This is a genomic window from Streptomyces cyaneofuscatus (genome assembly GCF_042718795.1).
Taxonomy (GTDB): domain Bacteria; phylum Actinomycetota; class Actinomycetes; order Streptomycetales; family Streptomycetaceae; genus Streptomyces; species Streptomyces cyaneofuscatus_A.
In genome coordinates this window covers 114968-170321 of sequence record NZ_JBHXOX010000016.1, presented here as the reverse complement: position 1 = coordinate 170321, position 55354 = coordinate 114968, and the positions used below count along the sequence as shown (strand labels likewise).

Annotated in this window: 55 protein-coding genes and 1 pseudogene (2 of these 56 cut by a window edge); 19 read left to right on the top strand and 37 right to left on the bottom strand. The window is 72.1% G+C overall.

The genetic code is table 11. From position 1 onward, the window contains the following. Together ACFWRT_RS20185 and ACFWRT_RS20180 are read right to left on the bottom strand one after the other, a co-directional pair. Nucleotides 1-795: the beginning of a DUF1996 domain-containing protein gene (locus tag ACFWRT_RS20185; protein WP_380949589.1), read on the bottom strand. It extends 864 nt beyond the left edge of the window; 795 of the gene's 1659 nt are visible here — the first part of the coding sequence; the start codon lies at nt 793-795; its stop codon lies off the left edge, out of view. 121 nt (nt 796-916) lie between these two features. Further along, complete coding sequence (locus ACFWRT_RS20180; RefSeq protein WP_380949590.1) at nt 917-1459, bottom strand: carboxymuconolactone decarboxylase family protein; 543 nt, start codon at nt 1457-1459, stop codon at nt 917-919. Between the two features lie 150 nt (nt 1460-1609). On the opposite strand from ACFWRT_RS20180, the gene ACFWRT_RS20175 reads away from it, so the two are divergent. Further along, nucleotides 1610-2098 carry a MarR family winged helix-turn-helix transcriptional regulator gene (locus tag ACFWRT_RS20175; RefSeq protein ID WP_380949591.1) on the top strand — a complete coding sequence of 163 codons (489 nt, stop codon included), beginning with the start codon at nt 1610-1612 and terminating at the stop codon, nt 2096-2098. Between the two features lie 96 nt (nt 2099-2194). Here ACFWRT_RS20175 and ACFWRT_RS20170 read toward each other — a convergent pair whose 3' ends face one another. Beyond that, nucleotides 2195-2842 (bottom strand): response regulator transcription factor, encoded by a 648-nt coding sequence (locus ACFWRT_RS20170; RefSeq protein WP_326706216.1) that lies wholly within the window; start codon nt 2840-2842, stop codon nt 2195-2197. After that, nucleotides 2827-4098 (bottom strand): sensor histidine kinase, encoded by a 1272-nt coding sequence (locus ACFWRT_RS20165; protein WP_380949592.1) that lies wholly within the window; start codon nt 4096-4098, stop codon nt 2827-2829. The genes ACFWRT_RS20170 and ACFWRT_RS20165 overlap by 16 nt, the downstream gene beginning before the upstream one ends. A 382-nt stretch (nt 4099-4480) precedes the next feature. Between ACFWRT_RS20165 and ACFWRT_RS20160 the strand changes: the two genes are divergently transcribed. Continuing rightward, the gene (locus tag ACFWRT_RS20160; protein ID WP_380949602.1) at nt 4481-4621 is read left to right on the top strand and encodes a hypothetical protein; all 141 of its coding nucleotides are present in this window, start codon (nt 4481-4483) and stop codon (nt 4619-4621) included. Nucleotides 4622-4690: 69 nt separating this feature from the next. On the opposite strand, the gene ACFWRT_RS20155 is transcribed toward ACFWRT_RS20160, so the two are convergent. The 4 genes from ACFWRT_RS20155 to ACFWRT_RS20140 form a co-directional block, all read right to left on the bottom strand. Continuing rightward, a complete protein-coding gene (locus ACFWRT_RS20155; RefSeq protein ID WP_380952530.1) occupies nt 4691-5398 on the bottom strand; it encodes a winged helix-turn-helix domain-containing protein in 708 nt (235 codons plus the stop codon). Between the two features lie 488 nt (nt 5399-5886). Next, nucleotides 5887-6921 carry a glutamine synthetase gene (glnII, locus tag ACFWRT_RS20150; protein WP_202590700.1) on the bottom strand — a complete coding sequence of 345 codons (1035 nt, stop codon included), beginning with the start codon at nt 6919-6921 and terminating at the stop codon, nt 5887-5889. A gap of 199 nt (nt 6922-7120) precedes the next feature. Beyond that, nucleotides 7121-8266, bottom strand: a complete 1146-nt coding sequence (locus tag ACFWRT_RS20145; RefSeq protein ID WP_380952532.1) for an ARPP-2 domain-containing protein — start codon at nt 8264-8266, stop codon at nt 7121-7123. After that, entirely contained in the window at nt 8263-9738 is a 1476-nt protein-coding gene (locus ACFWRT_RS20140) for a hypothetical protein (protein WP_380952533.1), read from the bottom strand. Before ACFWRT_RS20140 ends, ACFWRT_RS20145 begins: the two co-directional genes overlap by 4 nt. A gap of 200 nt (nt 9739-9938) precedes the next feature. Here ACFWRT_RS20140 and ACFWRT_RS20135 point away from each other — a divergent pair, with 200 nt between their 5' ends. Further along, nucleotides 9939-10880, top strand: a complete 942-nt coding sequence (locus tag ACFWRT_RS20135) for a Gfo/Idh/MocA family protein (RefSeq protein WP_380952534.1) — start codon at nt 9939-9941, stop codon at nt 10878-10880. 8 nt (nt 10881-10888) lie between these two features. On the opposite strand, the gene pdxR is transcribed toward ACFWRT_RS20135, so the two are convergent. Then, on the bottom strand, nt 10889-12319 hold the full coding sequence (gene pdxR / locus ACFWRT_RS20130; protein WP_380952535.1) for a MocR-like pyridoxine biosynthesis transcription factor PdxR: 1431 nt from the start codon (nt 12317-12319) through the stop codon (nt 10889-10891). Between the two features lie 47 nt (nt 12320-12366). On the opposite strand from pdxR, the gene ACFWRT_RS20125 reads away from it, so the two are divergent. Beyond that, nucleotides 12367-12864 (top strand): carboxymuconolactone decarboxylase family protein, encoded by a 498-nt coding sequence (locus tag ACFWRT_RS20125; RefSeq protein WP_380952536.1) that lies wholly within the window; start codon nt 12367-12369, stop codon nt 12862-12864. A 9-nt stretch (nt 12865-12873) separates the two neighbouring features. Here ACFWRT_RS20125 and ACFWRT_RS20120 read toward each other — a convergent pair whose 3' ends face one another. After that, a complete protein-coding gene (locus ACFWRT_RS20120) occupies nt 12874-13233 on the bottom strand; it encodes an arsenate reductase family protein (RefSeq protein WP_380952537.1) in 360 nt (119 codons plus the stop codon). 119 nt (nt 13234-13352) lie between these two features. Between ACFWRT_RS20120 and ACFWRT_RS20115 the strand changes: the two genes are divergently transcribed. Continuing rightward, complete coding sequence (locus tag ACFWRT_RS20115) at nt 13353-13658, top strand: hypothetical protein (protein WP_018511887.1); 306 nt, start codon at nt 13353-13355, stop codon at nt 13656-13658. Between the two features lie 127 nt (nt 13659-13785). Here ACFWRT_RS20115 and ACFWRT_RS20110 read toward each other — a convergent pair whose 3' ends face one another. After that, the gene (locus ACFWRT_RS20110; RefSeq protein ID WP_380952538.1) at nt 13786-13962 is read right to left on the bottom strand and encodes a hypothetical protein; all 177 of its coding nucleotides are present in this window, start codon (nt 13960-13962) and stop codon (nt 13786-13788) included. Nucleotides 13963-14069: 107 nt separating this feature from the next. On the opposite strand from ACFWRT_RS20110, the pseudogene ACFWRT_RS20105 reads away from it, so the two are divergent. After that, a pseudogene (locus ACFWRT_RS20105) lies at nt 14070-14635 on the top strand (GNAT family N-acetyltransferase). Between the two features lie 83 nt (nt 14636-14718). Here ACFWRT_RS20105 and ACFWRT_RS20100 read toward each other — a convergent pair. Continuing rightward, entirely contained in the window at nt 14719-15699 is a 981-nt protein-coding gene (locus ACFWRT_RS20100) for a helix-turn-helix domain-containing protein (protein ID WP_380952539.1), read from the bottom strand. Nucleotides 15700-16051: 352 nt separating this feature from the next. Here ACFWRT_RS20100 and ACFWRT_RS20095 point away from each other — a divergent pair, with 352 nt between their 5' ends. Together ACFWRT_RS20095 and ACFWRT_RS20090 are read left to right on the top strand one after the other, a co-directional pair. Further along, nucleotides 16052-16393: a peptidase inhibitor family I36 protein gene (locus tag ACFWRT_RS20095; protein WP_380952540.1), complete on the top strand. Its 342-nt coding sequence runs from the start codon at nt 16052-16054 to the stop codon at nt 16391-16393. Between the two features lie 87 nt (nt 16394-16480). Continuing rightward, on the top strand, nt 16481-17446 hold the full coding sequence (locus ACFWRT_RS20090; RefSeq protein WP_380952541.1) for a hypothetical protein: 966 nt from the start codon (nt 16481-16483) through the stop codon (nt 17444-17446). A gap of 93 nt (nt 17447-17539) precedes the next feature. Here the strand turns inward: ACFWRT_RS20090 and glnA are convergent, their stop codons facing one another. After that, entirely contained in the window at nt 17540-18949 is a 1410-nt protein-coding gene (glnA, locus tag ACFWRT_RS20085) for a type I glutamate--ammonia ligase (protein WP_161268033.1), read from the bottom strand. Between the two features lie 294 nt (nt 18950-19243). Between glnA and ACFWRT_RS20080 the strand changes: the two genes are divergently transcribed. Continuing rightward, the gene (locus tag ACFWRT_RS20080; RefSeq protein WP_018511894.1) at nt 19244-19651 is read left to right on the top strand and encodes an RDD family protein; all 408 of its coding nucleotides are present in this window, start codon (nt 19244-19246) and stop codon (nt 19649-19651) included. Nucleotides 19652-19743: 92 nt separating this feature from the next. Here the strand turns inward: ACFWRT_RS20080 and ACFWRT_RS20075 are convergent, their stop codons facing one another. From ACFWRT_RS20075 to lipB, 4 genes are all read right to left on the bottom strand, one after another. Then, complete coding sequence (locus tag ACFWRT_RS20075; RefSeq protein ID WP_380952542.1) at nt 19744-20451, bottom strand: DUF4191 domain-containing protein; 708 nt, start codon at nt 20449-20451, stop codon at nt 19744-19746. A gap of 30 nt (nt 20452-20481) precedes the next feature. Next, nucleotides 20482-20682 (bottom strand): SCO2195 family GlnR-regulated protein, encoded by a 201-nt coding sequence (locus ACFWRT_RS20070; protein ID WP_030564323.1) that lies wholly within the window; start codon nt 20680-20682, stop codon nt 20482-20484. A 279-nt stretch (nt 20683-20961) separates the two neighbouring features. Further along, nucleotides 20962-21939, bottom strand: coding sequence for a lipoyl synthase (lipA, locus tag ACFWRT_RS20065; protein WP_366379746.1), 978 nt, complete (start codon nt 21937-21939; stop codon nt 20962-20964). Nucleotides 21940-22157: 218 nt separating this feature from the next. Beyond that, the gene (lipB, locus tag ACFWRT_RS20060) at nt 22158-22979 is read right to left on the bottom strand and encodes a lipoyl(octanoyl) transferase LipB (protein ID WP_380952544.1); all 822 of its coding nucleotides are present in this window, start codon (nt 22977-22979) and stop codon (nt 22158-22160) included. A gap of 315 nt (nt 22980-23294) precedes the next feature. Between lipB and ACFWRT_RS20055 the strand changes: the two genes are divergently transcribed. Further along, a complete protein-coding gene (locus ACFWRT_RS20055) occupies nt 23295-25109 on the top strand; it encodes a regulator (RefSeq protein WP_380952545.1) in 1815 nt (604 codons plus the stop codon). Nucleotides 25110-25146: 37 nt separating this feature from the next. Here the strand turns inward: ACFWRT_RS20055 and ACFWRT_RS20050 are convergent, their stop codons facing one another. Then, nucleotides 25147-26538, bottom strand: coding sequence for an NAD(P)/FAD-dependent oxidoreductase (locus ACFWRT_RS20050; RefSeq protein ID WP_380952546.1), 1392 nt, complete (start codon nt 26536-26538; stop codon nt 25147-25149). A gap of 240 nt (nt 26539-26778) precedes the next feature. After that, complete coding sequence (locus tag ACFWRT_RS20045) at nt 26779-27678, bottom strand: TIGR01777 family oxidoreductase (protein WP_380952547.1); 900 nt, start codon at nt 27676-27678, stop codon at nt 26779-26781. Between the two features lie 96 nt (nt 27679-27774). Between ACFWRT_RS20045 and ACFWRT_RS20040 the strand changes: the two genes are divergently transcribed. Beyond that, on the top strand, nt 27775-28320 hold the full coding sequence (locus tag ACFWRT_RS20040) for a GNAT family N-acetyltransferase (protein WP_380952548.1): 546 nt from the start codon (nt 27775-27777) through the stop codon (nt 28318-28320). 17 nt (nt 28321-28337) lie between these two features. Here ACFWRT_RS20040 and ACFWRT_RS20035 read toward each other — a convergent pair whose 3' ends face one another. The 8 genes from ACFWRT_RS20035 to ACFWRT_RS20000 all read right to left on the bottom strand — a co-directional run bounded on the left by ACFWRT_RS20035 (nt 28338) and on the right by ACFWRT_RS20000 (nt 40104). Beyond that, complete coding sequence (locus ACFWRT_RS20035) at nt 28338-28859, bottom strand: DUF4240 domain-containing protein (protein ID WP_380952550.1); 522 nt, start codon at nt 28857-28859, stop codon at nt 28338-28340. A 62-nt stretch (nt 28860-28921) separates the two neighbouring features. Then, nucleotides 28922-29905 (bottom strand): helix-turn-helix transcriptional regulator, encoded by a 984-nt coding sequence (locus ACFWRT_RS20030; protein WP_380952552.1) that lies wholly within the window; start codon nt 29903-29905, stop codon nt 28922-28924. 264 nt (nt 29906-30169) lie between these two features. After that, nucleotides 30170-32842, bottom strand: coding sequence for a pyruvate dehydrogenase (acetyl-transferring), homodimeric type (gene aceE / locus ACFWRT_RS20025; RefSeq protein WP_380952553.1), 2673 nt, complete (start codon nt 32840-32842; stop codon nt 30170-30172). Nucleotides 32843-33126: 284 nt separating this feature from the next. Next, nucleotides 33127-33750, bottom strand: coding sequence for a GntR family transcriptional regulator (locus ACFWRT_RS20020; RefSeq protein ID WP_018511906.1), 624 nt, complete (start codon nt 33748-33750; stop codon nt 33127-33129). A 148-nt stretch (nt 33751-33898) separates the two neighbouring features. Beyond that, a complete protein-coding gene (gene sucB / locus ACFWRT_RS20015; RefSeq protein WP_381121330.1) occupies nt 33899-35746 on the bottom strand; it encodes a 2-oxoglutarate dehydrogenase, E2 component, dihydrolipoamide succinyltransferase in 1848 nt (615 codons plus the stop codon). Between the two features lie 62 nt (nt 35747-35808). Then, nucleotides 35809-37197 (bottom strand): dihydrolipoyl dehydrogenase, encoded by a 1389-nt coding sequence (gene lpdA, locus ACFWRT_RS20010; protein WP_109977402.1) that lies wholly within the window; start codon nt 37195-37197, stop codon nt 35809-35811. A gap of 331 nt (nt 37198-37528) precedes the next feature. After that, nucleotides 37529-39088, bottom strand: coding sequence for a leucyl aminopeptidase (locus tag ACFWRT_RS20005; RefSeq protein WP_380952555.1), 1560 nt, complete (start codon nt 39086-39088; stop codon nt 37529-37531). 230 nt (nt 39089-39318) lie between these two features. Beyond that, nucleotides 39319-40104: an adenosylcobinamide-GDP ribazoletransferase gene (locus tag ACFWRT_RS20000; RefSeq protein ID WP_380952556.1), complete on the bottom strand. Its 786-nt coding sequence runs from the start codon at nt 40102-40104 to the stop codon at nt 39319-39321. Nucleotides 40105-40213: 109 nt separating this feature from the next. Here ACFWRT_RS20000 and ACFWRT_RS19995 point away from each other — a divergent pair, with 109 nt between their 5' ends. Then, nucleotides 40214-40978 carry a hypothetical protein gene (locus tag ACFWRT_RS19995; protein WP_380952557.1) on the top strand — a complete coding sequence of 255 codons (765 nt, stop codon included), beginning with the start codon at nt 40214-40216 and terminating at the stop codon, nt 40976-40978. Here the strand turns inward: ACFWRT_RS19995 and ACFWRT_RS19990 are convergent. The 4 genes from ACFWRT_RS19990 to ACFWRT_RS19975 form a co-directional block, all read right to left on the bottom strand. Further along, nucleotides 40918-41664 (bottom strand): hypothetical protein, encoded by a 747-nt coding sequence (locus ACFWRT_RS19990; protein WP_380952558.1) that lies wholly within the window; start codon nt 41662-41664, stop codon nt 40918-40920. The two genes, ACFWRT_RS19995 and ACFWRT_RS19990, sit on opposite strands and share 61 nt — an antisense overlap. 11 nt (nt 41665-41675) lie before the next feature. Beyond that, the gene (locus ACFWRT_RS19985; protein ID WP_380952559.1) at nt 41676-43457 is read right to left on the bottom strand and encodes a phosphatidylglycerol lysyltransferase domain-containing protein; all 1782 of its coding nucleotides are present in this window, start codon (nt 43455-43457) and stop codon (nt 41676-41678) included. Between the two features lie 87 nt (nt 43458-43544). After that, nucleotides 43545-44666 (bottom strand): nicotinate-nucleotide--dimethylbenzimidazole phosphoribosyltransferase, encoded by a 1122-nt coding sequence (gene cobT / locus ACFWRT_RS19980; protein WP_380952560.1) that lies wholly within the window; start codon nt 44664-44666, stop codon nt 43545-43547. 228 nt (nt 44667-44894) lie between these two features. Beyond that, nucleotides 44895-46097, bottom strand: coding sequence for a bifunctional adenosylcobinamide kinase/adenosylcobinamide-phosphate guanylyltransferase (locus ACFWRT_RS19975; protein WP_380952561.1), 1203 nt, complete (start codon nt 46095-46097; stop codon nt 44895-44897). Between the two features lie 118 nt (nt 46098-46215). On the opposite strand from ACFWRT_RS19975, the gene ACFWRT_RS19970 reads away from it, so the two are divergent. Further along, nucleotides 46216-46425 (top strand): hypothetical protein, encoded by a 210-nt coding sequence (locus ACFWRT_RS19970; RefSeq protein WP_380952562.1) that lies wholly within the window; start codon nt 46216-46218, stop codon nt 46423-46425. A 76-nt stretch (nt 46426-46501) separates the two neighbouring features. Here the strand turns inward: ACFWRT_RS19970 and ACFWRT_RS19965 are convergent, their stop codons facing one another. From ACFWRT_RS19965 to ACFWRT_RS19955, 3 genes are all read right to left on the bottom strand, one after another. After that, nucleotides 46502-47596 carry a S1C family serine protease gene (locus ACFWRT_RS19965; protein WP_380952563.1) on the bottom strand — a complete coding sequence of 365 codons (1095 nt, stop codon included), beginning with the start codon at nt 47594-47596 and terminating at the stop codon, nt 46502-46504. A gap of 177 nt (nt 47597-47773) precedes the next feature. After that, complete coding sequence (locus ACFWRT_RS19960) at nt 47774-48466, bottom strand: class I SAM-dependent methyltransferase (RefSeq protein ID WP_380952620.1); 693 nt, start codon at nt 48464-48466, stop codon at nt 47774-47776. 77 nt (nt 48467-48543) lie between these two features. Next, the gene (locus ACFWRT_RS19955; RefSeq protein ID WP_380952564.1) at nt 48544-49143 is read right to left on the bottom strand and encodes a DUF3043 domain-containing protein; all 600 of its coding nucleotides are present in this window, start codon (nt 49141-49143) and stop codon (nt 48544-48546) included. A gap of 310 nt (nt 49144-49453) precedes the next feature. Between ACFWRT_RS19955 and ACFWRT_RS19950 the strand changes: the two genes are divergently transcribed. The 5 genes from ACFWRT_RS19950 to ACFWRT_RS19930 all read left to right on the top strand — a co-directional run bounded on the left by ACFWRT_RS19950 (nt 49454) and on the right by ACFWRT_RS19930 (nt 52869). After that, nucleotides 49454-50236 carry a PspA/IM30 family protein gene (locus ACFWRT_RS19950; RefSeq protein ID WP_018511919.1) on the top strand — a complete coding sequence of 261 codons (783 nt, stop codon included), beginning with the start codon at nt 49454-49456 and terminating at the stop codon, nt 50234-50236. Nucleotides 50237-50249: 13 nt separating this feature from the next. Beyond that, entirely contained in the window at nt 50250-50528 is a 279-nt protein-coding gene (gene pspAA, locus ACFWRT_RS19945) for a PspA-associated protein PspAA (protein ID WP_018511920.1), read from the top strand. A gap of 168 nt (nt 50529-50696) precedes the next feature. Beyond that, nucleotides 50697-51974 (top strand): sensor histidine kinase, encoded by a 1278-nt coding sequence (locus ACFWRT_RS19940; RefSeq protein ID WP_380952565.1) that lies wholly within the window; start codon nt 50697-50699, stop codon nt 51972-51974. Next, nucleotides 51971-52684, top strand: a complete 714-nt coding sequence (locus ACFWRT_RS19935) for a response regulator (RefSeq protein WP_380952566.1) — start codon at nt 51971-51973, stop codon at nt 52682-52684. Before ACFWRT_RS19940 ends, ACFWRT_RS19935 begins: the two co-directional genes overlap by 4 nt. Then, the gene (locus tag ACFWRT_RS19930) at nt 52681-52869 is read left to right on the top strand and encodes a hypothetical protein (RefSeq protein WP_380952567.1); all 189 of its coding nucleotides are present in this window, start codon (nt 52681-52683) and stop codon (nt 52867-52869) included. Before ACFWRT_RS19935 ends, ACFWRT_RS19930 begins: the two co-directional genes overlap by 4 nt. 59 nt (nt 52870-52928) lie before the next feature. On the opposite strand, the gene ACFWRT_RS19925 is transcribed toward ACFWRT_RS19930, so the two are convergent. Continuing rightward, nucleotides 52929-53123 carry a DUF397 domain-containing protein gene (locus tag ACFWRT_RS19925; RefSeq protein ID WP_380952568.1) on the bottom strand — a complete coding sequence of 65 codons (195 nt, stop codon included), beginning with the start codon at nt 53121-53123 and terminating at the stop codon, nt 52929-52931. Next, the gene (locus ACFWRT_RS19920; RefSeq protein ID WP_380952569.1) at nt 53120-53947 is read right to left on the bottom strand and encodes a helix-turn-helix domain-containing protein; all 828 of its coding nucleotides are present in this window, start codon (nt 53945-53947) and stop codon (nt 53120-53122) included. The genes ACFWRT_RS19925 and ACFWRT_RS19920 overlap by 4 nt, the downstream gene beginning before the upstream one ends. Before the next feature lie 149 nt (nt 53948-54096). On the opposite strand from ACFWRT_RS19920, the gene ACFWRT_RS19915 reads away from it, so the two are divergent. Next, entirely contained in the window at nt 54097-54396 is a 300-nt protein-coding gene (locus ACFWRT_RS19915) for a hypothetical protein (protein WP_380952570.1), read from the top strand. A 16-nt stretch (nt 54397-54412) separates the two neighbouring features. Here the strand turns inward: ACFWRT_RS19915 and ACFWRT_RS19910 are convergent, their stop codons facing one another. Next, on the bottom strand, nt 54413-55354 hold the final stretch of the coding sequence (locus ACFWRT_RS19910; protein WP_380952571.1) for a tetratricopeptide repeat protein. Its footprint extends 1452 nt past the window's final position; the window shows 942 of its 2394 coding nt (coding positions 1453-2394); its start codon lies beyond the right edge, outside the window; the stop codon is at nt 54413-54415.

Here is a 55354-nt window from a genome sequence, read left to right as displayed (position 1 = left end):
ATCGGACGGCTCGGGCCCGTTGCCACCCTGACCGCCCTGACCTCCCTGACCCTGACCTGGGTCCTGGCCGTCGCCCGGGTCCTGACCGTTGCCCTGGTTGTCACCTTGGCCTTGGTTGTCACCCTGGCCCTGGTTGTCACCTTGGCCCTGGTCATCGCCCTGGCCTTGGTTCTGGCCCTGGTCCTGTCCCTGGCCGTCGTCCTGACCGCCGTTGCCGTTGCCGTTACCACCACCGCCATTGCTGCCGTTGCCGCCATTGCCGCCGTCACCCGTATCGCCGCCGGGGTTGCCGGAGGCGCTGTCGTCGGCGCGCAGGCTGCACCCGGCGAGACCTTCGATCCCCGCGGGCCGCTCCCCGACGCGCCCGATCGCGATGCCGATACGGTCGAGACTCGCCGTCCGCTTGTTCCGCAACGGGCCGAGCACGGCGTTCTCGGCAAGTCCGGGATCCTGGGATATCTGCTCCTTCCGGTCGGCGAACTGCCGGTAGGCATCGGTGATCTGGGTATCCATCGCGGCGAGCTCGCGGTCGACCTCGGGGCGTGCCTGCTCGGGCACGTCGGGCAGTTCGTTACCGGCATCGGGACAGTCGATGGTGGACATCTGGCGGCCCGTGTTCTGGGCCCGGGTGGTGGGCGGCGATCCGGACGGCCCTTCCCCCGCGGAGGCGTAGACATTGACCGCCACCAGCCCGCCCCCGCCCAGGATCAGGGCGGCGGAGGCGGCTATGGCCCGGTTGGCCAGGCTTGAGCGTTTCTTGCGGGACGTACGGGGTGTACGTGCTGTGCGTCGCATGGGACTCCTCTGCTTCGAGGGAGAAGCGTGACGTCCCATACGCGTGGCCCCGGCGCCCTGTTCAGCCCCCCGGCCGATTCGTGCGAAGCTCCAGCCGGAAAGCGGCCGGAATGCCCAACTCTCAGGCGAAGGAGGCCAATGCGGCGTCCACCGGTGCTCCCGTGAGTCGGTTGGCGAGGGTGGACAGGGTGTACGCGCCGATGCCCAGGACCACTTCCAGGGCGTTCTGCTCGGTGTAGCCGTACGAAAGGAAGTCCCGCAGCGCGGCGGCGTCGACCGCACCCGCCGAGGTGAGCACCGCGAGCGTGAACCGGCGTACGGCTTCCAGGCGGTCATCGGGCAGTGCGGGGTTCGCGCGGTCGCGGAGAGCGGTGAGGAGCGCTGGGTCGGCGCCCATGCGAGTCAGCTTGGCCGTGTGCATCGCGACGCAGACGTGGCAGTCGTTGCGGGTGGCCATCGTCATGATCAGGACCTCGCGGGAGAGCGGGTCCAGCGTGCAGGACTCGAAGGCCGCGCTGAGCTTGAGGAAGCCGTCCAGGGTGTGGGGCGAGGTGGCGAGCCGGGCGACGGCGGCGGGCCGGTAGCCCAGGCGCGCGGTCACCGACTCCAGCGCCCGCCGTGCGGCGGGCGGGGCGGTGTCGGGGGTGTGGTCGGGGAAGGGCATGGCGGACCTTTCGAGGGGGTGCGGGAGAGGGGGGGGCAGGTAGGATCGACAACATGGTTGACGAAAAGAAAGTAAACCAGGTTGTCGAGTTCGGCAATGGCTGAGGCCGCCGGAGGGGGAGGAGGGGTGCCCGGGGGCGGAGCAGAACCTTTGGGGGGTGGGCCAGAGGCGTCCGACGGTGGGCCGGCCGGCTTCGAGCTCCCGTTGCTCCTCTTCGCCGGCTTCCGCTCCGTCATCGACGCCCTGCACCGGGACCTGGCCGAGCACGGGCACCCCGAGACCCGGCCCGCGTACGGCTTCGCTCTCCAGGCGGTGGGCCGCGAGGGCGCGGGCATCAGCGAGATGGGCCGACGGCTCGGGGTCTCCAAACAGGCGGCGGGCAAGACCGTCGACAAGCTGGAGACGCTCGGCTACGTGGAGCGCGCCGCCGATCCCGCCGACGGCCGGCGCTCCGTGATCCGCCTGACCCCGCACGGCATCGACCTGCTGGCCCGGTCCGCCGAGGGCTTCGACCGGCTGCGCGCCGAGTGGGCCCGGGCGCTGGGGGAGGAACGGCTGGTGGCGCTGGAGGCGGACCTGCGCACCATGGCTCCGACGTACGCGTTCCGGCTGGACGCGGCCGGCTGGTTCACGGGCTGACCGGCGCCCGAACGGGGCGCGGCCGGGCTCGGGGAGCAGCCGTGCCCCTGGTTCGGCCGCGCCGCCGCCGGGGCGGCCGGTTCTGCCGCTCCCGGATCAGCCCCGGTCCAGATACGCGAGCACCGCCAGCACCCGGCGGTTGTCGTCGTCCGAGGGCGGCAGGCCGAGCTTCCCGAAGATGTTCGAGGTGTGCTTGGCGATCGCCCGCTCCGTGATCACCAACTGGGCGGCGATCGCCGTGTTGGACCGGCCCTGGGCCACCAACTCCATCACCTCCCGCTCGCGTGGGGTGAGCCCGCCCATCGGCTTGTCCTGCGAACGGCGCGACAGGAGCTGGGAGATCACCTGCGGGTCCATCGCCGTGCCGCCCGCCGCCACCCTCCGTACGGCGTCGATGAACTGGTCCGCGTCGAAGACCCGGTCCTTCAGCAGATAGCCGATCCCCCCGTTGCCGTCGGCCAGCAACTCCCGGGCGTACAACTGCTCCACGTGCTGCGAGAGCACCAGCACCGGCAGCCCCGGCCGGGCCCGCCGGGCGGCCAGGGCGCACTGGAGCCCCTCGTCCGTGTGGGACGGCGGGAGCCGGACGTCGACGACCGCGACGTCCGGCTCCAACTCGGCCAGCGCCTTGCTCAGTTCGGGCCCGGTCTCCACAGCGGCGGCGATCTCGAACCCGTACGCCTCCAGCATGCGCACCAGCCCGTCGCGCAGCAGGAAGAGATCTTCGGCTAGGACAACACGCAAGGCAGCTCCATGGTGACCATGGTGGGGCCGCCCGCGGGGCTGCTGACGGCCAGGACGCCGTCGAATGTACCGAGTCGCCGTTCGATTCCGCTCAGTCCGGAGCCCGAGCCGATCCGCGCACCGCCCCCGCCGTTGTCCGTCACGGAGATCCGGAGCATGCCCTCGCCGTGGTGCAGGTCCACCCAGATCCGGTCGCCGCCGGCGTGCTTGACCGCATTGGTCAGGGCCTCGCTCACCGCGAAGTACGCCGCCGACTCCACCGACGCCTCCGCCCGCCCCGGCAGCTCCACCGTCACCTCCGTTGCCACCGGCAGCCGCAGGGCCAGCGCCCTGACCGCGTCCCCGAGACCCCGTTCGGCGAGGACCGGCGGGTGGATGCCCCGGACCAGGTCACGCAGCTCGGTCAGCGCCTCCGCCGACGACTCCCGGGCCGTCGCCAGCAACTTCTTCGCCTGCGCGGGGTCCTTCTCGATGAGCGCCTCGATCGTGCCCAGGTTCATCCCCATCGCGACCAGCCGCGCCTGCGCCCCGTCGTGCAGGTCCCGCTCGATGCGCCGCAGCTCGGAGGCGGCGGTGTCCACCGCCTCGTGCCGGGTCTCGGTGAGCCGGTCCACCCGCTGCGCCAGCGTCTGCTCGGGCGTCGGCGCCAGCAGTGTGCGGGCCAGCAGGAAGTGCGCCCGCAGCACCGGCTCGGCGGCCAGCAGGCCGAGGAGGAAGAGCACCGCGCCGAGCCCCAGGGCGGCCAGCCCCGTGTGCTGGCTGTCCACCGGCACGAACCCGTACCAGTACGGGCTGCCGTCCTGGAAGACCCGCCACAGCCCCGCCGCCAGCACCACCGACTCGATCGGGTAGACCATCAGCGCCGCGGCCAGCACGGCCAGCACGGCCCCGGCCGTCATGTCGACCAGCAGCCACTGGAGGTCCCGCCAGGTCGCCGGGTCCTTGAGCAGCAGCGTGGTCCGCTCCACCTGCCCGGTGACACCCCGGCGAAGGTCCGGCGGGAACGGGCGGTACGGCACGGGTATCCGTACGCCGGACCAGTCGGCCGCCCACAACCGCCGCTGGTTGGCGTGCCGGCGCACCCCCTCCAGCACGACCGGGGTGGTGAACACCCCGATGCCCAGCAGGATGAAGGTGATCGAGAGCACCGCGAGGACGAACAGCGTGATGGAGACCGCCAGCCCGTAGACCGACAGGACCAGTCCTCGTCCCGCCGCCAGCATCGGCGGCCGTATCCGTGTCGCGAGTGCGTTCATCGTGATCCCTCTCCCCTCGCGGGACCCGAGCCGGCCCCCGTCGTGCTGCAAGTCTCGCCCGCGCCCGCCCCGCTGCGGCAGCCGGTACGCCACCCACCCGAGGGTGTGGCCAGCACCACCCCCGGACCTCGTGCCGGCCCCCGCCGAAGAGGGGGGCTCCGACGGCTGGGGCGGGCGGGCGCAGGTTTCGGCAGGGTCGAGATGTCCGCCGCGGAGGACGGGGCCGGCGACTCCGCCCGCGCCGAGCAGATCCTCCAGGACGCGGGCCTCACCGAGCCGGCCGGCGAACTGGTCATGGTCTCCGCTACCGCCGCCGGCGACTGGAAGGCGGCCGCCGCGGCACTGACCGACGCCGGTGCTGCTCGGCGCCACCGTCGTACGGATGGTGCTCCTGCCCTCCGTGATGCTTCTCCTCGGCGAACGCAACTGGCGGACACCGAGGGGCCTTTCGCGGCTGCCGGGCCTGGAGGGCGACGAGCGTGACCGGACGGCGGGCGCCACCCCCGTAACCGAGAAGGTGTGACACACGGCGGCGGCCCCGGGCCACGGTACGAAACCGTGGCCCGGGGCCGCCGCATGCGCAACAGGCGGTTCAGGGCGTGTACTTGTACCCCACCCGGCGGACCGTCTGGATCGAACGCCGGTGCTCCGCACCGAGCTTGCGGCGCAGCCGGGCGACATGGACGTCGACGGTGCGCCCGTCGCCCACGTGCCCGTACCCCCACACCGTCGTCACCAACTGGTCGCGGGTGTGCACCCGGTGCGGGTGCGCCACCAGGTGGGCCAGCAGTTCGAACTCCAGGTACGTGAGGTCGAGGGTGACCCCGTCGACGGAGGCCGTACGCCGGGTCGCGTCGATCCGGACCGGACCGGGCGACGCCGCCTCCTCGGCCGCCTGCGCCTCCGGCGCCGACTGCTGGGCGAAGGGCGCGCGGCCCTGCCGGTCGAGCCGGCGGTCGGTCTGCCGGTCGGTCTGCCGGTCGAGCTGGCGGGCGTGCTGGGAGGCGGCGACCGCCCCGGCGAGCGCCGGCTGCTGGTCGGCCGGCACGAGCACCAGGTAACCGATCATCGGCGGCTGGCCCGGCAGGGCGGGAAGCGTGTGCTGGGGGGCGGGCAGCCAGGTCGCGCCCGGCGGCAGGAAGTCGGCCACGTCGGAGAGCCGGGCGACCTCGTCACGGTCGACGGCGCGCAGACGGTGCCGGTTGGGGGAGAGGGTGCGGGCGGTGGGGTTGGCCGCAGCGGGCGCCGACGAGGCTGCGGTGGCAGCGGAAGCGGCGGAGAAAGTACGGGTGTTCGCCATGGAGGGTCAGCTCTTTCGCGCGAGGAGTCGTCGAGGACGGACTTACGTCGTGCGCGCGGACCGAAGGCCGGGGTGAGCGGCTTTAGAGGGCCTGCGCGTTCCACGCGCGGCAACACACCCGGTCGAAATCATGGTGCTGACGGGAAGGCCAGAACGGCTCAAGGTCGCTGCGACCCGACGCGATGTACTGGAAGCTGGCCATGGCTCCATTGAAGCAGACATTGCGGCAATGCATCAGACTCCTCTCACCCGTCGATACGGCCTCTTGGCGTTACCTTCCTCACGCTGCGCTTTTTCCTGCTCACTTTTCCTTCCTCCGGTCTCGAACGAGCGGGAGCGGGGAAACACACGGGGAAGAGGCCCGCCGGTGTGAACCGGCGGGCCCCTGGGACATCCGTGGCGTCGGGACCGGACCTGATCGGCACCGGACCTGATCGGAATTCGACCTGATCGGAACTCGACCTGATCGGGACCGGATCTGATCGGGATCAGACCTGGTCGGCCTTCTCCAGCGCGGTGCAGCAGGTGTCGACGATGAGCCGCGTGACGACGTACGGGTCGACGTTGGCGTTGGGACGGCGGTCCTCGATGTACCCCTTCTGGTCCTGCTCGACCTGCCAGGGGATACGGACCGAGGCGCCGCGGTTGGAGACGCCGTAGCTGTACTCGTTCCACGGGGCCGTCTCGTGCAGACCGGTGAGCCGGTCGTCGATGCCCGCGCCGTAGTTCTTCACATGGTCCAGCGGCTTGGAACCCTCACCCAGCGACTCGCACGCGGTGATGATCGCCTCGTACCCCTCGCGCATCGCCTTGGTGGAGAAGTTGGTGTGCGCGCCCGCGCCGTTCCAGTCGCCCTTGACCGGCTTCGGGTCCAGAGTCGCGGAGACGTCGAAGTCCTCGGCGGTGCGGTAGAGCAGCCAACGGGCCACCCACAGCTGGTCGGAGACCTCCAGCGGGGAGAGCGGGCCCACCTGGAACTCCCACTGGCCCGGCATGACCTCGGCGTTGATACCGGAGATCCCGAGCCCGGCGGCCAGGCAGTTGTCGAGGTGCTTCTCCACGATCTCGCGGCCGAAGATCTCGTCCGCGCCGACCCCGCAGTAGTAGCCGCCCTGCGCGGCCGGGAAGCCGCCCTCGGGGAAGCCGAGCGGCCGGTGGCCGTCGAAGAAGGTGTACTCCTGCTCGATGCCGAAGATCGGAGCCTGGCCCGCGAACTGCTCGGCGACCGGACGGAGCACGGCCCGGGTGTTGGACTCGTGCGGCGTCATGTCGATGTTGAAGACCTCGCACAGGACGAGGACGTCGTCGCCGCCACGGATCGGGTCCGGACAGGTGAAGACGGGCTTCAGCACCCGGTCGGAGGCGTGGCCCTCGGCCTGGTTGGTGCTGGAACCGTCGAATCCCCAGATCGGGAGATCCGCCACGTCGCCCGACGGCGTGCCGTCCATGATCTTCGTCTTGGAGCGAAGCTTGGCGGTCGGCTCGGTGCCGTCTATCCAGATGTACTCAGCCTTGAACGTCACGGACGCCATCCTTTGCGGGTGCAGCGGTCTATGCCGCGCAGCTTGGCAAGACGCGATTTCCCGTCCGTTGCCCGAGTGTGAACCCCGTGTTACCGAGGTTTCCTGCGATAAAAGGGCGCCTTGTAGGGACTCGTCACCCGTTGCCCCTGAGGGAGAGGCCCGCTTCGTCCTCTACTGCTCACACGTCGCCCTTTACTGCTCACACGTTGCCTTTGAGGAGCTCCGAGAACCCGGCGGCACGGATTCGCCGCACCAACTCCTCCCGGCTCGACCCCAGCGTGGCGGCCGCCCGGGACAGCTCCCAGTCCGCGCCCGCGAGGACGTGCAGCAGATAGCCGCGCCGGATCTGGGCGTCGGAGAGCCGGAACGTCTTGAGGTAGGCGACCCGCCCCTTGTGGTCGGTGACCGTCTCCCCGATGTGCTGACCGCCGCCGTCCCGGACGAACGGCGGCAGGAACCGCCACAGGGTGAACGACCCCATGCGGTAGACCCGGTCGAAGCCGTACGAGCAGTCCAGCAGCTCCCGCGCGAACAGGCTCTCGTGCGCCTCCTCCCACGCCCGCTCCTGCCCCCGCGCGGCGGCCCGCAGATCCGCGAGCGTACGGATGTGCGCTCCGTCCCCGAGCTGCGCGCCGAACTCCGCCACCGGCGCGCCGTACAGCGCGTACTGGTGCACCAGCTCCCCGTAGAGGTCCTCCACCAGCGAGGCGTGCAGCAGCCGGTAGTCGTCCGGGTGCGGCACCACGAAGGCGGCGGCGAGCGCGTCGGAGACGTACACCATCACCCCGCACTGGTCCGGGTGGATCTCGAAGATCCGCAGCGCGTCCCCGAGCCCGCGCACCGACCACCCGAGGTACGCGTCCTCCGCGCGCGGCGACAGCCCGTCGCGCAGCGCCCGCCGCGACCACTCCTCCCAGGCGGTGGACGGCCCGCCGAAGTGCAGCGCGAGGTACCCCTCCAGGGCCAGGTGGAGCGGCAGGAACCGCAGCCGGTCGCCGGGGCGACGCTTGGCCATGCGGTGGAGGGGCGGCCGGGGCAGCCGGACGGTACGGGGCACGTCCCGCCCGCCACCGCCGAGCTGGGTCCCGTACGCGGCCGACTGCCCGCCGCCTCCCGGAACTTCGGGGCCCTCGCCCGACCAGTCGGCGACCAGCCCGTGCGGGACGTACGAGACGTACTGCGTACGGTCCCCGAACTCGACGACCCCCGCCCCGAGCCCCTCGTACACCTCCCGGTGCAGCCGCAGCCCCTCCACCGGCGCCTCACGCACCAGCGGCACGAGCCGGACGCCGCCCCACACCTGCGCGGGCCGGATGGTGAGCCCGGTGAGCTCCAGCCGGTTCACGACACGGCCTCCTTCTCGGTCTCCCTCTCTCCCAGGAACAGCGCCACCCGCCGGTCCAGATACGCGTGCAGCTCCGCCGCCCCGGTCCGCCCCTCCGCGAACCGGGCGATCTCCACCAGGGCGGGCAGATCCTCCGCGTCCCGGATCCCGGCCGTCGGCACCCCCGCCGCGAGCCGCCGCACGTCGAAACCGTCCGCGTCGTATACGGGGTTGACGTGCACCACCGCCGTCCGCCGCCCCGGATCCAGCCGCGCGCGCCACACCCGCAGCACCTCGCCCGCCAGACCCGCCGGGGCGTTGTCCCAGCCGTCCGACACGATCACCAGCCGGTCCGGCTCCGCACCGCCCGGCCCGGGCTCCAGCGCGTCCAGGACCCGCATCCCGAGCGGGGTCGGCCCCCACGGACGGACGAGCAGGGCGTCACCCCGCCCCGAGGTCCACAGCCCCCGGTACGCACCCGGCGCGGCGAGAGCCTCCAGCAGGTGGTGACAGGCCAGGGCCACGGCGAGCGGCCGCCGCCGCTTCTGCACCGACCCGGACGAGGAGAAGCTGTCGTCCAGCACGGCATGGACCCGGCCCCAGCTCCCGGCCTGCTTCCCCGCCGCCCGTCGCGCGGCCGTGCGCAGGGCACCGGTCAGCTCGGCGCGGCGGGCGGCACGCTGATCGAAGGGGAGCGCGAGGACGTACAGCGCCAGCCGGGTCAGCGGCATCACGGTCAGATCGACGTCCGTCCGCTGGAATGCGGCCTGGGTGCGCAGCCGCTCCAGCCGGGTCATCCGGGGCGCGGCCCGCTTCAGGAACACCTCGCGCTTCATCCCGTGCCGGGCCGCGAACCCCTCCGCGACGGTGAACGGCAGCTCGGCCACGGCCCCCTGCTCGTAGTGCGCGCGCCGCCAGGCGTCCAGCAGCGGGTGCTCGTACCGCGGCAGCTTCCCCGGCCGGAACAGGAACGCCCCGATCTCGGCGAGCGGGTCCGCCCCCTGCGGGCAGCGCAGATGGACATGGCGGGCGGCCGTCCTCACCCCGCTCCGGTACTTCACCGCGTCGTGCCCGAGATCCGGCCGGGCCGCCAGCCAGTCGCGCATGATCGCCCGGGTGCGCCGGTTGTTGATCCCGGCCCGGCGCACCTCGCCGAAGAGGCGGTAGACCCGCTGCGGAGGCAGCCGCGCCAGCCGGGCGGCGATCAGCCGTCCCTCGGTGCGCCGCTCCTCGGCGTCCGCCTCGCCCGCGGTCTCCAGGAGGCCGAGCACGATGCGGGCGGCGTTGTGGTCGTTGATGTCGAGGGCGAGGGAAGCGGCGTACACGCGGCGGTAATTGACCCGGACGTAGGCGTGCAGGAAGTCCAGCGACAGTTGCTGGTCGAGCGCGCCCGACCGGAACTCGCGCTGTCCGGTCGCGGTGATCACCGCGTTCGCGAAGAGCAGGACATCTTCGGCGGCGACGAGATCGGCGGAGTTCTCGGGCGTACGCATGGTCTTCCCCCGGTGCGGACTGCGGATGCCGGCCGGGGAATGGAGGCGCGAACAACGAAATCATCGCTAACAGGCAAGTCCCGGTAGTCGCAGCCGAAGTCCCGCGGCCGGCCAAGGAAACGTAACCTTGCCTGCTCGCTCTCCGCCACCGCATTCGGGTGGCACCCCACCGTTGCGGCACACCGGGCACACTGACCCCCATGAAGACACCCGCCGACACCACCAGCACCACACGCACCACCACCCCCCTCCGCATCGGCCTCCTCGGCACGGGCCCCTGGGCGCGGAACACCCAGGCGCCCGCGCTCGCCGCCCACCCAGGCGTCGAGCTGAGCGGGGTGTGGGGCCGCCGGTCAGAGGCGGCCGAGGAGCTGGCCGCCGCCCATGGGGCCCGGGCGTACACGGGGGAGGCGGGGATCGACGCGCTGCTGGAGGCGAGCGACGCGGTGGCGTTCGCGCTGCCGCCGGACATCCAGGCGCCGCTCGCGGTCCGGGCGGCGGAGGCGGGCCGCCACCTCCTGATGGACAAGCCGGTCGCGACGACGGTCGAGGGAGCCCGCGCGGTCGCGGAGGCGGCGGCCAAGGCGCAGGTCGCATCCGTCGTCTTCTGCACGCTCCGCTTCGCACCCGGGACCGCCGCGTGGATCGCCGAACAGGCGGCGGTGGACGGCTGGTTCACCGCCCGCGCCCAGTGGCTCGGCTCGCTCTACGCGGAGGGTTCGGCCAGCGAGTACGCCGACTCGCCGTGGCGGCGCGAGAAGGGCGGCCTGTGGGACGTCGGCCCGCACGCGCTCTCGGTGCTGATCCCGGTCCTCGGCGAGGTCACGGAGCTGACCGCCGCGCGCGGACCGGCCGACACCACCCACCTGATCCTGCGCCACACCTCCGGCGCCTCCAGCACGGTGACCCTCGGCCTGAGCGCCCCGCCGGCCGCGGCGGGCATGGACATCGAGCTGCGGGGCGAGCACGGCACGGTCGCGATCCCGGACTGGGACGGCGCGGAGGCGGCGTTCCGGGGCGCGGTGGACGCGCTGGCCGAGGCGGTACGTACGGGGGTGCCGCACGCCTGCGACGCCCGCTTCGGCCTCCGCTTGACGGAGCTGCTGGCAGAGGCGGAGGCTCAGGCGGACCGGACGGAGTAGAGGGTCACCTAGGCGTTCGGCGGCGGGAGGGCCCGGCACAGGGCCTCCAACGCCTCCGGGTAGGCGTGTTCGGCGGGCGTGGCGTACCCCACGACGAGCCCATCCCGCTCACCGTCCGCCCGCTCGCTCTCCGCCTGCTCCGCCCCCGGGTGCCGGTAGTCGGCGAGCCCCTCCACCGCGAGTCCCTGCCAGGCCGCCGCCCGCACCACCGACCGCTCGGTGCCGGGCGGCAGCTCCACCACCGCGTGCAGCCCCGCCGCGATCCCGGTGACGCGGACGTGCGGGGCCCGCTGCTCCAGGGCCGCCACCAGTTGGTCCCGGCGCCGCCGGTGGCGCTGCCGCATCCGGCGTACATGACGGTCGTACGCGCCCGACTCCACGAAATCCGCCAGCGTCAACTGATCGGTGGCGCTGGAGAACTGCTCGCGCTCGCCCTTCGCCGCGACGACGGGCGCCACCAGCCGCTCGGGCAGCACCATCCAGCCGATGCGCAGAGCGGGGGAGAGGCTCTTGCTCACCGACCCCAGCAGCACCACATGCTCGGGATCGAGTCCTTGCACGGCGCCCACGGGTTGCCGGTCGTAGCGGAACTCCCCGTCGTAGTCGTCCTCCACGACGAGCCCGCCGGTGGACCGGGCCCAGTCGACCACGGCCGCCCGCCGCGCGGGGTGCAGCGGCCCGCCGGTCGGGAACTGGTGGGCGGGCGTGAGGAGTACGGCCCGGTCGCGGCGGGTGAGTTCACCGACCCGGGCCCCGTCGCTGTCCACACCCACCGGCCGGGTGCCGACGCCGTGCGAGGCGAGCAGCCCGCGGTGGAACGGCAGCCCGTACGCCTCCGCCGCCCACGGCCCGCCCACGACGTCCGCCAGGAGCCGCAGCCCGTGCGCGGCGCCGGAACAGATCACGAGGCGCTCCGGGGAGACCCGCACCCCGCGTACCCGGGCCAGATACCCGGCCAGCGCCCGCCGCAGCTCGGTCCGCCCGTGCGGATCGCCGGGTCCGAACGCGTCGTCGGGTGCCGTGGCGAGCGCCCGCCGCGCGGCGGCCAGCCAGGCGGTGCGCGGGAAGGCGGCGGGGTCCGGCTGCCCCTGGACCAGGTCGTGGACGGGGCGGGAGGGGCGTTCCGGGGTGCGGGGGCGGTGGGCCGGGGTGACGGGCGCGGCCCGCTCGGCGACCCGGGTGCCCGAGCCCTGGCGGGCGGCGAGCCAGCCCTCCGCGACGAGCTCCGCGTAGGCGTCGGCGACGGTGTTACGGGCGAGCCCGAGGTCGGCGGCGAGGGAACGGTACGGCGGCAGCCGCGTCCCCGGGGAGAGCCGCCCGCTGCGGACGGCGTCGCGGAGGGCACTCATCAGGACGGCCCGGCGGTTCCCGGTACCGGAGAGCTCCAGCGGCAGATCACTACCCAGGATCTCCGCAGAATTGACCCACGATTCAGCCATCAGATTGCACCCCACAACCGGTCGCCTGTGCCCATAGATTCGTACCCATGACGACGACAGAGATCAAGCCGCAGAACCGCACCGCCACCCCCGCCCCCACCGCTCGGCTCAATTTCGCGAAGGCCGCCCCGAAGGTGTTCCGGGCAGTGATCGGCCTGGACGCGGCGGCCCGCGAGGGCCTGGACCCGACGCTGGTGGAGCTGGTCCAGATCCGCTCGTCGCACCTGAACCACTGCGCGTACTGCCTCCACATGCACACGACGGACGCGCGGAAGGCGGGGGAGAGCGAGGAGCGGCTGCACATGGTGGCGGTCTGGCAGGAGGCGCCCCACTTCTTCACGGAACGGGAGCAGGCGGCCCTGGCCCTGACGGACGCGGTCACGCGGGTCGCCGACGCCGGAGTCCCGGACGCGATCCACGCCAGGGCGGCGACGCACTTCACCGAGCAGGAACTGGCCCAGCTCCTCGCCCTGATCCTCACGATCAACACCTGGAACCGCATAGCCCTCGCCACGGCGAAGCAAGCGGGCACGGACGAACGCTGACGACCGGCGTTACCGCCCCAACGCGTCCCGCACGGCTTCCTCACTCCGCGCGACGACAGCCGTACCGTCATCGGCGGTGATGATGGGCCGCTGGATCAGCTTCGGATGCTCGGAGAGGACGGTGACCCACCGCTCCCGCGAACCGGCGTCCCGCGGCCACTCCTTGAGCCCGAGCTCCTTGGCCGCCGCTTCCTGCGTCCGCGTGATGTCCCACGGCTCCAGGCCGAGCCGGTCCAGCACGTCCCGGATCTCCTCGGGCGACGGCACGTCCTCCAGATAGCGCCGGACGGTGTAGTCGGCCCCTTCGGCGTCCAGCAGACTCACGGCGGCACGGCACTTGGAACAGGCCGGATTGATCCAGATCTCCATGGGGCCAAGGTTACGCGAGGGACTGCCGGAAGCGCCTCTGGCCAGGGGCGATTGTCAGTGGGGGGCAGTAAAATGGAGGGAGTTCGTGAGGGTTCCACCACCCTGCCAGGAGGATGCCGATGGCCGTTGCCGCAGCCACGACCGAGCCGCTCGACCGACAGCTCCCGATGCCCTTCCACCCGCCGCTGCCCACCCCGCCGACGAAGAAGCGCCTGCCCGCGGGCCGCCCCCGCGAGTGGTACGTCTCGCACAACCGCCGCCTCAAGGCCATGCGCCTGGCGATCGCCCTGCTGGACAGCGGGGTCTACCAGCCGTCCAGCGCCGGAAACCACCGGATACGGACCACCGCCGAGCGCCTGGGCATGCACCCGCCGTCCGACACCACCTGCCGCATGGTCCGCGCCCTGATCCGCTACGGCCGCTGACACCACCCGCCTATCCGCCGACAGCCCTGTGCCCCCGGTCCGTGCATCGGCCCGGGGGCACACGGCTGCCCCGACCGCCCATGCGGGACCATGGCCCCCGACCGCACAGGGAGACGGGCGAAGGGCATCACACCGTGGCCGCAGATATGTGGACGTCCGTCGTCTCGCTCGCCGGTGGCGCGCTGGGCGGCGGCCTGACGGCACTCGGCCAGCGCGCCACCCAGCGCTCGGCGGAACGGGTCGAGGAACGCCGCCAGGCCGCGGCCACCACGGAGAGCCGCAGCGCCGAACAGATCGAGTTCATAAAGGAGTTCGTCGCCTCCGCCCAGGCCGCCGAACGGGCCGCCTACCGCCGCCCCGGCCCCTGGGGCGACGACGAGGACGGCTGGAGGAGGCAGACGGGCCCAGACGATGAGCGACCTGTGGACCGGCGAGCGGGTACGCCTGAGAGGCATCGAACCGACGGACCGGGAGGGTTTCCAGGCCCTGGCCCTGCACACCGTGGACGCCCGCAACGCCGACGTGGTCGACCCGCCGCGCTCGGACGAGAGCTTCCGCACCTGGGCCGCCGAACGCGCCGACCGCACCGCGAACCCGGCCGCGTACCACCTGGCCATCGAGACCCGCTTCGAGCACGCCTTCGTCGGCGCGGTATCGGTCGGCGAGACGGACGCCAGGGCGGGCCGCTTCCTTACGGGCATCGAGGTCACCCGCGAACACCGCCGCCAGGGCTACGCGGCCGAGGCCACCGACCTGGTCCTACCTACATGTTCGCCGAACAGCGCAGCCACAAGTGCGAGGTCGAGGTCTATGCCTTCAACGACGCCTCCCTCGCCCTCTACCGCAAACTCGGCTTCGTGGAGGAGGGCCGCCTGCGCCAGCACGAGTTCTTCGCGGGCGCCTACCACGACGTGGTCCTGCTGGGCATCACGGCGGACGAGTACCGGGCGGGGCGGGCGCGGCCTGCGCTGCGTTGAGGGCCCGCGTGCCAGACGCGTCCGTTGCTCAGGCGCGCGGTCGCGTCCTCTGCTCAGGCGCACGCCGTCGGCGCGCGGCCGGGTCAGCCCTTCCGGATGCGGAACCACTGATCGGTCGCGCCGGTACACCGCTCTCCGGTCGCCTCGGCCCCCTCGGCGGTGCTGTTGTCGGCGATGCCGATGCACTCGTCGCTGGAGGCCGGGCGCAGCAGAAAGACCCCCGCGCTGTCGACGGCGGTCGGCTCCAGACGGACCAGGGTGGCCTGGGCACAGTCCTCCCGGGGTTCCAGCATGCCCTTGACCGGTCCGGCGCTCATGACGGTCAGGCACCCCTTCCCGTTCTCGGGGTGATGCCACTGGATGCGGTACAGGCCGTCACCGACCGGTTCGAGGTAGGTACGCGGCACGGTGGCCCGGACACAGGGGAGTTGGACGGCGACGGCGCTCCCGTAGCTGCCACGCCGGTCACGGCCGTCGGTCAGACAGAGGCCGGGCGTGCGGGCCGGGTGGATGGTCACCCAGCCGTCGGCAGGAGTCCGGGAACCGGGCGCCCGAGCGGTCGGCGTGCTCGGCTCTTCCGAGCGGCCGGAGAACAGCCAGGCGGCTGAGGCGAGGAGGACCGCTACCACGACACAGGCCGCCGGCACGACCTGGCGGCCCCTGATGTGGTGGGGCCGCTCGCCCTTGGCCCCTCCGGGCTCCGGCTCGCCTCCGGCCTCGTCAGCCACCTCCGCTCCGGTCACCGGCCCGGCCGTCCCACCGGGCGTGACCGAGGCGTCCGCGGCGATCCGGTCCCGGGCGTCCAGCCAGGCGCCCAACCGCTGTCCGTCTCCGCAGGCGCGGACGAACGCGGCCAGCACATCGGGCCGTGGCAGGGTCGTCCGCCGGAGCAGATCGGCCAGCGTGCTGCGCGCCAGCACGTCACCGTTCTCGGCGGCCCGTTCCTCCAACTCGCGGTATGTCAGCCCCGCATGCTCTTTGAGTTGCCGCATCGACCCGATGAGGGCGGCCGCGTCCCGGTCCTCGTACGGCGATGTCTCCCCCAGGTTTCCCACGAGCGTCATCCTGCTGGTGCCCCTGCCGTGGGGACAACGGCGGTTCTCGCCATGCTGGCGTTGTCCGGGAGACGATCCGGACAAGCCGCCAACCAGCTCGGACAGCCCAGAACTGTCCGGGACAGCCGGTTGCCGTTGCCCGGCCCGTCGACGGTCCGCAGTCTCTGTGGTGCGAGCTCCGAGGTGCCCGGCCGGCAGTGAACCGTCGGACGGCCGAGGAGCTCGGAACACGCGGCCCGACGTCCTGCGAGACCACGGGGGACCCGCACGTCGCGCGCCGCGCACCCGGCATCCCGTTCACCGTTCCGCGTCGATCGGCGACGGAACTCCACCAGAGGAGAATGCATTGATCAGGAAAGCGGTGTCATCGGTTCTCGTGGCCGCAGGGCTCGTCGCGGGAGGACTCGTGGGCGCCTCCGCCGCGCAGGCCGCTCCGTCGGACTGCGAGACCGGCAACTTCTGCCTGTGGCCCGAGTTCAACCACAGGGGCACGCCGAAGCCGTACAGCTACCACGCGAAGGATCTCGGTTCCTTCAAGAACCGCGACCGTTCGTCGTACAACCGGATGTCGCAGGCCGGCATGGAGCTCTACTCACAGATCAACCACGTCGGGTACATCGCGTGCTCCCGGCCGGGGTCGATCTGGACGCACCACAGCCCCGCGCTGGACACGGAGTCGCTCTACAAGGTGTCCAGCTGCTGACACACCGTCGCACGGCAGGGCCGGTACCCGGGAGCCGCACGGGCCCCGGGTACCGGCCCCCTTGTCCGTCACCGACTCCAGGAAGCCATGATCACCCACCGTGGAGCGCACAGACTTCTGCCCGCCCTCACCGCCACCCTGCTCGCTCTGCCGGCCACCGGCTGCTCCGCCCCCTCCTCCGGCTCCTCGCCGCCTGCCACCTCCGCTCCCTCCGGAGCGAGTACGACCACCTCGGAGCCACCACCGGCCGAACTCCGGCGGCTGGCCGAGGGCCTGATCCTTCCGCCGCGCACCAGACAGTTGGTGTCCGATGCCGAGGCATCCCTCGTCGGGACGTGCATGGCGAAGCACGGGTTCATGTACTTCTCCGAACCCCTGACCCTCGCGGCCGCCAGGGCCACGGAGGAGAACCGGACGAGAGAGCTCAGAGGGGATGATGTGAACCGGGCCCGGCGGGAAGGGTTCGGCGGCACCGCTCCGACTCCCGTCACCGGTGCCGAACGCCGTGAATCCGCTTATCTCGCCACTCTGCCCCGGGACCGACGCGACGCCTGGGACCGGGTGCTGCACGGAGACCGCGGGCAGCGGATGATCAAGGTGGAGGTTCCAGGGGTGGGCACTATGGAGGCCCCGACCACGGGATGCTTCGCCTCCGCCCGGATGGAGCTGTACGGCGACTATGCGAAGTGGGTGGGCGCGGACGCGTTCGTCACATCCCGCTATCTGCCCGTGAACGAAGCGGTGCGGAAGCAGCCCTCCTATGCCCGGGCTACGCAGAGGTGGAGCGCGTGCATGCGGGCGAACGGCCACCGCTTCGCGGACCCCGGCGAGGCCGCCCGATCCGGCGAGGCCACCGGGGAGGGGCCGGCGGCCGTACGTCTGGCGGTGGCCTCAGCCGTATGCGACGAGAAGACCGGGCGCTCGCGGACACACCGCCAGCTCTTTTGGAGTCAGACCCTCCGGTGGGTGAAGGAGCACCCTGCCGAGGCCCACGCCTTCGGCTCGCTCAACCGTCAGGCCGCGGAGCGGGCGGCCGCGCTGACCGAGAGGTGACAGTCGCGCGAAGGCCGCCACTCCCGGGAGGGGGTGGCGGCCTTCGGTGCCTCAGCCATGGGGCATCAGGCGCAGGTGAGAACGGCCTGCGGCCTAGATGTCGAAGTACAGCTCGAACTCGTGCGGGTGCGGGCGCAGCTGGATCGGGGCGATCTCGTTGGTGCGCTTGTAGTCGATCCACGTCTCGATCAGGTCCGACGTGAAGACGCCGCCCGCCTGGAGGTACTCGTTGTCCGCCTCCAGGGCGTCGAGCACGGCCGGGAGGGACGTCGGGACCTGCTGGACGTTGGCGTGCTCCTCGGGGGCCAGCTCGTAGAGGTCCTTGTCGATCGGCTCGGCCGGCTCGATCTTGTTCTTGACGCCGTCCAGGCCCGCCATCAGCAGCGCGGAGAACGCGAGGTACGGGTTGGAGGACGGGTCCGGGGCGCGGAACTCGACGCGCTTGGCCTTCGGGTTCGAGCCGGTGATCGGGATGCGCATCGCGGCGGAACGGTTCCGCTGCGAGTACACCATGTTGACCGGGGCCTCGAAGCCGGGGACCAGGCGGTGGTACGAGTTCACCGTCGGGTTGGTGAACGCCAGCAGCGACGGGGCGTGCTTCAGGATGCCGCCGATGTAGTAGCGGGCCATGTCGGAGAGGCCGGCGTAACCCTGCTCGTCGTAGAAGAGCGGCGTGCCGCCCTGCCACAGCGACTGGTGGACGTGCATGCCCGAGCCGTTGTCGCCGAAGATCGGCTTCGGCATGAAGGTCGCGGTCTTGCCGTTGCGCCAGGCGACGTTCTTCACGATGTACTTGAAGAGCATCAGGTCGTCGGCCGCGGCGAGCAGCGTGTTGAACTTGTAGTTGATCTCGGCCTGGCCGGCGGTGCCGACCTCGTGGTGCTGGCGCTCGACCTGGAGGCCGTTCTTGTCCAGCTCCAGGGAGATCTCGGCACGCAGGTCGGCGAAGTGGTCCACCGGCGGGACCGGGAAGTAGCCGCCCTTGTAGCGGACCTTGTAGCCGCGGTTGTTCTCCTCCGACCCGGTGTTCCAGGCGCCGGCCTCGGAGTCGATGTGGTAGAAGCTCTCGTTCGCCGACGTCTGGAAGCGGACGTTGTCGAAGACGTAGAACTCGGCCTCCGGGCCGAAGTACGCGGTGTCCGCGAAGCCGGTCGAGGCGAGGTACGCCTCGGCCTTCTTGGCGATGTTCCGCGGGTCACGGCTGTACTGCTCACCCGTGATCGGGTCGTGGATGAAGAAGTTGATGTTGACGGTCTTGTCACGGCGGAAGGGGTCCACCCGAGCCGTCGACAGGTCGGCGCGCAGCGCCATGTCGGACTCGTGGATCGCCTGGAAACCGCGGATCGACGAGCCGTCGAAGGCGAGTTCCTCGGCCGGGTCGAAGGTCGCTGCCGGGATCGTGAAGTGCTGCATCACCCCGGGCAGGTCGCAGAACCGGACATCGATGAACTTGACGTCGTTGTCCGCTACGTACTTCTGCACTTCGTCGGCGTTCTGGAACATCCAACTCCTCCTACTCCCGGCCCGGGCGGGACGGGGTTGTAGCTCGTGGTGCGGCCAGTGCGGTGGCACACGCTGGACCCGACCTTAGGCAGGCGTGATTTCTCAAGCATGACCCATTTGTTTCGCCCAAGTTAACCGGGGCGAGGGTGGGCGGCATCTCAGCGGCTGTCTCCGCGCGGCTTTTTCCGTGCCCCGCCCTGCCTGGCCCAAACCTGGGCGCAGTACCGTGGACGGGTGGACAACAGGCAAGCAATCGGATCGTGGCTCTCGGGGCCCCGCGCGGCCGCCGAAGAGATGGGTGCCGACTTCGGCTACCGCGGCAAGCGGCTCGGGCTGCCCGAGGAGGGGCCGGGGGCCGTCGCCTCGTTCGGTCGCCGTCTCGGGGCCGTCTTCATCGACTGGTCGATCTGCATGGTGATCGCATACGGGCTGCTCGCTCGCGGTGACCAGCAGGCGGCGGGGAACTGGGCGCTCGGCGTCTTCCTCCTCATGAGCGCCCTCACCGTCGGCACCATCGGCTGCACCCCCGGCAAGCGGCTTCTGGGGCTGCGCGTGGTCTCCGAGGACGGCGGACGCCTCGGCTTCGGGCGCGTCCTCGTACGGACCGTCCTGCTGCTGCTCGTCATTCCCGCCCTCGTCTGGGACCGCGACGGACGCGGCCTCCACGACCGGCTCGGCCGCGCCGTACAGGTCCGGATGTAGCCCCTTCCCGTGCACCCGCGGAACGCAGCGGCCCCGGACCGTTCCTCGGTCCGGGGCCGTGCTGCGTACGTCGCGTGCGCGTACGTCCGCGCTCAGCGCATCTTTCCGCCGCGCGGCATCCGCATGCCCTTGGGCATCGGGCCCTTCGGCAGCGGCATGTTGCTCATCAGGTCGCCCATCGCGCGCAGCCGGTCGTTGGTGGTGGTCACCTGCGGGCCGGTCAGGACGCGGGGAAGCTTCAGCATCTTGGTGCGGACCTTCTTCAGGGGCACCTGGCCCTCGCCGTTGCCGACGATGATGTCGTGGACCGGGACGTCCACCACGATGCGGGCCATCTTCCTCTTCTCGGCCGCCAGGAGGCCCTTCACCCGGTTCGGGTTGCCCTCGGCGACCAGGACGATGCCGGCCTTGCCGACCGACCGGTGCACGACGTCCTGGCTGCGGTTCATCGCCACCGCAGGGGTCGTGGTCCAGCCGCGTCCGATCCGGTCCAGGACGGCGGCCGCCGCACCGGGCTGGCCCTCCATCTGCCCGAAGGCCGCTCGCTCGGCCCGTCGTCCGAAGATGATCGCCATCGCGAGGACGGCCAGGACGAAGCCCAGGATGCCCAGGTAGACCGGGTGACCGATCACGAAGCCGATGCCGAGGAGGACACCGAACGTGGCGATTCCCACGCCCGCGACGATGAACCCGATCTTGCTGTCGGACCGCCTGGTCATCTTGTAGGTCAGGGCGATCTGCTTGAGCCGCCCTGCGTTCTCGGCGCTGTCCGCGCCTTCGGTTTTTGCCTTCCTCGCCATGTACCGAAGTTTACGTGGCGAGGAAGCGACCTAGGAACGGTGGTCGGCCACCGCGTCCGGTACGTACGGGGACTCCACCCGGTCCTTGGCCCGGCGGCGGTCCTCCAGGACGGCCGTCCAGGCGTTGCGGCGGGCGGTGCGCTGGCCGCTGCTCAGCAGCAGCGACTCGACGGCGCGCAGGGCGGTGGTGACGGACGGAAGAGCGTGGGCGCGGACCGGTGCGGCCTGCATGGTGTTTCCCCTCGGAGTGGATGCGCCACCCGGGCGCGGACTGAGTACGGGAAGCAGTGACGGCGACGGCTTTGGGAGCTGCCGCTGCACGTGTACTTAGGCTCACTGCTCGGTGTTACCAGTGCGTGACCGGTGGGTCAAACACCAATGAACCCTTCATTCCGCCGCCCCGCACGCCGAGGCGGCCCGTACGCGTCCCTCACCTGCGGGGAGCGCACGAGCCGCCTCGGCCGTGCGGTTACTGCTCGGTAGCTCGGGTGAGCGGACTCACACGGTCACTCACACGGCCTGGGCCGTCGGCACGCCGGTCGTGGCCGCGCCGCGGGCCTCCATCGCCTGCTGGAAGAGACGGCCCGCGCGGTACGAGGAACGCACCAGCGGCCCCGACATCACGCCGGAGTAGCCGATCGCGTCGGCCTCGTCCTTCAGCTCCACGAACTCCATCGGCTTCACCCAGCGCTCCACCGGGTGGTGGCGCACGGTGGGCCGCAGGTACTGCGTAATCGTGATGAGCTCGCAACCCGCGTCGTACAGGTCCTGGAGCGCCTCGCTGACCTCCTCGCGGGTCTCGCCCATGCCGAGGATCAGGTTCGACTTGGTCACGAGGCCGGCCTCGCGGGCCCGCGTGATGACTTCCAGGGACCGCTCGTAGCGGAAGCCGGGGCGGATGCGCTTGAAGATGCGCGGCACCGTCTCCACGTTGTGCGCGAGCACCTCGGGGCGCGAGGAGAAGACCTCGGCGAGCTGCTCGGGCTCGGCGTTGAAGTCGGGGATCAGCAGCTCGACCTTGGTCGCGCCCGCCTCCCGCTCCGCCGTCAGCGTGTGGATCTGGCGGACGGTCTCGGCGTACAGCCAGGATCCGCCGTCCTCCAGGTCGTCACGGGCGACGCCGGTGATGGTGGCGTAGTTCAGGTCCATCTTGACGACGGACTCGCCGACCCGGCGGGGCTCGTCACGGTCCAGCGCCTGCGGCTTGCCCGTGTCGATCTGGCAGAAGTCGCAGCGCCGCGTGCACTGGTCGCCGCCGATGAGGAAGGTGGCCTCGCGGTCCTCCCAGCACTCGAAGATGTTGGGGCAGCCCGCCTCCTGGCAGACCGTGTGCAGCCCCTCGCCCTTCACGAGGTTCTGCAGCTGCTTGTACTCGGGGCCCATCTTCGCCCGCGTTTTGATCCACTCGGGCTTGCGCTCGATGGGGGTCTGGCTGTTTCGGACCTCCAGGCGCAGCATCTTGCGCCCGTCGGGTGCGACAGCGGACACTCCGGCTCCCCTTTGCTTTCTGCTGCGTGGGATTCGCATGGGATTCTTCGGCGAACACCAGGGTACGCCCGTAAATCAAACGGCCTTACGCCTGGCCAACCTGTGGCCGACGGGGCCTATTCCCCGGCTCCTCCCCGGCCGGTGGCGGCGGTCGGGGCTACTGAGCGGTACTACTTTCCGGTACTATCTTCCGGCAATACGCGCGGTGATGCGCCGTGCTACGCCGGGGCCGCGGCCTTCGGCTGTTCGACGGGTCGCTGGATCAGGCGGGGCGCGAGCTCCGCGTTCTCCAGGATGTTCCGCAGGTGCTTCTCGGCGACCGGCAGCACCTCCTCGATGGTGATCTCCCGGCCCAGCTCGTTCGAGAGGGACGTCACCCCCGCGTCGCGGATGCCGCACGGCACGATCCGGTCGAACCAGGTGTTGTCCGGGTTCACGTTCAGCGCGAAGCCGTGCATCGTGACGCCCTTGGCGACCCGGATCCCGATCGCGGCCAGCTTGCGGTCCTCGCGGCGCTGGCCCGCGTTGGACGGGGCGTACTCCGGGCCGTTCAGCCGCGGGTCGAACTCCTCGTCCTGGAGCCTGGGGTCGAAGTCCAGCGAGAGGCCGCCGAGCGTACGACGCTCCTCGACCGGGTCGCCGAGCACCCAGACACCGCTGCGGCCCTCGACCCGCGAGGTCTCCACCCCGAAGTCGGCGGCCGTACGGATCAGCGCGTCCTCCAGGCGGCGGACGTGCGCGACGACGTCGACCGGGCGCGGCAGTTTCTGGATCGGATAGCCGACGAGCTGCCCCGGACCGTGCCAGGTGATCTTCCCGCCCCGGTCCACATCGATGACCGGGGTGCCGTCCAGCGGACGCTCGTTCTCGGCGGTCCGGCGGCCCGCCGTGTAGACGGGCGGGTGTTCCAGGAGCAGACAGGTGTCCGGCACCAGGTCCTCGAACCGGGCCGCGTGCACCTCGCGCTGCTTCTGCCAGGCCTCCGTGTATTCGACGGCCTCGTCACCGAAGCCCAGACGGACGAACCGCAGCTCGCTCACGACAGATGCCTCCCTACGTCGGACGCCGTGTGCCCCAAGGGGTGTCCCCGGGGTGACGGCACCCTGCACTGATCGCGCCCGCATCCACTGTACGACCGTCACCCGGTCGGCCCACCGGCAGGTGGAGGAGGTGCCTCCCGGCCGCGTGTCTCGACCTGAGGGAGCTCCGGTCCCTTCTGTCAGCTCTGTCCGCAATCCTCACACGATCGGATGAACGTGGAGCAAAGGGTGTCTCCGACCGCCCCGGCGGACGCTAAATTCGCGCCGTTCCCCAGGGGCTGCCCGGGCCCCCGAAGGCAGGAGACCGTACAACTGATGTCGGAACGACCCCCGCAGCGCACGCCCAACCGCCGCCTCGCCTCACTCATCGCGGAAGCCGGGTTCTCCCACGCGGGCCTCGCCCGCCGGGTCGATCAGCTCGGCCTCGAACACGGACTGGACCTGCGGTACGACAAGACCTCGGTCACCCGCTGGCTGCGGGGACAGCAGCCCCGTGGCACCACCCCCGCCCTGATCGCCGAGGTCTTCACCCGTCGGCTCGGGCGGCGGCTCTCCGCGCAGGACCTCGGCCTGGACGCCTGCGCGCCCGTCTACGCGGGGCTGGAGTTCGCGGCCACCCCCACCGAGGCCGTCGACATCGTCAGCGGCCTGTGGCGCAAGGACTCGGGGACGCACACCGAGCTGCGCAAGATCGCCTTCACCCCCGCCGGTCTCGTCGTCCCCAGCCGCGACTGGCTGATCGGCCGGGCCGACGAGTGGGTGGCCCGCGACGGCGGTGCGGACCGGCCGCCCGCCCCGCACCGCAGGCCTGGTGCCGGGGCCGCTGGCGGAGCCCCGGTACCGGGCGGCCGTACGGAGGCGCAGGCGCCAGGCCGTACGGACGGCGGCCTGCGCACCGACCTCCGCGGCGTGCCCCGCCCCGGCGGATCCGTACGCCCGGCGGGCCGGCCCACCACCGGCCACCCCGTTCCGGCCGGTGGCCACCCGGTGGCGGACCCGTCCGGAAGGGCCCGGCCAGGGGCGGGCACAGGTCCGGCGGGGACGGGGGCGCTGCCCGGCGGACTGCCCGGCTCCGGAGTCTTTCCCGGTACGTCCGGAGCTCTCCCCGGTACGTCCGGAGCCTCTCCCGGTACGTCCGGAGCCTCTCCCGGTACGTCCGGAGCCTCCCCCGGTACGGAGGCGCTCCCCGTCGTCCCGCGTCAGCGGCAGACCGGGCGCGGGCCCGGCCTGCGGGTCGGCAACGGGGACGTCGCGGCGCTGCGCTCGGTCGCCGAACTCTTCCGCACCCTCGACCACACCTACGGCGGCGGCCACGCCCGCCAGGCCCTCGTGCGGTATCTGGAGCACGAGGCCGAGCCGATGCTCCGCGGGAGTTACGGCGAAGCCACCGGGCGCCGCCTCTTCGCCGCGGTCGCCGACCTGACCCGGCTGGCCGGCTGGACCTCCTTCGACATCGCCGCCCACGGCCTGGCCCAGCGGTACTTCGTCCAGGCCCTGCGGCTCGCCCAGGCCGCCGGGGACCGCGGCTACGGGGCGTACGTCCTGATCACCATGAGCCGCCAGGCCGTCTACCTCGGCCACGGCAGGGAGGCCGTCCAGCTCGCCCGCGTCGCCCAGCAGGGCATCGGCTCCGCCGCCCCGCCCCTCGTCCAGGCCCTGCTGCACTCGGTCGAGGCGCGCGGCCACGGGATCCTCGGCGAGGCGCGGGCCTGCACCGCCGCGCTCACCCGGGCCGAGCACGCCCTGGAGACCGCGCGCCCCGGGGACGAGACGCCGGCGTGGGCCCGCCCCTTCGACGAGGCCGAGCTCGCCCACGAGCTCGGCCACTGCCACCGCGACCTCCAGCAGTACCGGGCCGCCGCCCAGCACGCGGAGCGCTCACTCCAGTTGCGCGCCCCGGCGTACGCCCGCAGCCGGCTGTTCTGCCGGGTGGTCCTCGCCTCCGCCCGCCTGGGCCTCGGCGAGCTGGAGCAGGCCTGCCGGCTGGGGGCCGAGGCGGCCCAGCAGGCCTCCGAGATGCGCTCGGTCCGGGCCACCGAGTATGTACGCGCCTTCGAGCGCAGCCTGGAGCCCTACCGGGACGCCGCGCCCGTACGCGGCTACCGCGACCGGGTGGCGGCGCTGGGCTGAGACCGAGACCGTAAGGGCGGGCGCCTTCACGAGCGAGCTAGGCCGCCTCCGGCATCCCCGCGCCCCCCTGCCGCGTCGGAGCCACCCCCAGGTCCGTCAGGATCGCCTCCGCCGCCCGGCGCCCCGAGTGCAGCGCCCCCTGGACCGAGCTGGTGTCCCGGTGGTCGCCGCACACGTACAGCCCTGCCAGCACCCGCACCGGTCGGCGCGGATCGTGCGGCGCCTCCATCGCAGGCACCGCCTCCGGGTCGTGGTGGGCGGCCAGCAGCTCCCAGTCGTCCGTCGACGTCCCGTACAGCGCCGCCAGATGGGCCCGTACCGAACGGTCCAGGTCCGGCGGCGGCGTCCCCAGCACCGTCGAGGTGATCAGCGCCCGGCCCTCCGGAGCGCGCGAGGGGTCGACCGCGCTCATCACCGCCGTGTACGCCACCGGCCCCGACCGGTCCCCGTCCAGCACCAGCGACCTGCCGGTCGGCGGCGGCACGGGCGCGGTGTGGTGAAGGACCGTCACCGGGCGGAAGGCCGGCACCCGCAGCCCGGGGAGCAGCTCGGCCGCCGCCCCCGCCCCGGTGGCCAACAACAGGGAACGGCACCCCAGTTCGCCGTGCTCCTTGGTGCGTACGGTGGTGATGTCGGCGGCCGTGACATGCACCCCGGTCCGGACCGTGCCCGGCGGGAGCGCGGCGGCCAGCAGATCCGGCAGCGTTCCCGAACCGCCCGCCGGTACACACAGTCCGCCCCGCGCATAGTCGCGCAGCGCCAGATCCGCGCACCGGCTCGACGTGGTGAGGCCGGGGTCGCCGAGCAGTGCGGAGAGCAGCGGACGCAGGACGCCGTCCACCGTACGGCCCGGCATCTGACCCGCCCTCAGGGCCGAGAGCGCCGTCTGCTCGGGGCGGGTCAGGAGCCGGGCCGTCGGGGTGGCGGCCAGCCGGGACAGCGCCGCGCCGAGCCGGGCCCGGTCGATCGCCTCGGACACCGTGGCGCTGCTCCGGAGGCCCGAACTCTTCCCGCCGAGGCCGCTCCGGGACGCGAGCCGCAGGTGGCCCCCGTATCCGCCCGGTGAGGCCTGGGGGGCGCTCGATCGGGCGCGTACAGCCCTGAGTGCGCCCCTCGCGCTCCGTACGTCACCGGTGCGATGGCGGCGTCCCTCGCTGTGCACCACCACCCCGGGCGCGAACTCCCGCAGCTCCGGGATGCCGAGCCCCGGGGTGGAGGTCAGCTCCGGCCAGGCGGTGCAGAGCAGGGGGCCGAGCCGGTCGAGACGGAAGCCGTCCATCTCCTGGGTGGCCAGCCGGCCGCCCACGGTGGAGGCCGCCTCCAGAACACTGACGCCGACTCCGGCGCCGGTCAGCAGATGGGCCGCTGAGAGGCCGGCGATCCCGGCCCCGATGATGATCACGTCCGCGTGGTGTGCCGTGCTGCGCACAAGGCCCTCCCCGAGTCGGTGCGACTGGTGGGGGCTTCTTGCCCCCGACAGGTCCCCGGAATGCCGGAGTTCGCACCGAGGTTAGGAGGATGGCTGATAGTGGGTCAGACGCGCGTGGCCGGGAGCACCGGGGCACGGGGTCGCACACGTGGCCGCCCCGGGACCGTGCGGCCCCTGACCGTGCCGCCCCCCGAGCGTGCCGCCCCGGGACCGTGCCGCCCCCCCCCACGAGCGTGCCGCTCAGCGCAGCGCCGCGCGGATCGCCGCGTCGATGCCCGGGAACGCGAACGAGAAGCCTGAGTCCAGCAACTGCCCGGGGATCACCCGCTGGCTGCCCAGCACATCGCCGGCGAACTCCCCGAGCGCGACCCGCAGCGCGGGCGCCGGGGCCGTGAACAGGGTCGGGCGGCGCAGCACCCGGCCCATCGCGGCGGTCACCTCGGCGTTGGTGATCGGGTCGGGCCCGGTCAGGTTCACCGGGCCGGACAGCGACTCGGTGTCCAGGATGTGGCGCAGGGCGGCGACATGGTCGTGCAGCGCGATGAAGCTCCAGTACTGGCGGCCGTTGCCCAGCCGCCCGCCGAGCCCCGCCTTGAACAGCGGGAACAGCCGCCCCCACGCCCCGCCCTCGCGGGCCACCACCAGACCGGTGCGGGCGTGCACCGTGCGGATGCCGCGCTCCTCGGCGGGGGCCGTCGCGGCCTCCCACTCCTCGCAGACGGAGGGCAGGAAGCCGTCCCCGGGCGGCGCGCTCTCGTCCACGGCGCGGTCGCCCGTATCGCCGTAGTAGCCGATGGCCGACCCGGAGAGCAGAACCTTCGGCGGGGTGTCGAGCGAGGCGACGGCCTCGGCGATCGCGGCCGTGCCCAGCACCCGGCTGTCGCGGATCTCCCGCTTGTAGTCGTCGGTCCAGCGGTGGTCGCCGACCCCGGCCCCGGCGAGGTGGACGACCGCGTCGCAGCCCACCAGCCCGGCCACGTCCACGTAACCCCGCTTCGGGTCCCACTCCACCTCGTCACCGGACCTGGCGGGCCGCCGCACCAGGCGGGCCACCTCGTGCCCGTCGGCGCGCAGCGAGCGCACGAGCGCCGCTCCGATGAGTCCGGACGATCCAGTGACGGCGATACGGGAGGTCGGCATGGTGCCATCCTGCCCCACGCACTGAGGTAAACACGGCAGCGGATACGGGGGAAAACACCATGGAGCGCGAAGAACCCGGCATGGGACAGTGACGGCATGTCCGCAACCACCACCCTCCACTCCGTCTCCGTCCGCCCCGCCCTGCCGGCCGACGAGGAAGCCCTCGGTGAGCTCGACCGGGCCGCCTGGTCCACGCTGCACGCGGTCGTGCCACGGCCCCGGCCGCCGTACGACCCGTTCTTCGACGAGCGGCACCGGCCCCAGGACTTCCTGGTGGCCGAGGCCGCGACGGGGGCCGACTCCGGGCCCGGGTCCGGCGGAATACGTATCGCCGGCTACATACGGCTGGTGCCGCCCACCCCGCTCGCCTGCAACGCCCATGTGCGGCAGATACAGGGCCTGGCCGTGGCGGCCTGGGCGCGCGGGGCCGGGGTCGGGCGGACCCTGCTGCGGGCCGCGTGCGCCGAGGCGCGGCGCCAGGGGGCCAACCGGATCACGCTGCGGGTGCTCGGGCACAACACCCCCGCCCGGGCGCTCTACGCCTCCGAGGGGTTCGCCGTGGAAGGGGTGCTGAGCGGGGAGTTCTTCCTGCATGGCCGCTATGTGGACGATGTGCTGATGGGGCGTTCACTGGCGCCCTGACCCAGGGCCGAGCGGGCTCAGCGCGGTGCGAGGCGGTCCCAGAGCTCCGGGTAGCGGGCCGCCAGCGCCGTCTCGTCCTCGAAGTCGACCGGGGAGCCCAGCGGCTCGGTGGGCTGCGGCGGCAGACCCAGGTCGGGCGCGACCACGCCCGTGAGCTGCTCGTACGCCTCGTCGGCCGCGTAGCCCAGCTCCTCGCCGTCCCCGTCGATCTCCTCGTCGAAGTCGTCCAGCAGCTCCGCCAGAGCGTCCGGGTCGTGCAGCGCGCCCTCGAAGACCTCCCGGCCCTGGCCGATCAGCCAGCACCGGAAGTAGTCGAAGGCGTCGTCGCTCGCCCCGCCGAGCAGCACGGCGGCCGCGCCCCACAGGTCCCAGCGGTAGGCGCGGTTGTAGCGGGCCTCGAAGTGCCGGGCGAAGTCCAGCACGGAATCGGGGTCGAGCTGCACCAGCCGTTCCACGAGCAGGTCGGCCTGCTCCTCGGGGTCGCCCTCGGCTCCCTCGCGGCTGCTGTCGATGAGCTCCCAGAATTCCGTCTCGTCCATCACGGGTCCAGCATCCAGCCTGCCGGGACCCCCCGCACGCCCAGACGGCGAAATGAAGCCTTTCAGCGATAAAGGTCACTCAGGCGTTCGACCGCCTCGGCGAGTCGGTGTCGCAGCTCCTCCGGCGCCACGACCTCCAACTCGGGACCCAGCGAAAGGAGCTGGCTGTATGCCACGTCCAGTGATTCCACGGGAAGGACCACGGTGCGCCATCCGTCCGGACCGGCGGGAGGGGCCTCGGAGAGGGCCGTGGCGGCGGCCGCGCGGTCACCGGTGAACGCGAGCTGCCGGGCACCGCTCTCGGACACCCGTACGGTCACCTCGGTACGGAGGAGGGACCGGGCGAACTCGGCGGCCCGGGCGTCCCAGAACGCGGGCAGGTCGAAGGTCTCGTCCCGCTCGAAGCGCTCGTCGGCCGGCTCCACCGAAGTGAACCGGTCGATCCGGTAGACCCGGAAGTCGCCCCCCGCCTTGGCGCAGAGGTACCAGACCCCGGCCTTGAGGACGAGCCCGTACGGAGCGAGCTCCCGCGCCACCTCTGTACGGCTGTGTTCGCGGCCGCCGCCCTTGCGGTAGCGGGCCCGCAGCAGGCGGTCGTCCCAGACGGCGTCGGCGATCACGGGGAGCAGGTGCGGCGGCTCCGGCTCGTGGTACCAGGACGGGGCGTCCAGGTGGAAGCGCTGGGCGGCGGAGGCCGAGGCGTCGCGTACGGAGGGCAGCAGCGCGGCCGACACCTTGAGGCGGGCCGCCGACGCCGCGTCCTCCAGGCCCATCTCGCGCAGCGCGGAGGGCAGGCCGGAGAGGAAGAGGGCCTCCGCCTCGTTGCGGGCGAGGCCGGTGAGCCGGGTGCGGTAGCCGCCGATGAGCCGGTAGCCGCCCGCCCGGCCGCGCTCCGCGTACACCGGGACGCCCGCCTCGGAGAGGGCCTGCGCGTCGCGGGTGACCGTGCGCTCCGACACCTCCAGCTCCGCCGCCAGCTCGGCGGCGGACATGACGGGACGGGACTGAAGAAGGAGGACCATCTTGATGAGCCGAGCAGCACGCATGGGCCCATTGTGGCGGCAGCGAGAACCTCGGGCCGCCGTGGCCGACCTCCCGGCCGCCCTGGCCGATCCTTCGGCCGCCGCCCGGCTGCCCTGGCCGAAACCTCGGCCGCCCACACCGGAATTCCGGCTGTCGCCTGCGCCGCAGCCACGGCCGCCGCCCGCGCCGCAGCCCCGGCCGGGTACGGCGGAACCCCCGGCCGCCGGGGCGGGCGCGTTGTCGGACGCGCTCGCCCCGGTGACCGGGGGTCAGGTCGGGCCGGTGGCTCAGAGGCCGTACCGCTCCCGGGCCTCCTTGACCGCCGAGGCCGGGATCTCGCCGCGCTTGGCGAGCTGGGCCAGCGAGGCGACGACGATCGACTGGGCGTCGACGCCGAAGTGGCGGCGGGCCGCCTCACGGGTGTCGGAGAGGCCGAAGCCGTCCGTGCCGAGCGAGGACCAGTCCTGCTCCACCCACTGGCTGATCTGGTCCGGTACCTGGCGCATCCAGTCGCTGACCGCGAGCACCGGGCCCGGCGCACCGGAGAGCGCCTGCGTCACGTACGGGACCTTCACCTCACCGCGCAGGAGCGCCTCGTCGGCCTCCAGCGCGTCGCGGCGCAGCTCGCCCCACGAGGTGGCGGACCAGACGTCGGCCGTGACACCCCAGTCGGCGGCCAGCAGCTCCTGGGCCTCCAGGGCCCAGTGGATCGCCGTGCCGGAGGAGAGGAGCTGGAGGCGCGGCGCGTCCGCAGTCGCGGGCGTGCCCTCCTTGAAGCGGTACAGGCCCTTGACGATGCCCTCCTCGACACCCTCGGGCATCGCGGGCTGGGGCTTCGGCTCGTTGTAGACCGTCAGGTAGTAGAAGACGTCCTCGGCATCGGGGCCGTACATCCGGCGCAGACCGTCCTTGACGATCACCGCCACCTCGTACGCGAACGCCGGGTCGTAGTTGAGCGAGGCCGGGTTGGTGGCCGCGATCAGGTGCGAGTGGCCGTCCGCGTGCTGGAGGCCCTCACCCGTCAGGGTCGTACGGCCCGCCGTGGCGCCGACGATGAAGCCCTTGCCGAGCTGGTCGGCGAGCTGCCACATCTGGTCGCCGGTCCGCTGCCAGCCGAACATCGAGTAGAAGATGTAGAACGGGATCATCGTCTCGCCGTGCGTCGCGTACGACGTGGCGGCGGCGATGAAGTCGGCCATGGCGCCGGCCTCGGTGATCCCCTCGTTGAGGATCTGGCCGTCCTTGGCCTCCTTGTAGTACATCAGCTGGTCGCGGTCGACCGGCTCGTACGTCTGGCCCAGCGGCGAGTAGATCCCGGCCGACGGGAACAGCGACTCCATACCGAAGGTACGGGCCTCGTCCGGGACGATCGGCACCCAGCGTTTGCCGGTCTCCTTGTCCCGCATCAGGTCCTTCACCAGGCGGACGAACGCCATGGTGGTGGCCATCTCCTGCTTGCCGGACCCCTTGTACAGCGCCTTGAACGCGCGCTCCTCGGGCTGCGGCAGCGGCGCCGAGGCGTGCAGTCGGCGGGCGGGGGCGGGGCCGCCGAGGGCGGCGCGGCGCTCCTGGAGGTAGCGGACCTCGGGGGAGTCGGCGCCCGGGTGGCCGTAGGGGACCAGGCCGTCCTCGAAGGCGCTGTCGGGGATCGGGAGGCCGAGCAGCTCGCGCATGCCCTTGAACTCGTCGATCGACAGCTTCTTCATCTGGTGGTTGGCGTTCTTGGACTCGAAGCCCTTGCCGAGCGTGTAGCCCTTGACCGTCTGGGCCAGGATCACGGTCGGCGCGCCCTTGTGCTCGACGGCCGCCTTGTACGCCGCGTAGACCTTGCGGGCCTCGTGGCCGCCGCGCGAGGTGTAGAAACACTCGGCGATCTTCGCGTCGGTGAGCAGCTTCGCCAGCTCGACGAGGGCGGGCTCGGCACCGAAGAAGTGCTCGCGGATGTAGGCCACGTCACGGGTCGCGTACGTCTGGAACTGCGCGTCCGGGACCTCGCGCAGGCGGCGCAGCAGCGCGCCCGTGGTGTCCAACTGGAACAGCTCGTCCCAGGCGTTGCCCCAGAGCGTCTTGACGACGTTCCAGCCGGCTCCGCGGAACTGCGCCTCCAGCTCCTGGACCACGCGGAAGTTGGCGCGGACCGGACCGTCGAGCCGCTGCAGGTTGCAGTTGATGACGAAGGTCAGGTTGTCGAGCTGCTCACGCGCGGCCAGCGCGAGGGCGGCGGTCGACTCCGGCTCGTCCATCTCGCCGTCGCCCAGGAAGGCCCAGACGTGCGAGTTGGCCGTGTCCTTGATGGAGCGGTTGGTCAGATAGCGGTTGAAGCGCGCCTGGTAGATGGCCGAGAGCGGGCCGAGGCCCATCGACACGGTGGGGAACTCCCACAGCCAGGGCAGCCGCCGCGGGTGCGGGTAGGAGGGCAGGCCCTCGCCACCGGACTCCTGGCGGAAGTGGTCGAGCTGCTGCTCGCTGAGGCGGCCGTCGAGGAAGGCGCGGGCGTAGATGCCGGGGGAGGCGTGGCCCTGGATGTAGAGCTGGTCGCCGGAGCCGTCCCCTTCCTTGCCGCGGAAGAAGTGGTTGAAGCCGGTCTCGTAGAGCCAGGCCGCCGAGGCGAAGGTGGCGATGTGGCCGCCCACCCCGTACCGGGCGCCCCGGGTCACCATCGCGGCCGCGTTCCAGCGGTTCCACGCGGTGATCTTCGACTCCATCTCCAGGTCGCCGTCGAACGCGGGCTCGGCGGCGGTCGGGATGGAGTTGACGTAATCGGTCTCCAGCAGCTTGGGCAGCGCGAGACCGGCGCCCTCGGCGTGCTGCAGCGAGCGGCGCATCAGGTACGCGGCGCGGTGCGGGCCGGCGGCCTGGGTGACGGCGTCCAGGGAGGCCGCCCATTCGGCGGTCTCCTCGGGGTCACGGTCCGGGAGCTGGTCGAGCTCGCTCGGAAGCTTTCCTACGGGGTCGGTCATGATCGCCGCCTTCCGGAGAGGAGGGGGGTGGAGAAGGCCCTATCTGGCAGGACAGAGCGATGGGGCCGGTGGGCCCGCGAAATGAACTGTAAGTCGCTGATCGATGATCGATCAAAGGATTGAAGGCAAAACTTCTCGATACGAAGAAAAGTGGCATGGGGTGCCTCGAAAGGGGGCACGGAGTGACGTGAAATAGCGCGCAAAAAGGGCGCTGACCTGCACGGACGAGCAGGTCGGGCGCCAGATGATCGGAGCTTGCCGGAGGCGGTCAGGCCCGGAGCGATTCAGGCCCGGGGCGCGCAGCCCAGCACGTGCGCCTTCACCAAGGCGCCGATCTGCGGGTCCCCGGCGAGGAACGCGTCGATGAGGGCCTGGTGCTCCTCCGCGTACGACTTCTGCACCGTGCCCAGCCAGCGGATGGAGAGGGCCGTGAACACCTCGATGCCGAGCCCCTCCCAGGTGTGGAGCAGCACCGCGTTGCCGGCGGCCCGGACCATCTCGCGGTGGAAGCCGACCGTGTGCCGGACCTGCGCCTCGCCGTCGGCCAGCCGGTCCGCCTCGTACAGCGCGGCCACATGCGGCTCCAGCGCCGAGCAGTCCTGGCCGAGCAGCGGGGCGGCCAGCTCGGCGGCGATCTGCTCCAGGCCGGCCCGTACCGGGTAGCTCTCCTCCAGGTCGGCCGCGGTGAGGTTGCGGACCCGGACGCCCTTGTTGGGGGCCGACTCGATGAGCCGGAGCGTCTCCAGCTCGCGCAGCGCCTCCCGTACGGGCGTCTGGCTGACCTCCAGCTCGGTGGCGATGCGGCGCTCCACGATCCGCTCACCCGGCTTCCAGCGCCCGCTGACGATCCCCTCCACGATGTGCTCGCGGATCTGTTCGCGCAGCGAGTGGACGACGGGCGGGGTCATGTGGTGCTCCTTCAGGGCAGACCGGTGCTGCCTACATCATCACGGGGGCGGTGGGCCTCCCGGGCTGTTTAGACAATACGGCGGCGCCCCCGCCCGGAAGAGTTCCGGACGGGGGCGCCGCTGGTGAGGCTGGTTACAGCCGGGGCGTTCAGAGGCCGAGCTCGACCTCGAACTCACCGGCCTCCAGGATCGCCTTGACCGACGTCAGGTAACGGGCGGCGTCCGCGCCGTCCACCAGGCGGTGGTCGTAGGAGAGCGCGAGGTACGTCATGTCGCGCACCGCGATGGTCTCGCCGAGGTCCGGGTGGTCGATGACCACCGGGCGGCGGACCGTGGCGCCGATGCCCAGGATGGCTGCCTGGTTCGGCGGCACGATGACGGTGTCGAAGAGCGCACCGCGCGAACCGGTGTTGCTGATGGTGAAGGTGGCACCGGACATGTCGTCCGGGGTCAGGCCGCCACCGCGGGCCTTGCCGGCCAGCTCGGCGGTCTTCTTCGAGATACCGGCGAGGTTCAGGTCGCCCGCACCCTTGATGACCGGGGTCATCAGGCCTTTCTCCGCGTCCACGGCGATGCCGATGTTCTCCGCGTCGAAGTACGTGATGGTGCCCTCGTCCTCGTTGATCCGGGCGTTGATGACCGGGTGGGCCTTCAGCGCCTGGGCCGCCGCCTTCACGAAGAACGGCATCGGGGACAGCTTGACGCCCTCACGGGCGGCGAACGCGGCCTTCGCCTGGTTGCGCAGCTTCATCAGCTTGGTGATGTCGACCTCGACGACCGAGGTCAGCTGGGCCTGCGAGTGCAGCGCCTTCATCATGTTGTCGCCGATGACCTTGCGCATGCGGGTCATCTTGACCGTCTGACCGCGCAGCGGGGAGGCCTCCAGCTTCGGCGCTGCCTTGGCGGCGGCCGGAGCGGCGGGAGCCGGGGCAGCGGCGGCGGCCTTGGCGGCCTCCGCGGCGGCGACGACGTCCTGCTTGCGGATACGGCCACCGACGCCGGTGCCCTTGACCGAGCTCAGGTCCACGTTGTTCTCGGACGCGAGCTTGCGGACCAGCGGCGTGACGTACGCGCCGTCGTCACCGGAGGGCGCGGCCGGGGCGGCCGGGGCGGCCGGAGCCGGAGCGGCGGGGGCGGCCGGTGCCGGGGCGGCGGGGGCGGCCGGTGCCGGGGCGGCGGGGGCGGCCGGTGCCGGGGCGGGAGCCGCGGGGGCCTCCTGCTTCGGCTCCTCGGCCTTGGGGGCCTCAGCCTTCGGAGCCTCCTGCTTCGGGGCCTCCTCCTGCTTGGGCGCCTCGGCCTTCGGCTCCTCAGCCTTCGGGGCCTCGGCCTTGGGAGCCTCCTGCTTCGGGGCGGCGCCCGGAGCACCGATGACGGCGAGCTTGGCGCCGACCTCGGCGGTCTCGTCCTCGCCGACCACGATCTCCAGCAGCACACCGGCGACCGGGGCGGGGATCTCGGTGTCGACCTTGTCCGTGGAGACCTCAAGGAGGGGCTCGTCCTCCGCGACCTCCTCGCCGACCTCCTTCAGCCAGCGGGTGACGGTGCCCTCGGTGACGCTCTCGCCGAGCGCTGGGAGGGTGACGTCGGTGCCCTCGGCGGACGAACCGCCGGTGGCGGCCTCGGCGGTCGGGGCCTCGGCCGGAGCCTCGGTCTCGGTCGACGGGGCGGTGGGCGCCTCCTCGGCGGCCGGGGCCGGGGTGGCGGCCGGCTCGGTGGACTCGGCCTGGGCCGGAGCCTCGGCCTCGGCCGGAGCGCCGGAGCCGTCGTCGATGACGGCCAGCTCGGCGCCGACCTCGACGGTCTCGTCCTCGGCGACCTTGATGGAGGTCAGAACACCGGACGCGGGGGCCGGGATCTCGGTGTCGACCTTGTCGGTCGAGACCTCGAGCAGCGGCTCGTCGGCCTCGACGCGCTCGCCCTCGGCCTTCAGCCAACGGGTGACAGTGCCCTCGGTGACGCTCTCGCCGAGCGCCGGAAGGGTTACGGAAACCGACATGGTTTCAGTTGCTCCTTACGAAAATGCGGAAGTGGTCGGTCGTCGCGCCCGGGACCGGGGGATCAGTCGTGCGAGTGGAGGGGCTTGCCGGCCAGCGCCAGGTGAGCCTCGCCCATCGCCTCGTTCTGCGTCGGGTGGGCGTGGATGAGCTGGGCGACCTCGGAGGGCAGCGCCTCCCAGTTGTAGATCAGCTGGGCTTCGCCGACCTGCTCGCCCATGCGGTCGCCCACCATGTGGACGCCGACCACGGCACCGTCCTTGACCTGGACGAGCTTGATCTCGCCCGCGGTCTTCAGGATCTTGCTCTTGCCGTTGCCCGCGAGGTTGTACTTGAGGGCGACGACCTTGTCCGCGCCGTAGATCTCCTTGGCCTTGGCCTCGGTGATACCCACGGAGGCGACCTCGGGGTGGCAGTACGTCACCTTCGGCACGCCGTCGTAGTCGATCGGGACGGTCTTGAGACCGGCGAGACGCTCCGCCACCAGGATGCCCTCGGCGAAGCCGACGTGGGCGAGCTGGAGGGTCGGGACGAGGTCGCCCACGGCCGAGATCGTCGGGACGTTGGTCTGCATGTACTCGTCGACCAGGACGTAGCCGCGGTCCATCGCGACGCCCTGCTCCTCGTAGCCCAGGCCCTGCGAGACCGGGCCGCGGCCGATCGCGACGAGGAGGATCTCCGCCTCGAAGGTCTTGCCGTCGGCGAGGGTGACGCGGACGCCGTCCTGCGTGTACTCGGCCTTCTCGAAGAACGTACCGAGGTTGAACTTGATGCCGCGCTTGCGGAACGCGCGCTCAAGAAGCTTCGAGCTGTTCTCGTCCTCGACGGGGACGAGGTGCTTCAGGCCCTCGACGATGGTGATCTCGGTGCCGAAGGACTTCCACGCCGAGGCGAACTCGACGCCGATGACGCCGCCGCCCAGCACGATCGCCGACTTCGGGACGCGGTCCATCTTCAGCGCGTGATCCGAGGAGATGATCCGGTTGCCGTCGATCTCCAGGCCCGGCAGCGACTTCGGCACGGAGCCGGTCGCCAGCAGCACGTGGCGGCCCTGGATGCGCTGGCCGTTCACGTCGACCGAGGTGGGGGAGGAGAGCTTGCCCTCACCCTCGATGTAGTGGACCTTGCGCGAGGCGATGAGACCCTGGAGACCCTTGTACAGGCCCGAGATCACCTCGTCCTTGTACTTGTTGACGGCCTCCATGTCGATGCCCTCGAAGGTCGCCTTCACGCCGAACTGGGCCGACTCACGGGCCTGGTCCGCGATCTCGCCCGCGTGCAGCAGTGCCTTCGTGGGGATGCAGCCGTTGTGCAGGCAGGTGCCGCCGACCTTGCCCTTCTCGATCAGGGCGACGTCCAGGCCCAGCTGCGCTCCGCGCAGGGCCGCGGCGTAACCGCCACTGCCACCGCCGAGGATCACTAGGTCGAAAACGGTGCTGGCGTCGTTCGCCACGTCACGTCCTCCATGCATGTGCGCCGTACGCCGGGCCCCGTCGCTGGGGTGTGACCGGCCGGTCGGCTGGTGTTCGGCCGCTTTGTCTTCGGCCCTGTGGTGGGGGCCCTGTCCTGCCGAGAACCCATCTTCGCACTTGTCGACGGCGGGCGGGACGCGGGGCCCGGGTCCGGGACGGATGATCGTCCGTTCCGGAGGGTTACTGCTGCGTAGATACCTACGGATTCCGCCGGTGTTCGTCGAGAGCGAAACCCTGTCTCCTTCTCACCGGTTCCGCCCGGACAACACGTACGGCCCCGGACCTATGCCCGGGGCCGCACACGTCGGGCACTCAGCCCAGGTCGCCGTCGGCGGTCCGCTCGGCGAGCCGCACCAGGGTGCGGACGGCGGAGCCGGTGCCGCCCTTGGGCGTGTAGCCGTAGGGAGCGCCCTCGTGGAAGGCCGGGCCCGCGATGTCCAGGTGCGCCCAGGCGATGCCCTCGCCCACGAACTCCTTCAGGAACAGGCCGGCCACCAGGCCGCCGCCCATGCGCTCGCCCATGTTGGCGATGTCGGCGGTGGGGGAGTCCATGCCCTTACGGAGGTCGGCGGGGAGCGGCATCGGCCAGGAGGCCTCGCCGACCTCCTCGGCGATCTCGTGGATCGACGTACGGAAGGCGTCGTCGTTGGCCATGATCCCGAAGGTCCGGTTGCCGAGCGCCAGCACCATCGCGCCGGTCAGGGTCGCCACGTCGACGATCGCGTCGGGCTTCTCCTCCGAGGCGCGGGTGAGCGCGTCGCCCAGGACGAGCCGGCCCTCGGCGTCGGTGTTGAGGACCTCGACGGTCTTGCCGCTGTACATGCGCAGCACGTCACCGGGGCGGGTGGCGGTGCCGGAGGGCATGTTCTCGGCGAGCGCCAGCCAGCCGGTCACGTTGACCTTCAGGCCGAGGCGGGCGGCCGTGACGACGGCGGCGAACACGGCGGCGGCGCCGCTCATGTCGCACTTCATCGTCTCGTTGTGGCCGGCCGGCTTGAGCGAGATGCCGCCCGAGTCGTAGGTGATGCCCTTGCCCACGAGGGCCAGGGTCTTCTCCGCCTTGGGGTGGGTGTAGGCGAGCTTGACCAGGCGCGGGCCGTTCGCGGAGCCCTGGCCGACGCCGAGGATGCCGCCGAAGCCGCCCTTGACCAGGGCCTTCTCGTCGAGCACCTGGACCTTGATGCCGTGCTCCTTGCCGGCGGCGGTGGCCACGGCGGCGAAGGACTCGGGGTAGAGGTCGTTGGGCGGGGTGTTGATCAGGTCGCGGGCGCGGTTGATCTCCTCGGCCAGGGCGAGGGCCCGCTCGACGGCCGCCTTGTAGGCCTTGTCGCGCGGCTTGGCGCCGACCAGGGTGATCTCGGCGAGCGGGAGCTTCGGGCCCTTGCCCTTGGACGTGGCGTCCTTGGGGGCGAGCTTGTTCTCGCCGCCCTGGTAGGCGGTGAAGGCGTAGGCGCCGAGCAGGGCGCCCTCGGCGACGGCCGCGGCGTCCTCGACGGACGCGGCGGGCAGCGCGAAGCCGGCCTTCTTGAAGCCGGAGAGCGCGCGGGCGGCGGTGCCGGCGGCGCGGCGCAGCGCCTCCGCGTCGTACGCGTCCGCCTTGTCCGGGACCGGACCGAGGCCGACCGCGATGACGACCGGGACCTTGAGGCCGGACGGCGCGGGCAGCTTGGTCAGTTCGCCCTCGGCACCCACGGCACCCAGGGTCGCGAGAACGGTGGCGAGCTTTCCGTCGAACGCCTTGTCCACGGCCTCGGCGCCAGGCGCGAGGACCAGGTCCCCCGACGTGGATCCAGCGCCCTTCGCGACGCCGACGACGAGTGCGTCGGCGCGCAGCGTCGCCGCACCGGCAGTGCTGAGAGTGAGAGCAGTCACGGTGGTGAAATCTCGCTTCCGTTGAGTTCCAGTTCGGTCGAGGGGTGGGCCGACCGTGCCCGGCGCATCGTAGACCCCTCCGCAATGTGCCGGGTTCGAGCCTACGCGCGCCGTTCGCCGGGGGTTACGGCGGCGGGCCGTTCCCGACCGGTAAGGCGGTCGGTTCCGGACGTACGCGGGCCGGTTGCCCGACCGGTCGTACGGTGGTCAGGGCCGAGCGTGTACGTCGGTCAGGGGCCGAGCGCCAGCACCACCAGGGCCGCCGTCGCCGCCGTTTCCGCCACCCCGCCGAACACGTCCCCGGTCACCCCGCCGAACCGCCGCACGCAGTGGCGCAGCAGGAGTTCTGCGGCCGCCAGGGCGGCCGGCACCGCGAGCGCGTGGTGCAGTGCCCCGTACGGGCCGAAGGCCGCGCCCGCCGCCGCGCACAGGGCCACCGTCACCGCCGCGACGGCCACCGCCCACCCCACCGGGACCGTGGTCGCGACCACCGCGCCGAGCCCTTCCGGCCGGGCGGCCGGGACGCCCTGCCGGGACGCCAGGGTGAGCGCGAGCCGGGCGGCGACGGCCGCGACGACGGCCCCGAGCGCGCCGTGCGCCCAGCCCCCCTTCCCGTACAGCTCGAAGAGGACCGCGACCTGGGCCAGCAGCACCAGGAGGAGGGTGATGACACCGAACGGCCCAATGTCGGACTGCTTCATGATCCGTAGCGCGTCCCCGGCCGGTTTCCCGCTGCCGAGGCCGTCCGCCGTGTCGGCGAGGCCGTCCAGATGCAGCCCCCGGGTGAGGGCGGCCGGCACCGCGACGGAGGCGACCGCCGCGAGCAGCGGCCCCGACCCGGCCAGCAGCGACAGCGCGCCGAGCCCGCCGGCGAGCAGGCCGACGACGAGCCCGGCGAGCGGGGCGCAGAGCATCCCGGCCCTGGCGGTCGCGCGGTCCCAGCGGGTCACGCGGACGGGCAGCGCGGTGAGGGTGCCCAAGGCGAAACGCAGCCCGTGGCTGTTCAGGGAGGTCACCGCGGGCAGGTTAGCCGCTCCCGCGCACGGATAGATTGGCCGAAGCGTCAGAAAAGCCGCAGAACTGAGCGCGAAAGCCGCAGAGCTGAGCACGTCGGGAGCAGGTGGCATGGGTAACTGGTGGCACACCAACATCGCCGAGCCGGGCAAGCTCCCCCTGCTCCTCGCACTGGCCGCCTTCGTGCTGACCTTCGCGATCACCCGCACGATCACGCGGATGATCCGTGCGGGGAAGGGCCCGTTCCGCAACATCACCCCGGGCGGGGTCCACATCCACCACGTGGTGCCCGGGGTCGTGCTGACGGTGGTCGGCGGCTTCGGCGCGGTGGCCGTGGGGAGGCACGGGGTGGCCGCCGGGGTGTTCGCGGTGATCTTCGGGATCGGGGCCGGGCTGGTGCTGGACGAGTTCGCGCTGATCCTGCATCTGGACGACGTGTACTGGACCGAGGAGGGCCGCCAGAGCGTCGAGGTGGTCGTGCTGACCGCCTCGCTCGTGCTGCTGGTCCTGGCGGGGTTCTCGCCGCTCGGGGTGGACGACGTGACCGACGAGGAGCAGCAGGGCAGGCTCAGTGTCATCACCTCGTACGCGGTCAACTTCTGCTTCGTCCTGATCGCGCTGTTCAAGGGCAAGACCCGGATGGCGGTGATCGGCACCCTCGTCCCGTTCGTCGCGCTGATCGGCGCGATCCGCCTCGCCCGCCCCACCTCGATGTGGGCCAAGCGGTTCTACCGCAACCGCCATCGGGCCCGCTCCAGGGCGGTGCTGCGCGCCTACCACCACGATGTGCGGTGGGTGGGGCCGCGCCGGAAGTTTCAGGACCTCATCGGCGGCGCCCCCGACCGGGTCCCGCTGCCACCCGCCGGCAAGCCCTGACCGCCGCCCGTCCGCCGCCGCCCGAGCCACTCCCGTACGGCACAGACCACCAGGACGGCGGCGATGGAGGCCAGATGCTCCCGGCCCGCCAGGTTGTCCTTGACCAGGACCTCCACCACCATCGCGAGGACCACCAGCGCCCCGGTGAACCAGGCCCGGTAGACGTGGCAGACGTACACCGCGAGCCCCACCACCGCCGCGGACGGCCCGGTGTCCACCACCTGCGCGTCCGAGGCCGGCAGCCCAAGGAACGCGTCCGGGCCGAGCGCGATGCCGACCCGGGCGTACAGGGTCCCCGCCAGCGTGGCCACGTATGCGATCGCGAGGGTGCGCCACCGGCCCAGGCACACCTCCGCGATGCCGAACACCAGCAGGATCTGCGCCAGCGCACCCCACACCGGTAGGTCGAGGGCGGGCACGAAGAGGGACAGCGGTGTACGCAGCAGGGCCAGCCAGAGGGGGTCCTCGGCCCGGACCGCCCCCAGGTCCTGCACCGGGCCGTAGCCCCACGCCTGGTTCTGGACCACCTGCACGGTCGCGGTCAGCGCCACCGCCGCCAGGGTCAGCGGGAGTGCCCGTACGCCGTGGTCGTGGAGCCGCGTCCGTACGGTGGTGACGAGCGGGCCCCACTCCCGCCGCGCGGCCCGGCGCAACGGCGGGAGGCGGCGCACGCCGGAGCGGCTCATCCCGGAGCGGCTCATCCAGGGGCGCCGAGACGCGCGCGGTGCAGCCACTCCGGCAGCCCCGGCGCTTCCAGGAACCCTTCGGCGCGGCCCGCCGCGATGGAGATGCGCGCCAGGTCGGCGCTCTTCTCGAACAACATGAAACGTGGCTCCCAGATCGGTCGGTACTTGGCGTTGGCCCGGTACAGCGACTCGATCTGCCACCAGCGCGAGAAGAAGCCCAGCAGCGCACGCCACAGCCTCAGCACCGGTCCCGCGCCGAGCCGCGATCCCCTCTCGAAGACGGACCGGAACATGGCGAAGTTGAGCGAGACCTGCGTGATCCCGATCTCGCCGGAGCGCTGGAGGAGCTGGATGACCATGAACTCCATGAGGCCGTTCTCCGCCTCCCGGTCACGGCGCATCAGGTCGAGGGAGAGGCCGTGCGGCCCCCAGGGGACGAAGCTGAGGACGGCGCGGAGTTCGCCCGGGGCCCCACCCTCTCCCGTGTCGCGGCACTCCAGCATCACGCACTGCCCGTCCGCCGGGTCGCCGAGCCGGCCGAGCGCCATGGAGAAGCCGCGCTCGGTCTCCCCGTCGCGCCAGTCGTCGGCGCGCCGGACCAGTTCGGCCATCTCGGCCTCCGGGATGTCCGCATGGCGCCGGATGGTGACCACGTAACCGGCGCGCTTGACCCGGTTGTAGGCCTGGCGCACCCCGCGCATCGCCCGCCCGTCCAGGGTGAAGTCGGCCGTCTCCACGAGCGCCTCGTCACCCAGCTCCAGCGCGTCCATGCCGTGCCGGGCGTAGACCGTGCCCGCCTCCTCGCTCGCGCCCATCACCGCCGGGATCCAGCCGTGCTCGCGGGCCTCGGCGAGCCACGGGTCGATCGCGCCCGGCCAGGCCTCCGGGTCACCGATCGGGTCGCCGGAGGCCAGCGAGACCCCGCCGACCACCCGGTAGACCACGGCGGCCTTCCCGGTCGGCGACCAGAGCGCGCTCTTCTCCCGGCGCAGCGAGAAGTAGCCGAGCGAGTCCCGGTCGCCGTGCTTGTCCAGCAGCGCGCGCAGCTTCGCCTCGTCCTCGGGGGAGAGCGGGTCGACGGCCCGGCGGGAGCGGAACGCGGCGTACACGACGGCGATCAGGAGCAGCGTCGAGAGGATGTTGATGACGACGTTCACCCAGCCCGGGGTGGTGATCCCGGGGAAGCGCGCGTCGTCGGCGGCCACCGAGATCAGCCGCAGCGCCCCGTAGCGCCAGCGGTCCAGGAAGGTGGAGCGGTAGTCGTCGTGGGCGGTGTTGGTGACGGTGACCAGGGCCGTCGCGATCAGTGAGGTGACCAGCAGCCCCACCACGGCGACCAGGGACGCCAGCCTGGGGTTGGAGCGGTCGCCCTTGGCGTAGAACTCCCGCCGCCCCAGCACCAGGGCCACGACGAAGGCGGTCGTCAGCGCCAGCGAGACCCAGTTCTGGGCGTGCTGCCGGATCTCCCCGAAGAGGAACGCGAGGAGGTACGCGAGGAGGACGAGCCCGCCCAGGACCATGTTCACGATCCACGCGGCCCGCTTGCGCCGCCGCATGGTGACCGCCAGGAACAGCGCGATCACCCCGGAGGAGAACCCGGCCGTGAGCAGGTACGGCGTGAAGTAGTTCTCGGTGTTGTGGCGGCGCAGGTCCTGGCCGAAAGTGACCCAGACGGCGCTCAGGAAATTGATGAACGAGACGACGCGCAGGTACCAGATGGCGAACGCCGCGCCGCGCCGGGAACGGGCGGTGCTGCGCCGGGCTGCCTCTTCGGCCGATCGAACCTCTCCCATGAGAGGTGATCATATGGCGCATTACGGACACAGGGGGAGGCGAGGGTTACTTACAGGGCCTCCCCGGCCTCCCCGACGTGCCCGGCCTCAGGTCGCGTCGAGAGCCTTCACGTCGTACGCGTCCGGGTCCTCGTCCTGGGAAGGCTCGGCGCCCTCCTCCTCGTCCTTCTCCGGCGTACGCTCCGGCAGCTCGGCCGCGAACGCCGCCGCCGCCTGCACCAGCGGCAGGGCCAGCAGCGCGCCCGTGCCCTCGCCCACCAGGACCCCGTGGTCCAGCAGCGGGGTCAGCGCCATCCGGTCCAGGGCCTTCGCCTGCGCGGGCTCCCCGCTGACCTGCCCGGCCAGCCACCAGTCCGGCGCCCGGAACGCCGCCCGCTGGGCCACCAGCGCACAGGCCGCCGCGACGACCCCGTCCAGGATCACCGGCATCCGGCGCACCGCCGCCTGGAGCAGGAATCCCGTCATCGCGGCCAGGTCCGCCCCGCCCACCGTGGCCAGCAGCTCCAGTTGGTCACCGAGCACCGGCCGGGCCCGGCGCAGCGCGTCCCGGATCGCGGCGCACTTGCGCATCCAGGCCAGATCGTCGATGCCCGCACCGCCGCGCCCGGTCACCACCGAGGCGTCCGTACCGCACAGCGCCGCGACGAGGGTGGCCGCGGCCGTGGTCCCGCCGACGCTCAGGTCGCCGAGCACCACCAGATCGGTGCCGGAGTCCGCCTCCTCGTCGGCGATGGCCATGCCCAGGCGGACGGCCCGCTCGGCCTCCTCGGCACTCAGCGCGTCCTCGATGTCGATGCGCCCCGACCCCCGCCGCACCCGGTGGCGTACGACGGACTCGGGCAGCAGTTCCGGGTCGCAGTCCACCCCGGCGTCCACGATCCGCAGCGGCACCGAGAAGCGCCGGGCCAGCACCGCCACCGGGCTCGCCCCGTCGAGGGCCGCCCGCACCAGCTCATGGGTGGTGCCCGCCGCACGTCCGGAGACGCCCAGCTCCGCCACCCCGTGGTCACCGGCGAAGAGCACCACGCGCGGCTGCGCGACGGCCTTGACCGGTACGGACTGCTGCGCGGCGCTGAGCCACTCGCCCAGCTCGTCGAGCCGGCCCAGGGCCCCGGGCGGGACGATCAGCCGCTCCCGCCGTTCCTCGGCATCGCGCCGTACGCCCCCGTCGGGGCGTTCGATCAGGTCGGAGAAGTCGTCCAGGTTCACGGAGGTCTGCCTCGCGGGTCGTCACGTCGGTTTCCGGTCCGGGCACCCGGCGGCGGGCCCCTGCCGGGAACAGTACCGGTCGGCCCGCACGAGCCGGGGCCCCGCGTACTGACGCCCCCTCACCGAGGCGACGCCACCACCAGCGCACCTGGCGAAAGCCCCTCACCGACGCAAGACCACCACCGCGGCTGCCCCCTCACCCCCGCAACACCACCGCGGCTACCCCCCTCACCCCCGCAACACCACCGCCTGCCCCGCCACCACCAGCAGCACCTCCTCGCACTGGGCCGCCACCGCCGCGTTCAGCCGCCCCAGCTCGTCCCGGAACCGTCGCCCGGCCGCAGTCGCCGGGACCACCCCCGCCCCCACCTCGTTCGTCACCAGCACCACCTGACGCCGGGTCCCGCGCACCGCCGCCACCAGCTCCGCGACCCGCGCCCGCAACGCCTCCTGGCCGCCCTCCCGCCACCGCACGTCCTCCCAGGCGTCCACCCGGTCCATCGCGTCGGTCAGCCACAGCGACAGGCAGTCCACCAGCAGCGGCGGCCCCTCCGCGCCCAGCAGCTCCGCGACCTCGCAGGTCTCCTCGGTCCGCCACGCGCCCGGCCTGCGCTCCCGGTGCAGCCCCACCCGGGCCGCCCACTCCGGGTCCCCTTCGCGCCGCCCGCCGGTCGCCACGTACACCACCTCGGGGAACGTCTCCAGACGCCGCTCCGCCTCCAGCGACTTCCCCGACCGGGCGCCGCCCGTCACCAGCACCCGGCGCGGCACGTCCGGCACCACCGGGTACTCGCCCACCACCAGCGTCGTCCCGTCCGGCACCGCCCGCGCCCCGGCCGCCGCCAGGAGCCGGTCCAGCGCCGCGCCCGGCGGGGCGTCGTGGTCCAGGTGGACCGCGATCACCTCGGTGGCCGGGCCGACCGCGCCGACCGACCGCAGCCGCGCCACCGCGTCGGGCCGCCCGATCACATCGCAGAGGACCAGGTCGTACGGCCGCTCGGCCCGCCCGTCGAGACCGGCGGGCGCGGCCCCGGGCGGCAGGTACAGCAGCCGCTCGCCGTCCGGTGAGCCCACCTCGTAACCGGTCCCCGGCGCGTCCATCGGCACCGCCCGCACACGGTGCCCGCTGATCAGCGTCAACACCTGGCCGTCCGGCACCCGCCCGGCCGGCGGCAGGGCCGGCGGCAGCTCCACGGCGGGCCCGTCGTGCGGATGGGTCAGCAGCACCTGGCGCACCGCGCCCAGCGAGCGGCCCGCGCGGGCGGCCGCGAACACCGCCCCCGGGGTCAGGTCCAGCAGCAGCGCGTCGTCGACCAGCAGGGCGGTCGCGGCGCGCGCCCACGGGCCACGGGCCGTCGCACAGGCCGCACAGGGGCAGGAGGGGCGCGGCAGCCCGTCGGGGGCTCCGGTGCCGAGCAGAGTCAGTTCCACACCTTGATCCTCCCGTGTCCGCACGCCGGGTGCGCGCCCGGCTAGGCTTCGGGCAGCAACTGACCCAGGAGCAGCAACGGCCCAGGAGTCGGGCAGCAACGCGACCCAGGAGGCGGACATGGCGTGGACGTGGCGGTTCGAGAAGTCCGACGGTACGGAGACGGAGCCGGCGCTGCAGCCGGAGGAGTTCACCACCCAGGGCGACGCGGAGTCCTGGATCGGTGAGTACTGGAAGGAGCTCCTGGAGGGCGGCGCGGCCCAGGTGACGCTCTTCGAGGACGCGACCAAGATCTACGGCCCGATGAGCCTGCAGGCCGACAGCGCCTGAGAACCACAGACGGAGGGCCACGGGAGAGGGCGGTACGGAAGATTCCGTACCGCCCTCTTCTCCGTTCGGGAGGGTCTCAGATCTCCCCGAGCGTGACCTCCGCCGTCCTGCTGTCGTCGTCCCGCGTGTACGTCACGGTCACCTTGTCGCCCGGCTGGTCGCCCGCCAGGGCCTCGGAGAGCGAGGTGATGGTGGTGACGGCCGTGTCGCCGATCTTCGTGATGATGTCCCCGGCCCGCAGCCCCGCCTCGTCCGCGGCGCCGTTCCGTTCCACGCTCACCAGCGCCACCCCGGCGGGCCGGTAGGAGTCGTCGACGACCGTGCGGCCGGTGATGTTCAGCGCGGCCCGGCCCGAGTCGGTGACCCGGCCGTCCTTGATGATCTGGTCGGCGACCGTCCGCACCATCGAGACGGGGATCGCGAAGCCGATGCCCGGCGCCGCGCTGTCGCCCATCTGCGGGTCGGTCGCCGCGAGGGTCGGGATGCCGATGACCTCGCTGCTCAGGTTGACCAGCGCCCCGCCGCTGTTGCCGGGGTTGATCGCCGCCGAGGTCTGCACCATGTTGGCGATCGTCGCGCCCGTGCCCCCGCCGGCCCGGCTCTCGCTCACCGTCCGGCCGAGCGCCGAGACGATGCCCTGGGTGACGCTGCTGGAGAGGCCGAGCGGCGAGCCCATCGCCATCACGATCTGCCCCACCTCGACCTTCTCCGCGTCGCCGAACTTCGCGGGCTTCAGACCTTCGGGTACGTCGTCCAGCTTGATGACCGCCAGGTCCTGCTCCGGGTAGGAGGAGACCAGCGAGGCGTCCAGCACCGCCTCGCCGGTGGCGACGGTGACCTTGAACGACTTCTCGTCGCCGATGACGTGGGCGTTGGTGACGATGTGGCCCTTGCCGTCGTAGACGATCCCGGAACCGAGGCTGTCCGACGCGTCGATCTGCACCACCGAGGGCAGCACGTCGTTGATGACGGCCTTGTAGGCGCCCTCCAGCTCGGCGGTGTCACGGGTCACGGAGCCCTGGGCCGTACCGGAGGGACTGGCCTGCGGCGCGGGGGATGCCGCCGGGGTCGCGCCGGAACAGCCTGCCGTCGCGGCCAGGGCGATCGCACAGACCCCCGCGATCAGGGGCAGCAGGCGCTGTACGGGGCGGCGGGAGGGGGATGCGTCCATATCCGGAGTCTGGTGCCCCCACCCTTTCGGGTGCCTGTACTGATGGGCCGAACGGGACCGATGGGCCGAACGGGACCGATGGGCCGAACGGGACCGATGGGCCGAACGGGACCGATGGGCCGAACAGGACCGATGGGCCGAACAGGACCGGCGGATCGAACAGGACCCGTACGGTCCCTAGCCGCGCACTCCGCACAGATGCAGCAGCGCCGCGATCCCCCGGTACGGGTCGGTCCGCCCGGCCCGGTCCTCCAGGGTCAGCACCCGCTCCAGCTCGTAGGCGGGCAGCTCGGTCCCGTCGGGGACGTTGTCGGTGAAGACCCGCACGCCGTACCAGGCGTGCAGCGGGGCGGCGATCCCGGCCAGGGTGGCCCGCAGCGCGTCGAGCCGGTCGGCCCGCACGGTGAGGCCGAGGTCGTTCGTGTACGTCGCCGAGTCGAAGGCCTCCAGGGCCGCACCGAAGTCGCCGGTGAGGCCGGGGCGCATCGCGAGGGCGTCCGCGTTCCGTACGAGCAGCGAGAGCAGACCGCCCGGCGCCAGCATCCGGGCCAGCCCGGCCAGCATCGGGTCGGGCTCCTCGACGTACATCAGGACGCCGTGGCAGAGCACCACGTCGAAGCTGCCGGGCAGGAAGTGCACGCCGGTCTCCCGGCCGTCCCCCTCGATCAGCCTGACCCGCTCCCGGATGCCCTCGGGCTCGGTCGCCAGGGCCTCGCGGGCCGTCCGCAGCAGCTCGGCGTCCGACTCCAGGCCGGTCACCGAGTGACCGGCCCGCGCGAGCCGCAGCGCCTGGACGCCCCGGCCCATGCCGACGTCCAGGACGCGGAGCCGCTGACCCACCGGGAACCGCCCGGCTATCTGCTCGTCCAACTGCCGGGCGACGAGCTCTTGGCGGACGGTGTCACGTACGCCCACGACGGGGCTCACCGGAGGGACGATCTCCGTACTCAGGGCCGCTCTCCGCGCTTGACCTGCGGCTTCGGGAGCCGTAGACGACGCATCTGGAGCGTGCGCATCAGACCGTAGGCGACGGCTCCGCGCTTGGGGGCATCCGGGAAACGCTCCCGGAGCTGCTTCTTCAGCCGGATCGACAGACCGATCGAGTCGATCACGATCAGGATGATCACACCCATCCAGAGCAGCAGCGAGATGCTCTGGATGTTCTGCACCTGGATCACGCTGAGGATCAGGATGACCACGGCGAGCGGCAGGAACCACTCGGCGATGCAGAAGCGCGAGTCCACGAAGTCGCGGACGAAGCGCCGCACCGGGCCCTTGTCGCGGACCGGGAGGTAGCGCTCGTCGCCCGAAGCGAGCGCCTCACGCTGCCGGGCCAGATCGGCACGGCGCGCCTCGCGCTGGCGCTTCACGGCCGCCTTGCGGTCGGTCGGCGCGCTGGAGGCGGCACGGCGGCGCTGCGTCTGGGCCTCGCTGCGCTTGGGGGTGGGGCGACCCTTGGGAGCCTGCGGGTCGCGGGTCTGCTGGGAGAGGTCCGCCGTCACCTTGTCGGTGGGGGCCTTCTCTGTCTTGGCACGGCTACGGAACACAAAACCCAAGGGTACGGGGTCGGGCCGCGGGCTCGTGGACCCGGGCGGGAACGATCCGGCAACGGACGGCGTCCCCGGAGGCACCCCAGGAGGCACCCGACCTGGGCAGAACAGGCCTTAACCACCGGTTTCCCTGACCGTCACCTACACCCTGGGCGGGAGCACCGGCCGGGCTCAGTCGTCCTTGGGGAGGAGCACATCGGGCCTCGAACAGTGCGGTAATGGAGACAGGGCCCGTACTGTGGGTTCTATCGGGAGTGCTGGAGCTCAGTCCGTCAGAAGGGGGCGCGCGAAGCCCATGAGCGGTGTCATGAAGCGTATGGGGATGCTTTTCCGCGCGAAGGCAAACAAGGCCCTTGACCGGGCCGAGGATCCGCGCGAGACCCTGGATTACTCGTACCAGAAGCAGTTGGAACTGCTTCAGAAGGTGCGCCGCGGCGTCGCCGACGTCGCGACGTCCCGCAAGCGGCTGGAGTTGCAGCTGAACCAGTTGCAGGGCCAGTCGTCCAAGCTGGAGGACCAGGGCCGCAAGGCGCTGGCGCTCGGCCGCGAGGACCTGGCGCGCGAGGCGCTGTCCCGGCGCGCCGCTCTCCAGCAGCAGGTCACCGACCTGGAGACGCAGCACACGACGCTGCAGGGCGAGGAGGAGAAGCTCACCCTCGCGGCCCAGCGGCTGCAGGCCAAGGTCGATGCCTTCCGCACCAAGAAGGAGACCATCAAGGCGACCTACACGGCGGCCCAGGCGCAGACCCGGATCGGCGAGGCCTTCTCCGGCATCTCCGAGGAGATGGGCGACGTGGGCCTCGCGATCCAGCGGGCCGAGGACAAGACGCAGCAGCTCCAGGCGCGGGCCGGCGCCATCGACGAGCTGCTCGCCTCCGGCGCCCTGGACGACCCGACCGGCACGGCGAAGGACGACATCGCCGCCGAGCTGGACCGGATCTCCGGCGGCTCGGACGTCGAGCTGGAGCTCCAGCGCATGAAGGCCGAGCTGGCCGGCGGCTCCTCGTCCTCGCAGCAGGCGATCGAGGGCGGTGCCCAGGACGGCACGCAGCAGTCGCAGCAGTCCCCGCACAAGTTCGACAAGCAGTAGTGAGGGCGGCGTCATGATCGTACGGATCATGGGGGAAGGCCAGGTCAAGCTGGCCGACAGTCACTTCGTCGAACTCAACGAGCTCGACGACGTCCTGCTCAAGGAGATGGACAGCGGGGACGGCCCCGGCTTCCGCACCACGCTCCACGCGCTCCTCGACAAGGTGCGCGAGCTCGGCACTCCGCTCCCCGACGACTCCCTGGAGCCGTCGGAGCTGATCCTGCCGGCGCCCGACGCGACCCTCGAAGAGGTGCGCGCCATGCTCAGCGACGACGGACTCATCCCGAACTAGCTCATCCCGAACCGGACGTACCTGCTCCACCAGCACGCGCACACCTGTGCCCCGCATCCGGTCTGCCCGGTGCGGGGCACAGGCATGGTCGCCCTTGGACGGTTCCGTGGCCGTACCGGCACACCGCGGAGACGGATCCGTAGGCGACACGCCGTACCGTTGCTGGACGTGACCACCCTCCTCTCCGGGTTCGCGCGCGCCCGCCGCTGGCTTCGGGACCACCCCCTCGCGTTCGACGCGGCCCTGGCGTTCTGCGTCCTGATCGCGATGATCTGCGGTTCGTTCGCGGACCCGGGCAAGGGCCACGGGCCGACGTTCGGGACCCGCACCCCCGAGGCGTTCAGCGTGCTGCTGATGGTGCTGGCCGCCTCGGCGCTCGTCCTGCGCCGGCGGCACTCCATGGCGGTCCTCGCGGTGACCGGCGGCCTCACGGCGACCGAGTACATCTTCATGGACCCGCCGGCCCCGGTCGTGATGAGCACCGTCATCGCGCTCTACACCGTCGCCTCCCGCACCGACCGCCCGACCACCTGGCGGGTGGGCCTGCTGACCATGGGGATCCTGACGGTGGCCGCGATGGTCTTCGGCTCGACGCCCTGGTACAGCCAGGAGAACCTCGGCGTCTTCGCCTGGACCGGGATGGCGTCGGCCGCCGGGGACGCCGTACGCAGCAGGCGCGCCTTCGTCGACGCGATCCGGGAGCGCGCGGAGCGGGCCGAGCGCACCCGCGAGGAGGAGGCCCGCCGCCGGGTCGCCGAGGAGCGGCTGCGGATCGCCCGGGACCTCCACGACGTGGTCGCCCACCACATCGCCCTGGTCAACGTGCAGGCCGGGGTGGCCGCCCACGTCATGGACAAGCGCCCGGACCAGGCCAAGGAGGCGCTCGCCCACGTCCGGGACGCCAGCCGCTCCGCGCTCAACGAACTCCGGGTCACCGTCGGCCTGCTCCGCCAGTCCGGCGACCCCGAGGCCCCCACCGAACCGGCCCCCGGCCTCGCGGTCCTGGACGAGCTGGTGGACACCTTCCGCAACGCCGGGCTCCCCGTCGAGGTGGCCGGCGCCGACCGGGGCCCCAGGCTCCCCGCCGCCGTCGACCTGGCCGCGTACCGGGTCATCCAGGAGGCCCTGACCAACGTACGCAAACACGCGGGCGCCGGGGCGAAGGCCGAGGTCAGCGTCGTACGGGTCGGGGTCACCGCCGAGATCACGGTCCTGGACAACGGCCGGGGGAGCGCGGCACGGCGCCCGGGTTCCGAGAGCACCCCGGACGGCGGCGGCCACGGCCTGCTCGGCATGCGCGAACGCGTCACCGCCCTCGGCGGCGCCCTCACGGCCGGACCTCGCTACGGGGGCGGGTTCCGGGTCCATGCGATCCTGCCCGTCGAGGCCCGCACGGGTGAACCGGAACCGCCGGGCCCGGCGGCCATGACGGGGGAGCGCCGATGACGCAGCCTGTACCAACGACGGAGCCACCCATCAAGGTGCTGCTCGTCGACGACCAGGCGCTCCTGCGCAGCGCGTTCCGGGTGCTGGTGGACTCCGAACCCGATATGGAGGTCGTCGGCGAGGCGGCCGACGGGGCCCAGGCGGTGGAGCTGGCCCGGGCGACCGGCGCCGACGTGGTGCTGATGGACATCCGGATGCCGGGCACGGACGGGCTCGCCGCCACCCGCATGATCAGCGCGGACCCGGCCCTGGCGGCGGTGCGGGTGGTCATGCTCACCACGTTCGAGGTCGACGAGTACGTGGTCCAGGCCCTGCGCGCCGGGGCTTCCGGCTTCCTCGGCAAGGGCGCGGAGCCGGAGGAGCTGCTCAACGCGATCCGGATCGCCAACGCGGGCGAGGCGCTGCTCTCCCCGGCGGCGACCAAGGGGCTCATCGCCACCTTCCTGGCCCAGGGCGGGAGTTCGGGGGAGGGGCCGGACAGCGCGGAGTACGCGGAGCGGCTGGCCGCGCTCACCGTGCGCGAGCGGGAGGTGCTCGTCCTGGTGGCGGGCGGCCACTCCAACGACCGGATCGCCGAGCGGCTGGCGGTCAGCCCGCTCACCGTCAAGACGCACGTGAACCGGGCGATGGCGAAGGTGGCGGCCCGGGACCGCGCCCAATTGGTCGTCATCGCGTACGAGTCGGGCCTGGTACGCCCCCGGGTGGAGTGACGGCGTACTCCCTGATCAGCTCCACGCTGCTGACGCTGCTGCTGGTCCCGACGCTGTACGCGATGGTCGAACTCCGCAAGGAACGCCGAGCCAAGAAGAAGGCCGCGAAGCGCGCGGCCAAGGCGGACGTCCCGCCGCAGCCGGAGCCGGCGGAGGCGAAGGAGGCCGAGCCCGCGAAGGCCTGACGACGAGAAGGGGCCTGTCCCACGCACCCGCGTGGGACAGGCCCCTTCGGGTTCCCCGCCTACTTGACCGAGGAGATGAACGGACCCCAGGCAGCAGCCCGGACGATGAGTGCGGGCCCGGTGGGGTTCTTGCTGTCGCGTACGGGGATGAGCCCGGGGAAGTCGTCGCTGATCTCGACGCATTCGCCCCCATTGGAATTGCTGTAGCTGCTGCTGCGCCAGCGGGCGGTGCTCAGCTCGGGGGAGTGGGTCATGGTCGGTAGCCCTCCATCGCGGTACGAATCCGTTCCGCCGACCCGTCCAGGGTGAGGGAGTTGGCCCGCAGCACCTCGTACTGCCGCCGCCACTTCTTCACCGCGGCCGGATCCTCGTAGAGATGACCGGCCTGGATGCCCTCCTCGTACGCCACCGAAGTGCCATCCGGCAGGGTCAGCAGAGTCAGCGCGCCACCCAGCAGCGAGTGAGATCTCGCACTGAACGGCATGACCTGAACCTTACTGCTCGGAGTGTCCACCTGGTCCAGCAGCAAAGCCAGTTGCTCGCGCATGCAGGCGGCGCTTCCCATGGGGCGGAGCAGTACGCTCTCGTCGATGATCGCCCAGCGGAACGGCGGTTCGCCCGACCGCAGTCGCGCCTGCCGGGACATCCGCGCAGTAACACGTTCCTCGACCTGCTCAGGGCTGAGGTCCTCCTGGCATCGAAGGAAGGCGCGCGCGTACTCCTCCGTCTGCAACAACCCCGGCAGCGCCTGCGCCCCGTACTGCTCTATCACCTCGGCCCGGTACTCGAAGTCCATGTAGCGCTTGTACTGGTCCGGATGGATCTCCCGTCGGGCCAGCTCGAACAGGTCGTGGAAGTGCTGGTCGGTCCCGAAGGCGAGGTCCAGCCGGTCGGGGATGTCCGGGGGCGGCATCAGCTCCGCCGTCTCGATGCGGCCCAGCGTGCTCTTGCTGGAGTTCACGATGTCCGCGAGCTGGACGAGGGACAGGCCCGCGCCTTCGCGGTGGCGGCGTTGCTCGGAGCCGAAGTAGTGGCGGGCGGAGAGGTACGGGGTGAGGGGCTGGGGCTTGAACGTCACGGTGCGTGCCTTTCGTGTGTCCCGTTCCCAAAGCCGGTACAGCGGCGCCCTGTTGGGGAGACGTTCCCCAGGGCGACGATTGCGGCACACACCGTAACCGCCCTCTCGTGCGGCGCACCAGAGGGCCTCCTCCGGAGGTAGCGACCGAGATGATGTTCGATGGCAAGGGCCGGGCCATGCGACTGCTCCCGTGGACCAACGACTTCGGCGCCCCGTGCTGGCTCAGCACGACGAACCCCGACAGCCGTGTCTCCCGGATGGCCGACGAGCTGGAGGCCGCCATGATCGCCTCGGCCGAGGAAGTGCTGGCCGAGGCCCGGGAGTTGCTGGCGGAGACCGTGGTGGGGGAGCAGGAGCTGCGCTTCGCCGGCACCCGGCTCGCCGAGTCGCTGGGGGACGCCCTGCGGATCGCGGCGAGCCGGGGCGGGCGGCTGGAGAGTGGCGACTGACGGGCGGTGAGCGGTGTCAGGCGTCGCCGCCCAGGGCCCGGATGATCCGGCGCAGTGTCTCACCGTGCCGTTCGGGGTGGCGGGCGCCGACGGCGATGGTTTCCTTCAGCAGGCGGATACGGGTCTCCTCGTCGGACATGTGCCGGAGCGCGGCCAGGTCGTCGGGGTCGAAGCCCTCGCTCTCGCCCGAGAGGACCAAAGCCACCTGGGCGTGGGTGAGGGAGGAGAGCCGGTCGCCGAAGACCTGGCCCTCGATGCCTCCGCCGTGCATCAGCGCGGTGCCGTCCCCGGCCTCCAACGACCGGTCCACGTACGCCTGGAGGGCATCGCGGTCCGCCACCAGGCGGTACGCCGCGTCCAGGCCCTCGGTGCGGCCGATGTCGAGCATGGCGACATGGGCCAGCGGGGTGTCCCCGGGCGGCGCCACGGTCAGGAGGCGCGGGTGCTCCTCCAGGTAGGCCCGGGACTCCGCCCAGTCCGGGCACTCCAGCCACTCCGCCAACTGCTCCGACAGGATCAGCGGATCGTAGGCGGCGGTCACCCCGTGGACGAGTACGGTGTCGCGGAGTGCGGCATGCCGTTGCGCGCCGAGCGGGTCCAGGACCGCCAGCTCGTCCAGGGCCGTCGCGGCCTGCTCGCCGCCCAGGGCTTGCGCGTTCTCGGACCAGAAGTCCCGCGACCGGGGCCAGTTGGGCGCGAACATCCAGGCGCTGACCAGGTCCACGGTCTCCGGCCGCAGCGCGAGCCAGTCCGGTACGGGCGTGAACGTCTCCTCCTCCCACGCCGTGCGCACCGCCGCCGTGTCACCGTACGCACGCAGCGCCTGCCGGGCCCGTACGGTCACGGCGTCCGCGCTCACGCCGCCCTCCGCTTCGCGGTCCAGCCACGCCACCAGCTCGGTCATCCCGTTCCCGGGCCACGGCTCGGGGCAGCGCATCAGGAAGATGTCCCGCTCCAC

Coding starts and splice junctions, on each gene's coding strand:
- ACFWRT_RS20180 (WP_380949590.1), bottom strand. CDS start 1,459: ATGCCCTTCCCCGACCACACCCCCGACACCGCCCCGCCCGCCGCACGG.
- ACFWRT_RS20165 (WP_380949592.1), bottom strand. CDS start 4,098: ATGAACGCACTCGCGACACGGATACGGCCGCCGATGCTGGCGGCGGGA.
- ACFWRT_RS20160 (WP_380949602.1), top strand. CDS start 4,481: ATGGTGCTCCTGCCCTCCGTGATGCTTCTCCTCGGCGAACGCAACTGG.
- ACFWRT_RS20155 (WP_380952530.1), bottom strand. CDS start 5,398: ATGGCGAACACCCGTACTTTCTCCGCCGCTTCCGCTGCCACCGCAGCC.
- ACFWRT_RS20140 (WP_380952533.1), bottom strand. CDS start 9,738: ATGCGTACGCCCGAGAACTCCGCCGATCTCGTCGCCGCCGAAGATGTC.
- ACFWRT_RS20135 (WP_380952534.1), top strand. CDS start 9,939: ATGAAGACACCCGCCGACACCACCAGCACCACACGCACCACCACCCCC.
- pdxR (WP_380952535.1), bottom strand. CDS start 12,319: ATGGCTGAATCGTGGGTCAATTCTGCGGAGATCCTGGGTAGTGATCTG.
- ACFWRT_RS20125 (WP_380952536.1), top strand. CDS start 12,367: ATGACGACGACAGAGATCAAGCCGCAGAACCGCACCGCCACCCCCGCC.
- ACFWRT_RS20120 (WP_380952537.1), bottom strand. CDS start 13,233: ATGGAGATCTGGATCAATCCGGCCTGTTCCAAGTGCCGTGCCGCCGTG.
- ACFWRT_RS20115 (WP_018511887.1), top strand. CDS start 13,353: ATGGCCGTTGCCGCAGCCACGACCGAGCCGCTCGACCGACAGCTCCCG.
- ACFWRT_RS20110 (WP_380952538.1), bottom strand. CDS start 13,962: ATGAACTCGATCTGTTCGGCGCTGCGGCTCTCCGTGGTGGCCGCGGCC.
- ACFWRT_RS20100 (WP_380952539.1), bottom strand. CDS start 15,699: ATGACGCTCGTGGGAAACCTGGGGGAGACATCGCCGTACGAGGACCGG.
- ACFWRT_RS20090 (WP_380952541.1), top strand. CDS start 16,481: ATGATCACCCACCGTGGAGCGCACAGACTTCTGCCCGCCCTCACCGCC.
- glnA (WP_161268033.1), bottom strand. CDS start 18,949: ATGTTCCAGAACGCCGACGAAGTGCAGAAGTACGTAGCGGACAACGAC.
- ACFWRT_RS20080 (WP_018511894.1), top strand. CDS start 19,244: ATGGGTGCCGACTTCGGCTACCGCGGCAAGCGGCTCGGGCTGCCCGAG.
- ACFWRT_RS20075 (WP_380952542.1), bottom strand. CDS start 20,451: ATGGCGAGGAAGGCAAAAACCGAAGGCGCGGACAGCGCCGAGAACGCA.
- ACFWRT_RS20070 (WP_030564323.1), bottom strand. CDS start 20,682: ATGCAGGCCGCACCGGTCCGCGCCCACGCTCTTCCGTCCGTCACCACC.
- ACFWRT_RS20055 (WP_380952545.1), top strand. CDS start 23,295: ATGTCGGAACGACCCCCGCAGCGCACGCCCAACCGCCGCCTCGCCTCA.
- ACFWRT_RS20045 (WP_380952547.1), bottom strand. CDS start 27,678: ATGCCGACCTCCCGTATCGCCGTCACTGGATCGTCCGGACTCATCGGA.
- ACFWRT_RS20040 (WP_380952548.1), top strand. CDS start 27,775: ATGTCCGCAACCACCACCCTCCACTCCGTCTCCGTCCGCCCCGCCCTG.
- ACFWRT_RS20035 (WP_380952550.1), bottom strand. CDS start 28,859: ATGGACGAGACGGAATTCTGGGAGCTCATCGACAGCAGCCGCGAGGGA.
- ACFWRT_RS20030 (WP_380952552.1), bottom strand. CDS start 29,905: ATGCGTGCTGCTCGGCTCATCAAGATGGTCCTCCTTCTTCAGTCCCGT.
- aceE (WP_380952553.1), bottom strand. CDS start 32,842: ATGACCGACCCCGTAGGAAAGCTTCCGAGCGAGCTCGACCAGCTCCCG.
- ACFWRT_RS20020 (WP_018511906.1), bottom strand. CDS start 33,750: ATGACCCCGCCCGTCGTCCACTCGCTGCGCGAACAGATCCGCGAGCAC.
- sucB (WP_381121330.1), bottom strand. CDS start 35,746: ATGTCGGTTTCCGTAACCCTTCCGGCGCTCGGCGAGAGCGTCACCGAG.
- ACFWRT_RS19995 (WP_380952557.1), top strand. CDS start 40,214: ATGGGTAACTGGTGGCACACCAACATCGCCGAGCCGGGCAAGCTCCCC.
- ACFWRT_RS19990 (WP_380952558.1), bottom strand. CDS start 41,664: ATGAGCCGCTCCGGCGTGCGCCGCCTCCCGCCGTTGCGCCGGGCCGCG.
- ACFWRT_RS19985 (WP_380952559.1), bottom strand. CDS start 43,457: ATGGGAGAGGTTCGATCGGCCGAAGAGGCAGCCCGGCGCAGCACCGCC.
- ACFWRT_RS19970 (WP_380952562.1), top strand. CDS start 46,216: ATGGCGTGGACGTGGCGGTTCGAGAAGTCCGACGGTACGGAGACGGAG.
- ACFWRT_RS19965 (WP_380952563.1), bottom strand. CDS start 47,596: ATGGACGCATCCCCCTCCCGCCGCCCCGTACAGCGCCTGCTGCCCCTG.
- ACFWRT_RS19950 (WP_018511919.1), top strand. CDS start 49,454: ATGAAGCGTATGGGGATGCTTTTCCGCGCGAAGGCAAACAAGGCCCTT.
- pspAA (WP_018511920.1), top strand. CDS start 50,250: ATGATCGTACGGATCATGGGGGAAGGCCAGGTCAAGCTGGCCGACAGT.
- ACFWRT_RS19935 (WP_380952566.1), top strand. CDS start 51,971: ATGACGCAGCCTGTACCAACGACGGAGCCACCCATCAAGGTGCTGCTC.
- ACFWRT_RS19925 (WP_380952568.1), bottom strand. CDS start 53,123: ATGACCCACTCCCCCGAGCTGAGCACCGCCCGCTGGCGCAGCAGCAGC.
- ACFWRT_RS19915 (WP_380952570.1), top strand. CDS start 54,097: ATGATGTTCGATGGCAAGGGCCGGGCCATGCGACTGCTCCCGTGGACC.